This window comes from Rhodanobacter sp. FW021-MT20 (assembly GCF_041107475.1).
Lineage (GTDB): Bacteria > Pseudomonadota > Gammaproteobacteria > Xanthomonadales > Rhodanobacteraceae > Rhodanobacter_A > Rhodanobacter_A glycinis.
This window is the reverse complement of sequence record NZ_JBGBPX010000009.1, coordinates 1-55,742: the sequence shown is the minus strand read 5'-3', so window position 1 is coordinate 55,742 and position 55,742 is coordinate 1. Positions and strand designations below refer to the sequence as shown.

The window sequence follows — 55,742 nt, the reverse complement described above, 5'->3', positions numbered from 1 at the left end:
ATGAGATGAGAGGTCAAATCGGCCAGTTGATGCAGCAGGCGCAGCGCATGCAGGAAGACATGAAGCGCGCGCAGGACGAGATCGCCAAGCTGGAGGTTACCGGCAATGCCGGCGGCGGCCTGGTCAGCGTGCTGATGACCGGTGCGCACGAGGTTCGCCGCGTGACCATCGACCGCAAGCTGTTCGCCGACGATCCGGAGATGGCCGAGGATCTGGTCGCCGCCGCGGTCAATGACGCGGTGAACAAGGTGGCCGAGGCCAGCAAGAGCAAGCTCGGCGGCGTCACCTCCGGGATGAACCTGCCACCAGGCTTCAAGATGCCGTTCTGAGAAGACAGGAGTGAGTGGAGAGAAGTGAGGAGTGAGAGAGCATCAAGCGCAGCTCTTCGCTTTTCTCTCACTCCTCACTTCTCTCCACTCACTTCTCGAGTCAATCATGTCCTCCGGCTCCCCACTTCTCGCTGATCTCATTGAAGCCCTGCGCTGCCTGCCCGGCGTGGGCGGCAAGAGTGCGCAGCGGATGGCGTTCCACCTGCTTGAGCGCGAACGCGAGCGCGGCCTGAAACTGGCCGATACGTTGCACGAAGCGATGCAACGCATCGGCCATTGCACCCGCTGCCGCAATTTCAGCGAGGAGCCGATGTGCACGATTTGCAGCAATGCCAGTCGTGACCGTCACTTGCTGTGCGTGGTGGAGTCGCCGGTGGATCTGGCCGCGATCGAACAGGCCACCGGTTATCGCGGTCAGTATTTCGTGCTGATGGGGCGCCTGTCGCCGCTGGACGGATTGGGGCCGCAGGAGCTGGGCCTGGACTTGCTCAGTGAACGCCTGGGCGAAGGCGAGATCGAGGAAATGATTCTGGCCACCAACCCCACGGTTGAAGGGGAGGCCACCGCGCACTATCTGGCGCAACTGGCGCGCGCGGCCGGCATCAAGCCGACCCGGCTGGCGCATGGCGTGCCGCTGGGGGGCGAACTGGAATACGTGGATCGCGGCACGCTGGCGCATGCGTTCGGCAGCCGCCTGTCGGTGGATTGAACGAGGATGGCGCACGATCCGGTACTGACGCTCGAGATTCCGGCCCCGGCCGAATATCTCGCGTTGCGTGTCGCCGCCGGCCTGAGTGCGATGAGCGAGGAAGGCGCGACGGCCGGACTGCCGGCCAGTTGGTGCTCGGTGTGCGTGCGAGTCGATGGCGAACTGGTCGGCATGGGACGCGTGGTCGGTGACGGCGGCCTGTTTCTGTTCGTGGTCGACATCGCGGTCACCCCGGCCTGGCAAGGGCGTGGCTTGGGGCGGCGCATCATGGAGGCGCTGATGGCGCGTGTCCACGAAACGGCGCAACCGCGCACGATGGTGGGCTTGATTGCCGATGGCACGGCGTACCGGCTTTACGAGAAATTCGGCTTCAGGCAAGTCGCGCCGGCGGCACACGGTATGCTGCTGCGTCTGTAAGTGAAACAGGAGAAGGTGAGCATGGGCGACACGATTTTCGGCAAGATCATCCGGCGCGAGATTCCCGCGGACATCGTCTACGAGGATGACGAGATCATCGGTTTCCGCGACGTGAATCCGCAGGCGCCGGTGCACGTGCTGTTCATTCCCCGCAAACCGATCGCCACGCTCAACGATGCGACGGCGGACGACGCGATCCTGCTCGGCAAGCTGCTGCTGGCATGCGCCGGTTACGCCAAGCGGGAAGGGTTCGCCGATCAGGGTTACCGCACGGTGATCAATTGCAACGAGCACGGCGGCCAGACCGTTTATCACATCCACGTGCACCTGCTCGCGGGTCGGTCGCTGCACTGGCCACCGGGCTGATCCGCGCGCCGATCTCTTCGCGCGGATCGGTACCGTGGATGCGAAAACGCCGGCTGCATGGCCGGCGTTTTCGTGAGCGTTACTTGTGCGGCGGCGGTGGTGGGCGGCGCACCACGATGACGCGCGGAGCCGCCCAGTACGGATAACCGCCGTAGCCCCAGCCCGGACCCCAACCCGGGCCCCAGAACGGATCATAGAAACCCGGCGGGTAAGGATTGTTCACGTATATCGGGCGTTTTGGCCACAGGTAGACCACGTTGGCCTCGACGCGCGGATAGGCGTACTCGTACTCGCCCACCTTGTGCGACACCGTGCCGTGCAGGGTGCCCGTGACGGTCAGCTCACGCCCGCGGGTGAATACCTCGGGATCATAGAAGCCGGCGTGGCAGGCGACGAAGCGACCCTGGCTTTCACCCGAATTGCCCTGGGTCGGACGTGCCTGGCTGTCGAGCGGTCGCGCCAGGATGTAGAAGCAGGTTTCCTGCGGACCCGGCTCGGTCTTGATGATCTCGCCGCCCCAGCGCACCTGCTCACCACCGGCACCACCCTGTTGCGCGGCGGACGTGGGGACATTGGCGTAGTTGCCTTGCAGTGGCTGCGGCATGGTGGCGCAGGCGCCGAGGGCAGCGCTGGCTGCGGCCAGTATCAATATTCTGTAGCGGGGAGACATCACGGTTTCTCCAGTGGGGAGGACACATACGCGAGGTACGGCTGCGTGTACTCATTTGACCACGCGAATGACTCGAAAATTCCGTACGGCGCGACGAAAGCGCTGCAGGAATTCAGGTGGCGGCTCGACATGGGCGTAACGAAGCTCAAGATAGCAGTCCATCAACTGTTGCAGTTCAATCCGTCGTGCCGGCAAGGCGCGGGCGGCGCGACTGAGATAATGCCGCGGACCCTCGCCGTGTCGCCGCACGACACCGCAGCGTGCCAGCTTTCGTTCCAGCGCGCGCAGGGCTGCACGGGCCGGATCGGCTTCACCACGGCGCCACAAGGCCCATACCAGGCCCAGTGCGCCGGACAGCACGCAACTGATCGCCAGCAGCAGGCCCAGCAGCGCCGGATCGGCCTTGCGGATGCCGAAGGGCGTCAACAGGCCGCGCTGACGCAGTGTATCGAACCCTATAACGCCTTCGTTCCACCAGTGGTTGACGATGTCCCAGTGGTTGCGCAGGGATTGCAGCCAACCCGTCTGGGTCCATGGTAACTGGTCGCCGGCGGCCGCTGCAGCGCCAAGATCGACGCGTTGCGGGCGCACGGCAGCGGTGGGGTCGATGCGCACCCAGCCGCGCCCGGCCAGCCACACCTCGCTCCACGCATGCGCATCGGAGTTGCGCACCAGCAGATAGTGCCCGGCATCGCTCCAGTAGCCACCCTGATAGCCGGTGACCACTCGTGCAGGAATGCCGGCGGCGCGCATCAGCACGGTGAATGCGGACGAATAGTGCTCGCAGAAACCCTCGCGGGTGTCGAACAGGAAGTCATCCATGGCGTTGCGCCCCAGCGGTGCCGGCGCCAGCGTGTAGCGGAAGCCGCCGTCATGGAACAGTGACAGCGCCGCCTGCACGATGGCCGCGTCGTCGCTGCCGTAACGCTGGCGCCACGCCTGCCCCAGCGCCAGGGTGCGCGGGTTGAATCCATCGGGCAATTGCAGCCAGCGCTGGTGATGCGCCCCCAGTTGCGGCTCCAGGTGGTAACGCGTGGCCGAGGTGCCGCTGTAGCTCAAGGGGTCGTTCACCGGCTTGTCGGCCATGACCACGTGGTCGCGGCGCATATGGGCGCCCGCCGGTACGTCGACCGGCACGTCCAGCGTGGGCAGCACGCGCTGGTGGCTGGGTTCCAGGCTGATTCGGTAGTGGATGCTGCGTGCGACCTCGATCGTGGCGGGGTGCTGGTTGGCGACGTCGTGGTATTGCCAACTGGTGCCGTCGTAGTAAGCCATCACGTAGGCACGGAAGTAGCGCAGGTCCGGCGGTGGCGGCGGCCCGTCGAAGCTCACCCGCATCGCCGGACGGTCATCGGTCAGCAATTGGGTGAAGCCGGCTGGGGTCATCCGGTCGCTGAGGCCGGTGCGCTCTTCGTGCGCATTGGGGGCACCCCATAACGGTGAGCTCAGGCGGGGTACGAACACGAAGGCGAGCAGGGCCAGTGGCAGGGCAACGCCGAGCAGGCCCAGTCCGGGCAGCAGTTCGCGCGGCAGGCCGCGTGATCGCGGCTGTGCCGGCTCCAGTGCGCGCAAGGTGGCCAGCGCCGGCAGCAGGCCGAGCACGACGACGGCAGTGACGACCATGCCCTGGTCGAACAGCAGCGCCGTCATCAGGGCGAAACAGGCAAAGCCGACGCCGACGCGGGCATCACGCTGGCGCTCGCTCTCCAGCATCTTCAATACCAGCAGGCCGACCGCTAGCGCCGTACCAGGCGCACGTCCGAACAGGCTGCCGTAATACACGATGATGGCCAGCGCCAACGCGCCCAGCAGCGGCAGCTTGAGCCAGACCGGCACGCGTCCGGGGTGCTGATGCCGCTGCCACCAGCGCCACGCGAGTACCGGCGCCAGCACTGCGCTGAGCCACCACGGCAGGTGCGGTGCATGCAACGCGAGTACGACGGCGACGGTCAGGCAGAGCAGGCCGAAGGCGCGCGCATCGAGTGGTATTTCCGCGTGCTTGGCGACGCGACTCATGGCAAGCGTGCCAACGCGTTCATGCAGCGCTCGTAGTGCGACGGGCCGCTGCCGGTTTCGATGGGCTCGTCCGGCAGCCACAGGCTGTAGCGGCGTCCCTGGGCCTGTGCTTCGCCCAGCCAGCGGGCCAGCCGCGCAATGCGACGTTCGTGGTCCATGCGACCGAGCTGGCGCCAGTCCAGTTGCCAATCGCGACGCGTCTCCGGCTCCTCGAAATCTTTCACCAGCAAGTCGTGGTGTCGGGCACTGGCTTTCCAGGCGACATGGCGGATCGGGTCGCCACGGCGGTAGTCGCGCAAGCTGGCCGGGTCATCGCCGTGGTGCAGGCGCTGCCGCTGTTCGTCCTCGGTATGACCACCGGGTGGCGGCCCCTCGGCTTCCGGGCGTGGCCACACCAGCACGGCCTGTTCCGGGTGTAGCCAGCTCCATGCGCGGAACAGGCCCAGTGGCCAGGTCGTCCATACGCACAGGCGGGGCAGCGTTTGCCAGCCGCGATGTTCGGTGGTCAGTGACACGGTGACGTCGGTCTCGCCGCGGGTGGCATCCACGGCGAATGCGGCTCCCGTGTCGCCCGCATCCAATCGCACGGCGCAACGTGTTCGGTGCGAGGTGAAACCGAAGCTGACATCGATCGGCTGTCCGGCGACTGCGTGACCGGCGCGAATGTTTTGCAAGCGCAGGCCATCCAGTGTGCGGAACGCCACCAGCATACTGGCGGCACTGGCTGCGCCAAGCAGACAGGTCAGCAGCAGCGCGGCATTGTTCGAATAATTCAGCGCACCGACCAGCATCACCAGCAGCAGCACGGTGAAGCCGAGGCCGAAGGAGGTGGGCACGATATAGATGCGCCGTCGATGCAGTTCGATCGGCAGCGGTTCGGGTCGTCGGTAGCGGGTCAGCGCAGGCAGTCGGCGCTCGGCCCACTGCTGCACGCGGCGCAAGGTGGCGGGCATCAGTCGACGGCGACTTCGGTCAGCAGGGTGCGCGCGAGGGTATCGCCGCTGGCACCGCGGGCAGGTACCAGTCGATGCGCGGCCAGCGGGACGAACAGGGCCTGGATGTCTTCAGGCAACACATGCGAGCGGCCGCTGAGCAAGGCCCACGCCCGGGACGCCGCGAGCAGGGCGAGGCCGGCGCGAGGCGACAGGCCGGTGCGAATGTCCGCATGCCGACGACTGGCCGTGAGCAGCGCCTGCAAGTAGTCGAGCAGCGCGCTGCTCACGGTGATGCCTTGCGACTGACGGTTCAGCGCAATGAGCGCGGCATCGTCCAGCTGTGGCGTCATGCGGGAGAGCAGGTCGTGTCGATCATCGCCATTCAGCAGCGCGCGTTCGGCGGCCGCGTCCGGATAGTCCAGCGACAGGCGCAGCATGAAGCGGTCGAGTTGCGAGTCGGGCAGCGGGAAAGTGCCGGCAAGGTCCAGCGGGTTCTGCGTGGCGACCACGAAGAACGGCCGCGGCAACGTGTGGGTCTGGCCATCCACGGTCACCTGGTTTTCCGCCATCGCCTCGAACAATGCGCTCTGCGTCTTGGGCGTGGCGCGGTTGATCTCGTCGGCCAGCAACAGGCCGCTGAAGATCGGGCCGGGATGGAAGCGGAATTCGCCCGTCTCGCGCTCGTACACGCTGACCCCGATAATGTCCGAAGGCAGCAGGTCGCTGGTGAACTGCACGCGCTGGAATTCCAGCGCGAAGCTGGCCGCCAGCGCGCGGGCCAGGGTGGTCTTGCCCACGCCGGGCACGTCTTCCAGCAGCAGGTGGCCGCCGGCGATCAGGCCGGCAAAGGCCAGTTTCACCTGACGCGGCTTGCCCAGCAGCACCTGGTTGACCTGGGCCAGTGCGCTTTCCAGGCGTTGATGCAGGATTTCATCGCGAAGCGGAGTGATGGCGGACATGGTTTTTTCGATAGCGGTGCGAATGGCGCGGCCGGCGGCCCATGCCTGACCAAGCCAGTGTAACGGCGGCCCTTGCGCGCTGGCGAGCGACCTTCGTCACGGCATTCGTGGCGTTGCTGGCGATCAAGCTGGTGATTGCATGCACGCTCGCGCCCTTCGGCGACGAGGCGTTCTACTGGCAGGAAAGCCGGCATCTTGCGTGGGGCTACAGCGATCTGCCGCCGCTGACGGCATGGCTGATCCGGCTGGGTGAAGACGTGGCCGGGCATGGACTGTTCGGCATGCGCTGGCCGTTCCTGTTGATCGGCAGCAGCTTGCCGTGGCTGGTGGTGGCGTTCGCCCGGCGGTGCTTCGGCGCATCGGCAATGGCCTGGCAAGCTGGCCTGTGGTGCCTGGTGTTGCCATTGGCGGTAAGCCTGGGCGTGCTGGCGTTGCCGGATGTGCCGTTGACGGTGGCCATCATGCTGGCGTTGCTGGCGTTGGTGCGCGCGATGGACGAGAACCGGATGCGCGACTGGCTGCTGCTGGGCGTGGCACTGGCGCTGGCTTGGCTGACCCATTACCGCGCCGCGATGCCGATGCTGGCGGGCCTGTTGCTTTGCATATTCAGTCCGCGCGGGCGCAAGCAATGGCGACGCGGCGGTTTCTGGCTGGCGCTGGCGGTGGCGACCCTGGGCCTGCTGCCCTTGTTGATATCCAACTGGCAAGAGGATGGGGCCGGGTTGGCGTTTCAGCTGATCCAGCGCAACCCATGGCGTTTCCACGCCGATGCGCTGGTGCAGCCGCTGGAACAGGCGTTGGCCTGCACGCCACTGTTGTATGCCATGTTGCTGTGGACGGCATGGCGCTGCTGGTGTCGACGCGGCGAGGGCGGGCCGTGGGATGTGCTGGCGTGGACCTCGCTTACCTTCATCGTGGTGTATTTCGTCGCCGGCTTGTTCGCCGACGACCTGCACTTTCGCGCGCACTGGCCGCTGCCCGGCTACCTGCCGCTGCTGGCCGCGCTACCGGTGCTGTGGCGTCCGCTGGCCGTGCGGCGTGGTTGGCGGATCGTTGCCCGAGTGGCTTTCGCGCTAGCGGCGTTGGGTCAATTGACCGGGCTGGCCTATCTGGGCGTGGCCGCGTGGCCGGGGGCTGCGCGTATGTTGGCCGGGGTAAAGGCGTTTCCGTGGAACTTCGTGGGCTGGCGTGAAAGTGGCGCCGTGGCACGCGAACTGTTGCGCGCGCAACCGTCCGGCAGCGTGCTGGTAGCCGACAACTTCATGTTGGCCGCGGAGCTGGATTTCCAGCTCGATGGCCGTGTCCCGGTCTATGTGCTGGACAGCCCGCTCAACACCTTCCATGGCCGCGCACCGCAGTTGACCGTGTGGCATCGCGATGGAGCCGCTTTGCGGGCGGAGCATGCCGGTGCGCCGATGCTGCTGGCGGTGGGCGAGGATGCCTTGCGCGTGCACGACCGCACGGGTTGGCTGGGCGGGCTGTGTTCCCGGATCGATGATCCCAGGCCATTGCGACGGCTGGATCTTTACGACGGCCGCAAGCGCGTGGCGTTCTATGCGGGGCGGGTGCCATCGCATGCACCGGCGCCCGTGCCGGCAACACAGGCGCAACGCGATGCCTGTCCGATCTGGCTGCAGGCGCATGCAGCAATCACCAGCACGTTGTAGGCCGGGTCAGGGCAGGGCGAGGCCGGCTTCGCGCAGCAGGCGGGCCAATGCGATCAGCGGCAGGCCGATCAGGGCGGTGGGATCGTCGTTGTCGATGCGTTCGAACAGGCTGATGCCGAGACCTTCGCACTTGAAGCTGCCGGCGCAGTCCAGCGGTTGTTCGCGTTCGATGTAGCGGGTGATCGCGTCGGCCTCGAGCGGGCGGAAGCGCACGCGGGTGTGGTCGACATGGGTGCGCTTGCGGCCATCGCGGGTATCGAGCAGGCACACGGCGGTATGGAACTGCACGGTACGGCCGGAACAGGCGGTCAGCTGTGCATGGGCGCGTTCGGCGGAGCCGGGTTTGTCCAGCACCGTGCCATCGAACTCGGCCACTTGGTCGGAACCGATCACCAACGCACCGGGCAGGCCATTCGCCGCCGCTTCGGCCTTGGCGATGGCCAGGCGCAGCGCACGTTCGGCAGGAGTCTCCCCGGGCAGCGGGGTTTCATTGGTGCCGGGGGCACGCTGTTCGAAATCCGGCAGCAACCGGCGCAGCAGTTCGGCGCGGTAGCGCGAGGTGGACCCCAGGACAACCCGCGGGATGCTCATGCTTCCGGCTCGCGGCGAATATGCTCGCGCATGGCGCTATCCAGCTCGCGCTGGGCCTGGCCAAGGGCCTGCAGCAAGGGGCGCAGGCGCTCGCGGGCATCGCTCATCGAGCGCGCGGCCTCGTCCAGCTCGGCCTGGCTGGCGCGCGGGGCGCGGTCGCGTATCCACAGGCGCTGTTGCAGCAAGGAACGCAGGCCGGCCTCGATGGCATGGGCGGCTTCCTGTTCGCTGGCGGCGGGCAGGTCGGGGTTGAGCGACATCACGGCATGGGCCTGCTGCAGTTCGGCGCGGCAGGTCTTCAGGTCGCTTTCCAGGTGGTCGGCCAGTTCCAGCAGATAGCGCATGCTGGCGCTACGGCGAGACAGCCGGCGGCGCAACAGCAGGCTGGCCACCACGGCGATGGCCAGCAGTACGAACAGGGCGACCACGCCGATTGTCAGGTAGGCATCCACGAGAATCCGGGGGAAGTCGGCGGAAGAACAGTCTGACGCATGCCGCCATTTCAGGCAAAATGGAACGGTTCGCATGGTCCGAGCCCCTGTACTGGTTGACTTCGGACGGGGTCAAACATACTATTTCGCGATTATGTCCGTGACACTGCCAGAGTCCGTGGACGCTTGGCGCATGGTCTCGGCGCGGCGTTCGTTCGAAGGATCGTTGCCCGTTGGCGCCCTTGCCCGCTTGTGCGAGGTGTTGGCGTCGAGCGAGGGAACGGCGAGTTTCGAGCTGGATTTCGGCCGGGACGAGTTCGACACGGCTTACCTCGATGTGCGTGCCCAGGCACCGCTGACGCTGGTTTGCCAGCGTACGCTGGAGCCGTTCGTGCTGCCGGTGGTGGTGAATACCCGGCTCGGCCTGATTCGGCGCGAGTCGGAGGAAGCCGGCCTGCCGCCGGGTTGCGAGCCGCTGCTGGTTTCCGGCGATGGCAAGCTGAACCTGGCGGACGTGATCGAGGATGAAATGCTGTTGGCGTTGCCGCTGGTTCCGGTCAATCCGGACAGCACGCTACCCGACGAAGTAACCGGTTCCGCACACGACGATGCGTCGGCCGCGGAGCGTGACGACAACCCGTTCGCGGCATTGCGCGAACTCAAGAACCACTGATTTACCCGGAGAACTACCATGGCCGTTGCCAAGAGCCGCCGTACCCCGTCCACCCGCGGCATGCGCCGTGCCCACGACAAGCTGAAGACCGTGCAGCTGTCGACCGATCCGACCAGCGGCGAAGTGCATCTGCGCCACCACGTCACGGCTGACGGTTACTACCGTGGCAAGAAGGTGATCGAGACCGCCGTCGCGGTTGCCGACGAGGATTGATCGGCCGCGTGCCGGCATCCGTTCAGCGAGCGGCGCGGTAACGCGCCGCTTTGCGTTTGCGGGGCCTTTGCACGTAGCCTTTGGCGCCTCACGCGCGCACTTCGCTTTCGTCGGGCGTCCGTGCGCTGTTTCCGATTTCCGCTGATGGACAGGTGAATGGCCTCGATCTACTCCCGAATCATCGCTACCGGCAGTGCGCTGCCCGAGCGCGTGGTGACCAACGCCGATCTGGAAAAGATCGTGGACACCAGCGATGAATGGATTCGTTCACGCACCGGCATCGGCCAGCGTCATATCGCCGCTGATGGCGAGACCACCGGCGACCTGGCTTTCCTGGCCGCGCAGCGTGCACTGGAGGCGGCGGGGGTCAAGGCGTCCGAGCTCGATCTGATAGTGCTGGGCACCACCACGCCCGACATCATCTTTCCGTCCACTGCCTGCCTGGTGCAGCACCGCCTGGGCGCGAATGGCTGCGCAGCGTTTGACGTCAATGCCGCCTGTTCGGGTTTCGTCTACGCCCTGGGCGTGGCCGACAAGTTCATCAAGAGCGGACAGACCAAAAAAGCGCTGGTGATCGGTGCCGAGACGCTGACCCGCATGGTCGACTGGACCGAGCGCGAGACGTGCGTGCTGTTCGGCGATGGCGCGGGCGCCGTGGTGCTGGAAGCCTCCAGCGAGCCTGGCATCCACGCTACCTGCCTGCATGCCGACGGCGGCTTCAAGGAGCTGCTGTACAACCCGGTGGGCGTGTCCGTCGGTTTCAAGGACGAGCCCAATCACGGCGTGCGTATCCGCATGTCCGGCCGCGAAGTGTTCAAGGTGGCGGTGAAGACGCTCGACGCACTGGTCGACGAGACCCTGAAGGCCGCCGGCATGGACGAGTCGCAGCTGGACTGGTTGATCCCGCACCAGGCCAACCTGCGCATCATCGAGGCGACCGCCAAGCGGTTGCACATGTCGATGGACCAGGTGATCGTGACCGTCGACAAGCATGCCAATACCTCGTCCGGCTCGGTGCCGCTGGCGCTGGATTACGCGGTGCGTTCGGGCAAGGTGCAACGTGGCCAGAACCTGCTGCTGGAAGCGTTTGGCGGCGGTTTCACCTGGGCTTCGGCACTGCTGCGCTACTGAGTCGGTCGTCAGTCCGTATGCAGATGATGCCGCCCGCGAGGCGGCATCATGCGTTTCGTGATGCGAATACGGCTGCGCATGCACGCCGATGCTGGCACCATTGCGGTTTTAGTCGACGGTGATCTGCTGCCATGAGTCCAGTTTCTGCTTCGCTAGCTTTCGTGTTTCCGGGCCAGGGCTCGCAATCGGTCGGCATGCTGGCCGAACTGGCGAGCGCACATGGTGAGGTGAAGGCCGCGTTCGACGAGGCGTCGCAAGGTGCCGGTATCGACCTGTGGCAGATCAGTCAGCAGGGACCGGAAGCGCAGCTCAACAGCACTGAAAATACCCAGCCGGCCTTGCTGGCCGCCAGCGTGGCAGTGTGGCGCGTGTGGCAGAAGCAGGGCGGCGCCCAGCCGGCACGCCTGTCCGGCCACAGCCTGGGCGAATACAGTGCGCTGGTTTGCGCAGGCGCCTTGTCGCTGCATGAAGCGGCGGCGCTGGTGGCCGAGCGTGGCCGCTTGATGCAAGCGGCGGTGCCGGCCGGTGTTGGCGCGATGGCGGCCATCATCGGTGGCGACGACGCGCAGATCGCAGCGGTGTGCGAAGAGGTGGCGCAGGGCCAGGTGGTGGCGCCGGCCAATTACAATTCGCCGGGTCAGCTGGTGATCGCGGGCAATGCCGAAGCCGTGGATCGCGCACTGGCGAAACTGGCCGAGCTTGGCGTGAAGAAAGCGGTGAAGCTGGCCGTGTCGGTCCCTTCGCACTGCGCCTTGATGCGCGAGGCGGCGGACCGCCTGGGCGAGCGCATGGCTTCGATCGATTGGCAGTCGCCGGCGATTCCGGTGGTGCAGAACGCCGAGGCGAAGGCCTATGACAGCCTCGACGACATTCGTGGCGCCTTGCAGCGCCAGCTGTACCTGCCGGTACGCTGGACCGAGTGCGTGCAAGTGCTGGCTGCCGGTGGTGCCACGCAAGTGGCCGAGTGCGGCCCCGGCAAGGTGCTGAGTGGTTTGATCAAGCGCATCGACAAGAGCGTGCAGTCGCGCGCCATTGGTGCGCCTGCCGAGATGGATGCCGCGTTGGCCGAATGGCGTTGAGCGGGCACGCGTTACGCTTTTCGACAGCCGTTTCCTGACCCTTTTTCCAATTCATTCCCGCAAGGAATCCGATTGATGAGCAACACACTGCAAGGTGAAGTCGTCCTGGTCACCGGCGCCAGCCGCGGCATCGGCGCGGCGATTGCCGACACCCTGGCCACCCAGGGCGCGACCGTGATCGGCACGGCCACCAGTGACGCCGGCGCCGCCGCGATCGGCGAGCGCCTGGCTGCGCACGGCGGCCATGGCCGCGTGCTGAACGTGACCGACGGTGCCGCCGTCGAGGCGCTGATCGGCGATATCGCCAAGGAGTTCGGCGCGGTCTCGATCCTGGTCAACAATGCCGGCATTACCCGCGACCAACTGTTGATGCGCATGAAGGACGAGGACTGGCAGGCGATCATCGACACCAACCTCACCTCGGTCTACCGCACGTCCAAGGCGGTGATGCGCGGCATGATGAAGGCGAAGAAGGGGCGCATCATCTCGATCGCCTCGGTGATCGGCCTGACCGGCAATCCGGGGCAGGCCAATTACGCGGCGGCGAAGGCGGGCATCATCGCTTTCTCCAAGTCGCTGGCGCGCGAGATCGGCAGCCGCGGCATTACCGTCAACGTGGTGGCGCCCGGTTTCATCGATACCGACATGACCCGTGCGTTGCCGGAAGAGTCGAAGCAGGCGTTGCTGGGGCAAATCGCCCTGGGGCGGCTGGGCGAGGCCTCGGACATTGCGCAGGCGGTGGCGTTTCTTGCATCGCCCGCCGCGGCCTACATCACCGGCGAGACGTTGCACGTCAATGGCGGCATGTACATGCCCTGAGGCATTCACGTTTCCTGCACGAAGCGTGTCGATCAGGCTTCGTGAGCCAGTTCTAGGAGCGTGGGCGGCAGAAATCTTCCGGGCTGCAAAAGCGTCTGCGTGGTCCATATTCCCGTCGCTTCTTGGCCCATGGAACCACTATGGGCCGGCGAATCGCCGAAAATCTGTCCTCACGCAGCCACTTTTTCGCCTCGAAAGTTTCTACCGTCCACGCTCCTAGGTTCCGGTTCCATTCGGAAGCGTATTCAAACAGTTGTCGCCAGCGGCTTCGTTTTAGGCGACAATTGATCCTTCGCGTCGACCGTGGGGTCGGCGCCGTACCATTGCCGGCGGCAGGTACGTGGCGACTTCACGGTTTAGCCACTACAATCCGCCGGTCTTTGCCGGCCGAGGCCGGCGCTGAATCAAGCAAATTCCCCGTGGGAGGTTTGGCAACATGAGCACCATCGAAGAGCGTGTCAAGAAAATCGTCGTCGAGCAGTTGGGCGTGAAAGAGGATGAAGTCACGACGAATGCGTCGTTCGTGGATGATCTGGGCGCCGATTCGCTGGACACGGTCGAACTGGTGATGGCCCTCGAGGAAGAGTTCGAGACCGAGATTCCGGACGAGGAAGCCGAGAAGATCACCACCGTGCAGCAGGCCGTCGATTACATCAAGGCCCACACCAAGGACTGATCGACATGTGGCGGCCAACGGCGCAGGCCGTGCCGTCGCTCACGTGGCGATATCGGAAGCTGCGCCGAACGGGCGCAGTTTTCGTTTCTGCAATCTGCAACGTCCGATCCCGTATGGTGTGCTGGTTCGGCGGGCACCCGAGAATGAGGGAAAGCGACGGCGGGCCGTCCGAATCCCCGGAGCACGAAGGAACTTTCATCCATGAGCAAACGACGTGTGGTAGTGACCGGCATGGGCATCGTCTCGCCGGTCGGCAACGACATCGCCACCGCCTGGAAGAACGTCGTCGAGGGTCACAGCGGCATTGGCCCTGTCACCAACTTCGACGTCAGCGCCTATGCCACCCGCATTGCGGGCGAAGTCCGTGATTTCGATCCTGTCGACGCCTATTTCGTCGGCACCGATACGCCGGATGACGAGCGGCGCGCCATCGCGAAGGATTTCAAGCGGATGGATCCGTTCATTCACTACGGCATCGTTGCCGGCACGCATGCGTTCCGGCAGTCGGGGCTGGTGGTCACGGACGCGAATGCCGGCCGCATCGGCATCGCTGCAGGTGCCGGCATCGGCGGCCTGCACACCATCGAGTCCACGGCGCTGGAACTGGCCGAGAAGGGCCCGCGCAAGGTGTCGCCGTTCTACGTGCCCAGCTCGATCATCAACATGGTCGCCGGCAACCTGTCGATCTATCACGGGCTGAAGGGGCCGAACATCGCACTGGTCTCGGCTTGCACCACGGCTGCGCACAATATCGGCATGGCGATGCGCCTGATCCAGTACGGTGATGCCGACGCGATGATTGCCGGCGGCGCCGAGTTCGCCACCACGCCGACGGCGATGGCGGGCTTCTGCTCGGCCAAGGCGATGTCCACGCGCAATGATGATCCGACGCATGCCAGTCGTCCGTGGGATGCCGGTCGCGACGGCTTCCTGCTGTCGAACGGCGCAGGCATGCTGATGCTTGAGGAATACGAGTTCGCCAAGGCCCGTGGCGCCCACATCCTGGGCGAGCTGATCGGTTTCGGCATGAGCGGCGACGCGTATCACATCACCGCGCCCAGCGGCGATGGCGCCGAGCTGGCCATGCGCAACGCGCTGCACGATGCGCAACTGCAGCCGTCCGACGTGCAGTACGTCAATGCACACGGTACCTCCACGCCGGTGGGCGACCTGGGCGAAGCGAAGGCGATCCGCAATGTCTTCGGCGAGCACGCCACGAAGAAGGGGCAGTTCGCGGTCAGCTCCACCAAGTCGGTCACCGGGCACCTGCTTGGCGCGGCCGGCGGCGTGGAGGCGATCTTCTCGCTGATGGCGCTGCGCGATGGCGTGATGCCGCCGACGATGAATCTGGTCGACGTCGATCCGGAAGTCGCCGCACTCGGCATGGACCTGGTGCCAAACAAGGCGGAAAAGGCCGGCCTCAACGTCGTCATGTCGAACTCGTTCGGCTTCGGTGGCACCAACGGCACGCTCGTCTTCCGTCGCGTCTGAACCGCGTGGCCTCGGTCACGCGAATCCTGCCCGGCCGGCGCGATCTGCTCGCGCCGGCCGCGTCGTATCCGCAGCGCTATCCCGCGCTGCTGGCCAGCGCGGTCACCGGTACGCCGCAATCGCGCTTCGATATCCTCTTTGCTGCCGGTAGTGCATCGCTGGCGCTGGGTGCCGACGGCACCGTGCGCGACGGGCAGGGCATCGTCGTCCCCGGCGGTTTTCTCGATGCGCTGGATGCTATCTGGTCTGCACATCGCCGCGACCGGATCGAGGATGGCCTGCCGTTCCACGGTGGCTGGTTTGTCTATCTCGGCTATGAACTGGTTGGCCAGATCGAGCCCAGCCTGCGCCTTCCCGGTTCGACGGGCGCCATGCCGGTCGCATTCGCGTTGCGCATCCCGGCTGCGGCCATCGTCGATCATGTCGGTGATCGCACCGTGCTGGTCGCGGAAGAGGGGGGCGAACACTGGCTCGACACCCTGGCCGCCGATCTGAATACGCCGATGCCCGAGCTGCCGCTGGCCGCGCCACGGGGGATCGACGAGGACGATCCGCAGCACTTTCTGGCAGGCGTCCGGCGCATCCACGAGCATCTGTGCAACGGCGACGTGTTCCAGGTCAATCTTTCGCGTCGCTGGACCGCGCATTACGCCGAGCCACCTTCGCCGGCGAGCCTGATGCGATCGTTGCGCGCCGCCAATCCCGCGCCATTCGCGGGCTTGCTGCAACAGCCGGGATGGGCGGTGGTCAGTTCATCGCCCGAGCGCCTGGTGGAGTCGCGCGACGGCCTGCTGCAGACGCGCCCGATTGCCGGCACCCGGCCCCGCGTGGCGGGCGACGACGACGTCGAGCGCATCCGCGAACTCACCACGCATCCGAAGGAGCGTGCCGAGCACGTCATGCTGATCGACCTGGAGCGCAATGACCTGGGGCGCGTGTGCGTGCCGGGCAGCGTGCAGGTCGACGAGCTGATGGTGGTGGAAAGCTACGCGCACGTGCACCACATCGTTTCCAACGTGCGCGGCTGCGCGCGTGCGGGCATTACGCCGGGGCAGGTGATCGCCGCGACGTTCCCGGGTGGCACCATCACCGGTTGCCCCAAGGTGCGTTGCATGGACATCATCGGCGCGCTCGAACAGGAACCGCGCGGTGCCTACACCGGCGCGCTGGGTTATCTGGACGATAATGGCGACATGGACCTCAATATCCTGATTCGCACGCTTGCCGTCGAGGGCGCACAGGTTTCGCTGCGCGCCGGTGCTGGCATCGTCACCGACTCGGTACCGGAGAAGGAGCTGGACGAGACGCGGGCCAAGGCGCGTGGCCTGTTGCGCGCCTTGGGCATGGCGGGCGCATGAGGCTGGTCGACGGCGAGCCGGCCGACACGATCTCCGCGGACGACCGCGGGCTGGGTTATGGCGATGGCCTGTTCGAGACCATCCGCTTCGTCGCCGGTGGCGCCCCGCTGTGGCCACGCCACATGCAGCGGTTGGCCCATGGCTGCGAACGCCTGCGCCTGCCGTTACCCGATCCCGAATCGCTGGAGCGCGAGGCACGCCGGGTATGCGAAGGCATGGCTGGCGCGGTGGTGCGCATCACGCTGACCCGGGGTGTCGGCGAACGCGGTTACGCGATGCCGGCAAGTCCGCGTTGCACGCGTATCGTGGCGTCGTTTCCGATGCCGTCGATGGCATCGGCCCATGTCGATGGCATTCGCCTGCACTTGTGCAAGACGCACCTGGCGGAGCAGCCGACGCTGGCCGGCCTCAAGCACCTCAATCGACTGGAGCAGGTGCTGGCGCGGGCCGAATGGAACGATCCGGCGATTGCCGAGGGGCTGCTGTGCGACGTGCATGGCCGCGTGATCTCGGCCGTGTCGGCCAACCTGTTCGCGGTGATCGATGGCGTGGCGATGACACCGTCGCTGGAACGTTGCGGCGTGGCCGGCGTGGCGCGTGCCGAGGTGCTGGCTGCCCTGCCGCAGGCGCAGGTGCGTGATTTGCCGCTGGACGAATGCCTGCGTGCGTCTGAACTGTTCCTCACTTCCAGCGTGCGCGGCATCCTGCCGGTTCAGGCCGTGGGCGATAACGTGTATGGTCCCGGCCCAGTCACGCGCGCGATGCAGGCGCACTGGGCGGACCTTGGCTTTCCGATGGAGCAGGCATGAGTCGACGCAAGACAACACGGGGGGGCGCACTGGCGCGCGTGCTGGCACTGGTAGTCGTGCTGGCACTGGTCGCCGCATTGGCCTGGGGCTGGCGCGACTTCACGCGCTTCACCGCCGCGCCCATGCAGGTGACAGCGGCCGGGCAGAGCATCGATATCGGGCGCGGCACCAGCTTCAAGGAAATCGTGCGCGAACTTCGCCGGCGCGGTTTCACCCATGCCGCACCCTTCGCCTGGCGCCTGCTGGCCGAACGCATGCACGTGACCGGTCGCCTGCATGCCGGCGAGTACGCGCTGCCGGTCGGCATCACGCCGACCCGGTTGCTGGACAACATGGCCAAGGGCAAGGTGTTGCAGCGCGACTTCACCATCGTCGATGGCTGGACTTTCCACGAGATGCTGCAGGCCTTGCAGCAGGCGCCGAAACTGAAGCACGACAGCGTGGGGCTGGACGACGCGACGATCATGCAGCGCATCGGTGCGGCAGGCGAAGCACCCGAAGGACGCTTCCTGCCCGAGACCTACGCCTACGTGAAGGGCGACACCGACCTTGATGTACTCAAGCGCTCGCACGAGGCGATGGTCAAGATGCTGGCCCGGCTATGGCCGCAGCGTGCGGAGAATTTGCCGCTGGCCACGCCCTACGACGCGCTGATCCTTGCTTCCATCGTGGAAAAGGAAACCGGCCGCGCCGACGAGCGCGAAAAGATCGCCGGCGTATTCGTGCGGCGCTTGCAGAAGCACATGCTGCTGCAGACCGACCCCAGCGTGATCTACGGCATGGGCGCGAACTACCACGGCAACATCCGCAAGGTCGATCTCACCACCGACACGCCATACAACACGTACACGCGCCCGGGCCTGCCGCCGACGCCGATCGCGTTGCCGGGCAAACCGGCGATCGAGGCGGCGTTGCATCCGGCGGACGGCACCGCGTTGTATTTCGTCGCTCGCGGCGACGGCACCCACGTGTTCGCCGACACCTTGCAGGAGCAGAATCACAATGTGGCCTGCTATCAACTGAAGCGTTGCCCATGACTGCGTCGTCGATGACTGCTCCACGCGGCAAATTCATCAGCCTGGAAGGCGGCGAGGGCGCCGGCAAGAGCACCTTGCTGGCGGGTTTGCGTGAACGCTTCGCGGCACGCGGCATCGACCTGTTGCTGACCCGTGAGCCCGGTGGCACCGATCTGGGCGAGGCGGTGCGCAGCATCCTGCTCGATCCGGCGCGGCGCGGCATGAGTGCGGAAAGCGAGTTGTTGCTGATGTTCGCCTCGCGCGCGCAACTGGTACGCGAAGTGATCGAGCCGGCGTTGGCGGCGGGGCGCTGGGTGTTGTGCGATCGCTACGTGGATGCCAGTTACGCCTATCAGGGCGGTGGTCGCGGGCAACCGCGCGAACGCATCGCTGCGTTGGAAGCGTGGGCGTGTGCCGATCTGAAACCCGACCTGACCCTGTTGCTGGATCTGCCGGTGTCGACGGGTCGTGCGCGCGCCGCCGGTCGCGGCGAGGCCGATCGCATCGAGGTCGAGGCCGACGCCTTTTTCGAACGCGTGCGCGCGACGTACCGCGAGCTTGCCGTCGCCGAGCCGGAGCGGTTCCGCGTGATCGACGCCAGCCTGGCCCCCGCAGAAGTCCTGCAGGCTGCGCTGGACGCGTCCGCCCACGTTTTCGGAGCCACGCCATGAATACGCCTCCCTGGCATGCCGAGCCGTGGACGCGCTTGCAAGCGCGGCGCCAACGCGATGCCTTGCCGCACGCGCTGCTGCTGGCCGGGCCGGCCGGGCTGGGCAAGCGCGACTTCCTGCAGCGCTTCGTGCGCGGCCTGTTGTGCCAGCAGCCGGTGGATGGCGATGCGTGTGGTCGCTGCCGCAGCTGCCTGTTGCTCGATGCCGGTACGCATCCGGATCGGGTCACGTTGAGTTACGGCCTACGCAAGGATGGCGTGCAACGCAGCGAGATCGTGGTGGACCAGATTCGCGAATTGTCCGCGCGCCTGGCCACCTCCAGCCAGTTCGGCGGCTGGCAGGTGACCAGCATCGATCCGGCCGACGCCATGAATGCGGCTGCCGCCAACGCCTTGCTGAAAACGCTGGAGGAGCCGACACGGGAGACCATGCTGGTGCTGGTGGCCAACGCGCCCTGGCGCTTGCCGCAGACCATCCGCAGCCGCTGCCAGCGCATCGATTTCGCCTTGCCGCCGCGCGAGCAGGCCCTGGCGTGGCTGCAGGCCGAAGGCGTGGCCGATGCAGTGGCCGCGCTGGACGCGGCCGGTGGCAATCCGGGATTGGCGCGTGACTGGGCACGCGAAGGCGCACTCGATCGCCGCAAGGAGGTGCGCAAGGACCTGGCCGCGCTTGCGGCGGGTCGCGGCGAAGCCATGGAGGTGGTGCGGCGCTGGCTGGACAACGAACCGGCACAGCGACTGTGGTTTGCCGCCCAGGCTGTGGCCGACGAGGTGAAGGCCCGTTCCAGCGGGCAGGGCGGCCCACTGGCCAGTGCGCTGGATGTCGAATCGCTGGGGCACTGGTACGACCGCGTCAATCGCACCCGCGATGCCTTGCGCGGTCCGTTGCGTGGCGATCTGCTGCTGCTCAAGCTGTTTGGCGACTGGCGCTGAGGCCCGGGACCGGACGGTGTCGACCGTAGCCGTGCCCGAGCTGTCCGCGCAGACCCGCCTGCTGGTGGTGGCGCCACATCCCGATGACGAAACATTGGCCACGGGAGTGCTGATCCAGCAGGTGATGGCGGCCGGTGGCCAGGTGCGGATCGTGCTGCTTACCGACGGCGACGCGAACCCCTGGCCGCAGCGCTGGCTGGAACGGCGCTGGCGGATCGGTGCCGTTGACCGGCAGCGCTGGGGGCGTCGTCGACGTATCGAGGTTCATCGTGCGCTGGATCGCCTGGGTGTGCCGTCGACCGGACTGTTGCCGCTGGGCTGGCCCGACATGGGTCTGCTGGCGCGACTGCGGGACGACACGACCATCACATTGGATGCGCTGATGGCCGCCATCGACGCTTTTGCCCCCACCCTGGTGGCACTGCCGGCATTGGGTGACCGCCATCCGGATCATGGCGCGGCGCACGTGATGTGCCGATTGGCGTTGGCTCGTCGCGTGGATTCCGTCGCGTGGCTGGCCTATCCGGTCCATGGCGGCCATGAGGACGGGCTGGCCATGGCCGTGGAAGAGGGCTCGCCGGCACAGCGGCAGCGCAAGCTTTCCGCTTTGACCGAGCATGCGACCCAGATGGCGTTGAGCGGCAGGCGCATGCGCGGTCTTGCCGCCCGTCCGGAGCGTTATGTTCCCGCGGAAGGGCCGGAGGTTTCGGACGTGGGGCGGCTGCCGTGGCAGCCGCCGACGGTACTGCATCCTTTCCTGCGCCTGCTGGTGGCGGGGCCGGCTGGCGTCTCGGATCGGCCGTGGCGGCAATGGCCGATGACACGCGGAGCGGACGGCAGCTATCGGTTAGACATGAGTGCCGTTGCATCGAGTGGTCCGTGCTTCGCCAGGCTTCACCTGGACTGGCCTTCGCCGTGGATCTTCGACCATTGGGGCTGGTGCCGGCTGTGAGCGGCAGTTCGCACTGCGGTGAATGCGGCTTTGCGCGGCATGCCGGTGCTCGCTAGGATGCGGACACGCCATCCGGCGCAAGCACGACAGGAACAGGCATGAATCCGGCCGCGGCCCGCCAGGGCATCATCTCGCTGAAGTTCAAGGATACGGCCGCGCTGTACGGCTCCTACATGTCGTTCCTGAAACAGGGCGGTCTGTTCGCGCCCACCGCGCAGTCGTACACGCTGGGTGACGAAGTCGTGCTGCTGGTCAACCTGATCGACGCCGGCGAACGTTTGTCGGTGGCCGGTAAGGTGGTATGGATCACCCCATTGGGTGCGCAGGGCAATCGCACTGCAGGCATCGGCATCCAGTTCAACGAATCGCCCGATGGCGAGGCGGCGCGCAGCCGCATCGAGGCACTGCTGGCTGGCATTCTTGGCGCCGAACGCCCCACGCTCACCATGTAATTCGCGACACCCGGCATGATTCGTGCGTGATTGTCGCGTCTTGGTGGCAGTCAAGGCTTGTCGTGTTACCTATTCGCACTGGTACAATGGCGAGATTCCCGAGCTTGTATCGTGGAAATTCGGATGTCCACGCCACGTCATGTGGATGATTCTGGCCGCAAGGCCTGTCCCGAGGTTCCAGACCGTTTCCCCCGACGGTCACTGATGCGCCATGCGGCGCGGAGGTAAGTTTCATCGTGCTTGCCGAATATTGGCCTGTCCTGCTGTTCATCCTTGTCGCCATCGGCCTTGGTATCGCGCTGCTGGTGATCGGCATGCTTGCCGGTCCGCGTCGTCCCGAATCGGAAAAACTTGCGCCTTATGAATGCGGTTTCGAAGCATTCGAAGATGCGCGCATGCGTTTCGATGTGCGCTATTACCTGCTGGCGATCCTCTTCATTATCTTCGACCTGGAAATTGCATTCCTGTTTCCGTGGGCGGTGGTATTCAAGCAGATCGGCCTTGTCGCCCTGATCGAGATGGCACTGTTCCTGCTGCTGCTGGTGATCGGCTTCGCTTACGTGTGGAAGAAGGGAGCGCTCGAATGGGAGTGATGTCCTCCATCGACCGGGTGATGCACAACCCGCAGCCGTTGAACCTGGTGGACGACATCCTGCGTCCGGCCGGCGACAACCCCGTCGTCCAGCGCGGCTTCGTCACCACCAGCGTCGATGCGCTGATGAACTGGGCGCGTACCGGCTCGATGTGGCCGATGACGTTCGGTCTGGCCTGCTGCGCGGTGGAAATGATGCATGCCGGCGCCGCACGACTGGATCTGGATCGCTACGGCGTGATCTTCCGCCCCAGCCCGCGCCAGTCCGACGTGATGATCGTGGCCGGCACCCTGGTCAACAAGATGGCCCCGGCGTTGCGCAAGGTCTATGACCAGATGCCCGAGCCGAAGTGGGTGATCTCGATGGGTAGCTGCGCCAATGGTGGCGGTTATTACCATTATTCCTATTCGGTGGTGCGTGGTTGCGATCGCATCGTGCCGGTGGACATCTACGTGCCGGGCTGCCCGCCTACGGCCGAAGCATTGATCCACGGCATTCTGCAATTGCAGAAGAAGATTCGTCGCACCAGCACCATCGCCCGCTCCTGAAGGCGCCGTCATGACCGACCTGCAATCGTCCTCGCTGGCCGAGCGCCTTGCCGCGCGATTCGGCGATACGCTGAAAATCAGCACCGCCCGCAATGAAACCACCGCCGAACTGGCTGCCGCCGACCTGCTTGCGGTGGCCTCCGCGCTGCATGACGAACCCGGCTTCAGCTTCGGCGAGCTGGTGGATCTGTGCGGCGTCGACTACCTCGGCTACGGCCAGACCGAATGGGATACCCAGACCGTTACCGGTACGGGTTTCTCGCGCGGCGTGGAAGGCGAGGCCATGGGGCGCTTCCAGTGGAGCGATCGCCCGCGCAATGTCGACCAGCCGCGCCGTTTCGCCTCGGTGATCCACCTGCTTTCCGTCGAGCACAACCAGCGCCTGCGCCTGCGTGTGTTTTGCGAAGACGATTCGCTGCCGATGCTGCCGTCGGTGAGCGGCATCTGGCCTGGCGTCAACTGGTTCGAGCGCGAGGCGTTCGACCTGTACGGCATCATCTACGACGGTCATCCGGACTTGCGCCGCATCCTTACCGATTATGGTTTCGTCGGCCATCCGTTCCGCAAGGACTTCCCGTTGATCGGCAATGTCGAAGTGCGCTACGACCCCGATCAGAAGCGCGTGATCTACGAACCGGTGACCTCGGTGGAACCGCGCGTGCTGGTGCCGCGCACGATCCGCGATGACGCTGACCTTTTGCAGGCCAAGGCCGAAGCCGCCGATCACTGGCGGGAGAATTGAGATGGCCCAGGAAATTCGCAATTACACGATGAACTTCGGCCCGCAGCATCCTGCTGCGCACGGCGTGCTGCGCCTGATCATGGAGATGGACGGCGAAACCATCGTCCGCGCCGATCCGCACGTGGGCCTGCTCCATCGCGGTACGGAAAAGCTGGCCGAGTCCAAGCCGTTCAACCAGTCGATCGGCTACATGGATCGCCTCGACTACGTGTCGATGATGTGCAACGAGCACGCCTACGTGAAGGCGATCGAGAACCTGCTGGGGATCGAGGCGCCGGAACGCGCGCAGTACATCCGCACCATGTTCGACGAGATCACCCGCATCCTGAATCACCTGATGTGGCTGGGTTCGAACGCGCTCGACCTGGGCGCGATGGCGGTGTTCCTGTACGCCTTCCGCGAGCGTGAAGAGCTGATGGACTGCTACGAAGCGGTCTCCGGCGCGCGCATGCACGCCACTTACTATCGCCCCGGCGGCGTGTATCGCGACCTGCCGGCGCAGATGCCGCAGTATCGCGAGTCGCCCTGGCACAAGGGCAAGGATCTCAAGCGGCTGAACCAGTGGCGCGAAGGTTCCATGCTCGACTTCCTCGACGCCTTCACCGCGGATTTCCCGACCAAGGTGGACGAGTACGAGGAACTGCTCACCACCAATCGCATCTGGAAGCAGCGCACCGTGGGCATCGGCGTGGTCTCGCCCGAGCATGCTCAGGCATGGGGCATGACCGGCGCCATGTTGCGTGGCTCCGGCGTCGCCTGGGATCTGCGCAAGAAGCAGCCGTACGCGAAGTACGCCGAGATGGATTTCGACATCCCGGTCGGCGTCAACGGCGATTGCTATGACCGCTACCTGGTGCGCGTCGAAGAGATGCGCCAGTCCAACCGCATCATCAAGCAGTGCGTGCAATGGCTGCGTGCCAACCCCGGCCCGGTGATGGTGGAAAACTACAAGGTTGCGCCGCCCAAGCGCGAAGAGATGAAGGAGAGCATGGAGGCGCTCATCCATCATTTCAAACTGTTCACCGAAGGCTACGGCGTGCCTGCGGGCGAGACGTATGCCGCGGTCGAGGCGCCGAAGGGCGAGTTCGGCTGCTACCTCGTTTCGGACGGCGCCAACAAGCCATTCCGCGTGCATTTGCGCGCACCGGGCTTTGCCCATCTGTCGTCGATCGACACCATCGTGCGTGGCCACCTGCTGGCCGACGTGGTGGCCATGATCGGCACCTATGACCTCGTGTTCGGCGAAGTCGATCGCTGAGCCGGCACGACGGAGATATCCCATGAAAGCCACCGGGCATTACGACCAGGTCAAGAACGTCGATCCGCTCGTCGTCCTGACCGACCACACGCGGCAGCACATCGAGCACTGGCTGGGCAAGTTCCCACCGGATCGCAAGCGTTCGGCCTTGATCCAGGCATTGTTTGCCGCGCAGGAACAGAACGGCGGTTTCCTCACCGACGAACTGATCACCGCCGTGGCGAAGTACCTCGACCTGCCTTCGGTGTGGGCCTATGAGGTCGCCAGCTTCTACTCGATGCTGGAGACCAAGCCGGTCGGTCGCAACAACGTGGCGATCTGCACCAACATCTCGTGCTGGCTCAATGGCGCCGAGGACCTGGTGAAGCATTGCGAGAAGAAGCTGGGCATCAAGCTCGGCGAAAGCACCCCGGACGGCCGCATCTACCTCAAGCAGGAAGAAGAGTGCATCGCTGCGTGCGTGTACGCGCCGGCGATGACGGTCAACGGTCATTACCACGAGCGGCTCACCACCGAGAAGCTCGATGCGATCCTGGACGGGCTGGAGTAAGAACGATGGCGAGCACCACCGGTCCGGTCGGACCCGCACCCCAGGACCATCAGGTCGTCTACACCACGCTGCATTTCGACAAGCCGTGGGCGATGGACAGCTATGTCCAGATGGACGGCTACAAGGCGTGGAAGAAGATTCTCGCCGAGAAGCCCGATCCGGCGGGCCTGGTCGAGGAAATCAAGAAGTCCAGCCTGCGCGGCCGCGGCGGCGCAGGCTTTCCCACCGGTCTGAAGTGGTCGTTCATGCCCAAGGGCGACATGCAGAAGTACATCCTCTGCAACTCGGACGAATCGGAACCTGGCACCGCGAAAGATCGTGACATCCTGCGCTACAACCCGCATGCAGTGATCGAAGGCCTGGCCATCGCCTGCTATTGCACCGGCTCCACCGTGGCCTACAACTACCTACGCGGCGAGTTCCACCACGAGCCGTTCGAGCATTTCGAGGAAGCGCTGGCCGAGGCTTATGCGGCCGGCCTGCTGGGCAAGAACGTGCAGGGCAGCGGCATCGATGTCGACATCTACGGCGCACTGGGTGCCGGTGCCTACATCTGCGGTGAGGAAACCGCGCTGATGGAATCGCTGGAAGGCAAGAAGGGCCAGCCGCGCTTCAAGCCGCCGTTCCCGGCCAACTTCGGCCTGTACGGCAAGCCGACCACGATCAACAACACCGAGACCTATGCCTCGGTACCCGCGATCCTGCGCCACGGCGCCGACTGGTTTCTGAATCTCGGCAAGCCCAACAACGGTGGCCCGAAGATCTTCTCGGTCTCCGGCCACGTGGCCAAGCCGGGCAACTTCGAGATCCGTCTCGGCACGCCGTTCTCCGAGCTGCTGGAGATGGCCGGTGGCGTGCGCAACGGACACAAGCTGAAGGCAGTGATCCCGGGCGGTTCCTCGATGAAGGTGCTCAACGCCGAGGAAATGATGGCAGCCACCATGGACTACGACTGCCTGCAGAAGGCCGGTTCAGGTCTGGGTTCCGGCGCGGTGATCGTGATGGACGAGACCACCTGCATGGTGCGCGCCTGCCATCGCATCGCACGCTTCTACAAGGCCGAGTCCTGCGGTCAGTGCACGCCGTGCCGCGAAGGCACCGGCTGGATGTACCGGGTGCTCACGCGCATCGTCGAGGGCAAGGGCACCGAGGACGACCTGCATCGCCTGAAGGCCATCGCCGGCCAGATCGAAGGCCACACCATCTGCGCCTTCGGCGAAGCCGCGGCGTGGCCGGTGCAGGGTTTCCTGGCCAAGTTCTGGAACGAATTCGAATACTACGTGCGCAACGGTCGCTCGATGACCGACGACAAGTTTGCCACCGCCACCAGTGGAGTCGCTGCATGAGTGCGCAGCCCACCAGCAACGCCGCGCCCGACCTCGTCAACATCGAGATCGACGGCAAGCCCACGCAGATTCGCAAGGGCGCGATGATCATCGAGGCAGCCGACGCCGTCGGCATCGCCATCCCGCGTTTCTGCTACCACCGCAAGTTGCCGATCGCCGCCAACTGCCGCATGTGCCTGGTCGACGTGGAAATGGGCGGTCGTCCCATGCCCAAGCCGCAGCCGGCCTGCGCCACGCCGGTGGGCGAGGGCATGAAGGTCACCACGCGCTCGGACAAGGCGCTGAAGTTCCAGAAGGACGTGATGGAATTCCTTCTGATCAACCACCCGCTGGATTGCCCGATCTGCGATCAGGGCGGCGAGTGCGAACTGCAGGACGTGGCACTGGGCTATGGCCGCAGCGTGTCTCGCTACACCGAACGCAAGCGCACCATCGCCGATGAAAACATCGGGCCGCTGGTCGCCACCGAAATGACCCGCTGCATCCAGTGCACGCGTTGCATCCGCTTCACCAGCGAGATCGCCGGCACCTACGAACTGGGTGGCATGAATCGCGGCGAGAACCTGCAGATCGGCACCTACATCGGCAAGACGGTGGAGACCGAGCTGTCCGGCAACATCATCGATGTGTGCCCGGTCGGCGCGCTGACCAACAAACCGTTCCAGTTCAAGGCGCGCGCCTGGGAGCTGATCGCCAAGCCGTCGATCGCCTATCACGACGCATTGGGTTCCAACCTGTGGCTGCATGTGCGTCGCGGCGAAGTGCTGCGCACCGTGCCGCGCGACAACGAGCCGGTCAACGAATGCTGGCTGTCCGATCGTGACCGTTACAGCCACCAGGGCATGTACGCCGCCGATCGCCTGCATGCACCGGAAGTGAAGCGCAACGGCCAGTGGCAGGCCACGACGTGGGACGACGCTCTCGCGGTCGCTGCCGAAACATTGAAGAAGGCTCCGGGCAGCGATCTGGGCGTGCTGGTGCATCCGGCCACGACCAACGAGGAAGCGGACCTGCTGATGCGCCTGGCGCGCGGCCTGGGCAGTGCCCATGTCGACCACCGCCTGCGCCAGCTCGACTTCGCCGATAACGCCGTGGCCGCGCGCTTCGAGCTGCCGGTTGCCGAGGTGAGCCAGGTGAAGGCCGCGTTGCTGGTCGGCTCCGACCTGCGCCACGAGATGCCGCTGCTCAACCACCGCCTGCATCAGGCCACCAAGGTCGGCGCGAAGGTGTTTGCGGTCAATCCGGCCGATTTCGAATTCAACTACAAGCTCGCCGCGACCTCGATCGTGCCGCCGCAGGGCATGGCCGACGCGCTGCTGGCGCTGGCCAAGGCCGCCGTGGCGGCTGGCGCGAGTGCGCCTGCCGCACTGGCCACGGCCATCGGAGCCGCACAGAGTGATCAGGGTGATAGTGATGCAATTGCCGCGCTGAAGGCTGGCAAGGCGGTGGTGATCCTCGGCGAAGCCGCGGCCACGCATCCGCAGGCCTCCTGGCTGCGCGCCATCGCGCGTTTCATCGCCAGTGCCACCGGCGCCGGTTACAACGAGCTGCCGGTCGGTGCCAATGCACTGGGCCTGTCCCGGCTTGGCGTGGTGCCGGGCGCCGGCGGCCTCGATGCGCAGTCGATGCTGGCGCAGCCGCGCAAGGCTTACGTGTTGTACGGCGCGGAGCCTCCGCATGATTTCGCCGATGGCGCGTTGGCGCTCAAGGCATTGGGCGCGGCGCAGGTCGTGGCCTTCAGTGCTTTTGCCAGCCCGGCGTTGCGCGAAGTGGCGGATGTGATCCTGCCGATCGCGTTGCTGCCGGAAATGGACGGCACGCTGGTGAACGTGGATGGCCTGGAGCAGGGCGTGCAAGCCGGTGCGAAAGCGCCGGGCGAGGCGCGCCCGGGCTGGAAGGTGCTACGTGCGCTGGGCGGTTCGATGCAACTGGCCGGTTTCGAGTTCGATGACCTCGCGGGCCTGCGTGATGGCATCACCGCTCGTGCCGTGGCTGCGGTCGACGGTCTGGCCGAGCGCAAGCCGGCTGCCGGGCTGACACGCTTGGCCACTTGGCCGATCTACCGCAGCGACGCCGTGCTGCGTCGGGCCACGGCGCTCAATGCGCATCCGCTGAATCGCGCGCCCGCCGTGCGCCTCAACGCGGATGAAGCACAGCGGCAGGGGCTCGCCGAGGGCGTGCAGGTGCGCATTGCCGATTCGACGCTGCCGGTGGTCGTCGACCGCACGGTGCCTGATGGCGCCGTCTGGATCGAGGCCGCGCAGGACATCACCGCCACGCTGCCGCCTTACGGCGCAGCCATTACCTTGAGCAAGGTGTAAGGCACATGGGCGAACAGATCCTCAACCAGCTCATCTGGCCGGTCATCTACATCCTGTGCATCACCATTCCGGTGATTCTCGCGGTGGCGATGTTCGTCTACTGGGAGCGCAAGGTCATCGGCTGGATGCACGTGCGCATGGGGCCGAACAAGATCGGTCCGCTGGGCCTGCTGCAGGCCTTTGCCGACGTGGTCAAGCTGCTGATCAAGGAAGTGATTCTTCCGACCAATGCGAACAAGTTCCTGTACTACCTCGCGCCGATGCTGGCGCTGGTGCCGGCACTCGCCGCCTGGGCGGTGATTCCGTTCAACGACAAGCTGGTGCTCTCCAACGCCAATGCAGGCCTGTTGTACCTGCTGGCGATGACCTCGCTGGGCGTGTACGGCATCATCCTTGCCGGCTGGGCGTCGAACTCGCGTTATGCGCTGCTCGGTGCCATGCGTTCGGCGGCGCAGGTGATCTCCTACGAACTGGCCATGGGCTTGTGCTTGGTGTGCGTGCTGGTGCTGGCCGGTTCGCTGAACCTCACCGACATCGTGCATGCGCAGGCCGGTTCGAAGGGCATCCTCGACTGGTTCTGGCTGCCGCTGTTGCCGGTGTTCGTGGTCTATTTCATCTCCGGCGTGGCCGAGACGAACCGCGCCCCGTTCGACGTGGCGGAGGGTGAGTCGGAAATCGTCGCGGGCTTCCACGTGGAGTATTCCGGTTCGGCGTTCGCGATCTTCTTCCTGGCCGAATACGCCAACATGATCCTGGTGAGCTTTCTTGCCTCGATCCTGTTCCTCGGCGGCTGGCTGAGCCCGTTCCCGGTGACCTGGGGCTTCATTGGCCATGCCAGCTTCTTTTGGCTGTTCATCAAGGCCTTCATGTTCGCCTTCATGTTCCTGTGGTTCCGCGCCACGTTCCCCCGCTATCGCTATGACCAGATCATGCGGCTGGGCTGGAAGGTATTCATTCCCATCGCCATCGTCTGGGTGCTGGTGGCCGGCTGCATGAAGTTCTACGGCATCGCGGGGGCCTGAGAAATCCGATGAAACGCATATTCAACTATTTCAACAGCCTGCTGCTGGCCGAGCTGTTCAAGGGCATGGCGCTGACCATGCGCTACATGTTCAGCCCGAAGTACACGATGCGCTACCCGATGGAGCACATCCCCAAGTCGAACCGTTTCCGTGGCCTGCATGCGTTGCGCCGCTACGCGAATGGCGAGGAGCGCTGCATCGCGTGCAAGTTGTGCGAGGCGGTGTGCCCGGCGCTGGCGATCACCATCGACTCCGCGCCGCGCGAAAGCGATGGCCAGCGTCGTACCACGCGTTATGACATCGATCTGTTCAAGTGCATCTTCTGCGGCTTCTGCGAAGAAAGCTGCCCGGTGGATTCGATCGTCGAAACCAGCATCCACGAGTACCACTTCGAGCATCGTGGTGAGAACGTGGTGACCAAGCCGCAGTTGCTCGCCATTGGCGACCGCTTCGAGGCCGACATTGCTGCAGCCCGCGCTCAAGACGCGGCGTATCGCTGAGGCAGGGCATCATGATCAATCTTCAAGTATTCGAGCTGGTCTGTTTTTACGCCTTTGCCGTGATCACGGTGGGTGCCGCGTTGGCGGTGATCACGCTGCGCAACACGGTGCACGCCGTGCTTGCGCTGGTGCTCACTTTCTTCAGCACCGCCTGCATCTGGATGCTGGCCGAGGCGGAGTTCCTGGCCATCGCGCTGATCGTGGTCTACGTGGGCGCGGTGATGGTGCTGTTCCTGTTCGTGGTGATGATGCTGGACATCGACCAGGAAAAACTGCGCGAGGGCTTCGTGAAGTTCCTGCCGGTGGGCCTGATCGTGGCCGTGGTGATGCTGGTGGAAATGCTGGCGCTGATCGGCGTGCGTGCCATGCATGCGCAAGCGATGGGCGTGAATCCGGCCACGGCGGCGGGGCAGTCCAACACGGCCTGGCTGGGCACCGCGCTGTACACGAATTACCTGCTGCCGTTCGAGATCGCCGCATTGATCCTGACGGTGGGTGTGGTGGTCGCGGTCGCGTTGACCCTGCGCCAGCGTCACAGTGCCAAGTACCAGATGGCCAGCGAGCAGGTCAGCGTGAATCCGCGCGACCGCATCCGCATCGTGAAGATGGACGCCGTGCGTCCCGTCGAACCGGTGGTTGCTGCAGCCCCGGAACAGGAGTCCAAGCCATGATTACGCTTTCGCACTTCATCGTGCTCGGTGCGATTCTGTTCTGCATCGCCGTCGCGGGCCTGTTCATCAACCGCAAGAACGTGATCGTGCTGCTGATGGCGATCGAGCTGATGCTGCTGGCGGTGAACATCAACTTCGTCGCGTTCTCCCGCTTCAACCACGATGTGGCCGGGCAGGTGTTCGTGTTCTTCATTCTCACCGTGGCCGCGGCGGAATCCGCGATCGGCCTGGCGATCCTGGTGCTGCTGTTCCGCAACCGCAGCACGGTCAATGTCGCCGAAATCGACAGCATGAAGGGTTGATCCGATGCCTTTGTCTACATCCATCCTGCTGACGATCGCGCTCGCACCGCTGGTCGGCTGCCTGCTGGCCGGTTTCCTCGGCAAGCAGATCGGTCGGGCCGGCGCGCACTGCGTGACCATCCTCGGCCTGCTGATTTCCTGCGGCCTCTCGTTCTACGTGCTTTACCAGATCGGGTTTGCCGGCGCACCGGCCTACAACCACAACCTGTACACCTGGTTCGAGATCGGTCACCTGAATGCCAGCGTCGGCTTCATGATCGACCGGCTGACCGCGATGATGATGGTGGTGGTGACCTTCGTGTCGCTGCTGGTGCACATCTACACCATCGGTTACATGGCCGACGACGACGGTTACCAGCGCTTCTTCAGCTACATTTCGCTGTTCACCTTCTCGATGCTGATGCTGGTGATGTCGAACAACTTCCTGCAGCTGTTCTTCGGCTGGGAAGCGGTGGGCCTGGTGTCGTACCTGCTGATCGGCTTCTGGTACAAGAAGCCCACGGCGATCTTCGCCAACCTCAAGGCGTTCCTGGTCAACCGCGTGGGCGACTTCGGCTTCCTGCTGGGCATTGCTGCCGTGCTGTATTTCATGGGCACGCTGGACTACGCCACCGCGTTCGCCGCGGCACCGACGCTGGTCGGCAAGACGCTGGCAATTACCCAGGGCACGCATTGGGATGCGGCCACGGTGATCTGCATCCTGCTGTTCATCGGTGCCATGGGCAAGTCGGCACAGGTGCCGCTGCACGTGTGGCTGCCGGACTCGATGGAAGGCCCGACGCCGATTTCCGCGTTGATCCACGCGGCCACGATGGTGACCGCCGGCATCTTCATGGTCGCGCGCATGTCGCCGTTCTTCGAGCTGTCGACCACCGCGCTGAGCTTCGTGCTGGTGATCGGTGCCACCGGTGCGCTGTTCACCGGCATGATCGGCATCGTGCAGAACGACATCAAGCGCGTGATCGCGTATTCCACGCTGTCGCAGCTGGGTTACATGACCGTGGCGCTGGGCGTGTCGGTGTACGCCGGTGCGGTGTTCCACCTGATGACGCATGCGTTCTTCAAGGCGCTGCTGTTCCTCGGCGCGGGTTCGGTCATCATCGCCATGCACCATGAGCAGGATATGCGCTACATGGGCGGCCTGCGCAAGTACATGCCGATCACCTGGATCACCATGTGGGTGGGCTCGCTGGCGTTGTGCGCGGTGCCGTTCTTCTCCGGTTTCTATTCGAAGGACGCGATCATTGAGGCGGTGGGCGAATCGCACCGCTGGGGCGCGAGTTATGCCTACTTCTGCGTGGTCGCCGGTGCGTTCGTCACCGCGCTGTACACGTTCCGCCAGATGTACCTGACCTTCCACGGCAAGGAACGCTTCACCGTCGTCGAGCATCATGGACACGGTCACCACGACGACCACGGCCACCATGAGCCTGGCGTCCTTGCGCACGCGCCGAAAGAATCGCCGTGGGTGGTAACGCTGCCGCTGATCCTGCTGGCGATCCCGTCGGCGCTGGTCGGTTTCTTCACGGTCAAGCCGTTGCTGTTCGGTCACTGGTTCGGCAGCGCCATCCACGTGAATCCGGCCAACGACATCCTCGGCGAGATGGGCGAGCACTTCCACGGTGCGCTCGCCATGGCGCTGGACGGCTTCATCAGCCTGCCGTTCGGTCTGGTGGTGCTGGCCTTTGCCATCACCACGTACATCTATCTGTTCAATCCGGCGATGGCCGACAAGGTCAAGAGCCTGCTGAAGCCGTTGTGGACGGTGCTCGATCGCAAGTACTGGGTCGACAACGTGTACTACGCGCTGTTCGCCACGGGAAGCCAGAAACTTGGCCGCCTGTTCTGGAAGGCGGGCGATACCGCCGTGGTCGACGGCGTGATGGTCAATGGTTCGGCAGCGACGGTTCGACGTATCGCCGCCGGTACGCGCCGGTTGCAATCCGGTTACCTGTATCACTACGCCTTCGCGATGATTGTCGGCCTGATCCTGCTGCTAGGCGGGTACTGGCTGATCGGGCAATAAGGGAAGCGAGCACACATGTTCAATCACTTGCTCAGCCTGCTGATCTGGCTACCCATCATCGGCGCGGTGCCGGTGCTGCTGGCCGGTTCCGGCCGGCCCAACGCGGCGCGCTGGCTCGCTCTGCTGTTCATGGTGCTCACCTTCGTGGTGAGCCTGTTCCTGCTGCCGCAATACAACGCCACGGCGGGCGGCATGCAGCTGGTCGAAAGCCATGTCTGGATCGCCTCGCTCGGGGTGCACTACGGCTTGGCCGTGGACGGCATCTCGGTAGCGCTGATCGTGCTCACCACGATCGTCGGCATCCTGGTGGTGGTCGGCGCGTGGGAGGTCATCAAGGTCAACACGCACCAGTACATGGCCGCCATGCTGGTGCTCGAAGGCCTGATGATCGGCGTGTTCTGCGCCACCGACGCGTTGCTGTTCTACGTGTTCTTCGAGGCCATGCTGATCCCGATGTTCATCCTCATCGGTGTCTGGGGTGGCCCGCGGCGCGTCTATGCCACGCTGAAGTTCTTCATCTACACGTTCCTCGGCTCGGTCTTCATGCTGATCGCGCTGATGTATCTGTATGAGCGCTCGGGCACGTTCGACATGCACGTGTGGGCGTCGTTGCCGCTGACGATGAAGGAACAGACCTGGCTGTTCTTCGGCTTCCTGATCGCCTTCGCGATCAAGGTGCCGATGGTGCCGGTGCACACATGGTTGCCGGATGCTCACGTGGAGGCGCCAACCGGCGGCTCGGTGGTGCTGGCTGCAGTGATGCTGAAGGTCGGTACCTACGGCATGCTGCGCTTCATCCTGCCGATCGTGCCGGACGCGGGTGAGCATTTCACCTGGCTGATCGTCGTGCTCAGCCTGATCGCGATCATCTACATCGGTTACGTGGCGCTGGTGCAGGAGGACATGAAGAAACTCGTGGCCTACTCGTCGATCGCGCACATGGGCTTCGTCACGCTGGGCATCTTCATCGCCTTCATGCTGATTCGCCACGACGGCAACGTCGACGCGGCGCGCCTGGGCATGCAGGGTGCGATGGTGCAGATGATCTCGCACGGTTTCGTCTCCGGCGCCATGTTTACCTGCATCGGCGTAATGTACGACCGCCTGCATACGCGCCTGATCAAGGATTACGGTGGCCTGATCAACGTGATGCCCTGGTTCGGCTTCTTCTACGTGCTGTTCGCGATGGCCAACTGCGGCCTGCCGGGCACCAGCGGTTTCGTCGGCGAGTTCATGGTGATCCTGGCCAGCTTCAGTGCGAATCCGTGGATCGGCTTGTTCGCCGCCTTCACCCTGATCATCGGCGCGGGTTACACGCTGTGGCTGGTCAAGCGGGTGCTGTGGGGGCAGATCACCAACCCGCACGTGGCCGAAATGAAAGAGATCAATGGTCGCGAGACCTTCGTGCTGGCCGCCTTTGCCGCACTGGTGCTGTTCATCGGTATCTGGCCCGAGCCGCTGGTCCATCTGATGGACAGCTCGGTGACGCAACTGGTGCAGCAGCTCGCCGTCCACAAGATTTAAGCGGAAACACAGCCAATGCCGACTTTCAACGACATCCTTGTCCTGCTGCCGGAGTTCTATCTGGTAGCTGCGGCGTGCCTTCTGCTGCTGCTGGACGCCTTCATGAAGCCGGAGCAGCGCGGCGTGCTGCACTGGATCTCCATCGCCGTGTTGCTGGTGGCGATCTACCTGGTCATCGCCGGCCAGCCACCGGAAACGGTCACCGCGTTCGGCGGCATGTTCATCCGTGATCGCGCGGCCGAGATACTCAAGGTGTTCTCGCTGTTGAGCGTGGTGCTGGTATTCATCTACTCGCGCCCGTACCTGGTCGACCGCAAGCTGTTCCAGGGCGAGTTCTACACGGTGATGATCTTCGCGGTGATCGGCGTGATGCTGCTGGTCTCGGCCGGCAACCTGGTGATGATCTACCTGGGCCTGGAACTGCTGACGTTGTCCTCGTATGGACTGGTGGCGCTGAATCGCGATTCGCCGTTGTCGTCTGAAGCAGCAATGAAGTACTTCGTGCTGGGTGCGTTGTCCTCGGGCATGCTGCTGTACGGCATGTCGATGGTGTACGGCGCCGCCGGCACGCTCGACCTTGCCGCCTTGCACGGTGCCACCGCCCATGCCGGCATGCCGCACCTGATGCTGTTCGGCCTGATCTTCATGCTGGTGGGTATCGCCTTCAAGCTGGGTGCCGCACCGTTCCACATGTGGATTCCCGACGTCTACCAGGGCGCGTCGACTCCGGTCACCACGTTCATTGCCTCGGCTTCCAAGCTGGCCGCGTTCGGCATGGCATACCGCCTGCTCGAAGGCGGCATGGCTGACCTGGCGCATTACTGGCAACCGATGCTGGCCGTGATCGCGGTGCTGTCGATGGCGATCGGCAATTTGGTCGCCATCGTGCAGACCAACCTCAAGCGCATGCTGGCGTACTCGACCATCTCGCACATGGGTTACCTGATCATCGGCTTGGTCAATGCCGGCCCGGAGGGTTACTCCGCCGCGATGTTCTACGCGATCAGCTACGCGCTGATGGCCACCGCCGCCTTCGGTGTGATCCTGGCGCTGGCGCGTGCCGGTTTCGAGTGCGAGGAGATCGACGACTTCAAGGGCCTGAACCAGCGTTCGCCGTGGATGGCTTTCCTGATGATGCTGGCGATGTTCTCGCTGGCTGGCGTGCCGCCGCTGTACGGCTTCTTCGCGAAGTACCTGGTGCTGCAGGCTGCCATCGATGCGCACATGTTGTGGCTGGCCATCGTCGGTGTGGTGTTCGCCATCATCGGCCTGTACTACTACCTGCGCGTAGTGAAGGTGATGTACTTCGACAAGGCCGAAGAGGGCGTGCTGACGAAGTTGCAGCCGGATGCCACGTTGCGCGTCGTGCTGTCGCTGAATGCGCTGGTGCTGGTGGCGCTGGGCATCTACTGGGGACCGCTGCTGGGCTGGTGCAAGCAAGCGTTCGTCGGTTGAGTTTCACGCCGCGATGCGCGGCAAGCAGCAAGAAAGTTTGATGATAAGGCTTGCAAGAAACCGGCCATCTCGTTAGACTTTGCGGACTCTGATGCGGGGTGGAGCAGTCTGGCAGCTCGTCGGGCTCATAACCCGAAGGTCGCAGGTTCGAATCCTGCCCCCGCTACCAGGTCTTTCTTGGACAAGAAAGCCTCCTTAGTGAGGCTTTTTTGTTGGGCGCAAGGATGCGTCGTGTTGTTTGGCTGGCCCGCAGGGCGCCGCAACGCCGGAAAGATGCTGGAGGAGTCGGGACATCGGCGAGATAGGGAAATGGGCCGCTTGAGCCCATTTTTTGTTTCTGGCGACAGCTGACATACAGATCCCACGACGGGCAATACATGGATACACAAGCACTCGCGCAACGCTTTACCGACGTCCTGGGTGATCTGGGCCTGGAATGCATCGGTGTGGAGTTCACCCCGGCGCAAGGGCAGAGTACCCTGCGCGTTTATCTGGACGTGCTTGATCAGACCACGGAGGGCCGCGAGGTCACTCTGGACGATTGCGAAGCAGCCAGCCGCGAGTTGTCGGCGCTGCTCGACGTTGAAGATCCGGTTCCGGGGCATTACGTACTGGAAGTGTCTTCGCCGGGGCTTGATCGCCCGCTGTTCAGCGCGGGGCAGTTCGCGAAGGTGGTGGGGCAGGAAGTGAAGATTCTGCTGAAAGCGCCGATCGACGGGCGTCGCCGGCTTCGTGGCAAGGTGGTGTCGGTGGAAGGCGAGCAGATTGCGCTGGAGGCCGAAGGCAAAGCATTCGGCTTCGAGCATGCCGCGGTGGAAAGTGCACGCGTGGTGCCCGACTGGGCCGGTCTCGGCTACGTGCCGCAGCCCAAGCGTGGCGGCAGCACGCGAAGCAAGAAGAAAGCCGGCAAGTGAATTGAGGCAAGTGAATTGAATGGTGCGGCCATGGACAGGCCGCTTTTTGATCCCAAGCATTCATGGACGGATGCCAAAGTTAACGAGCGGGCGCCGGGTGGTGTCTACGGAGTTGCTGCAATGAGCAAAGAGCTTTTGCTGGTGGTTGACGCGGTTGCCAACGAAAAGGGCGTGCCGCGCGAAGTGATCTTCGAAGCGCTGGAAGCCGCATTGGCTTCTGCGGCGAAGAAGCGCTATCCGGAGGAAGATCCGGACATCCACGTCTCGATCGACCGCGACACCGGCGATTACGAGACCTTCCGTCGTTGGGAAATCATCGCCGACGATGGCGAGATGGAGTCCCCGTTCTACCAGCTGCGCCTGATGGATGCGCTGGACGAACGTGAGGGCGCCGAGGTCGGCGAATACATCGAGACGCAGATCGAGAACGCCGAGTTCGGCCGCATTGCCGCGCAGGCCGCCAAGCAGGTGATCGTGCAGCGCGTGCGCGAAGCCGAGCGCCAGCAGGTGGTCGATGCATACGTCGACCGCGTTGGCGAACTGATCACCGGTATCGTCAAGCGCGTCGAGCGCGGCAACGTGTACCTGGACCTGGGTTCTAATGCCGAGGCCTTCATCCCGCGCGACAAGACCATTCCGCGCGAGTCGGCCCGCGTCGGCGATCGCGTGCGCGGCTATCTTTTTGAAGTGCGTTCGGAAGTGCGCGGCCCGCAGTTGTTCGTCTCGCGCGCAGCCCCCGAATTCATGATGGAGCTGTTCAAGCTCGAAGTGCCGGAAGTCGGCCAGGGTTTGGTGGAGATCAAGGGCTGTGCCCGCGATCCGGGCGACCGCGCCAAGATCGCCGTGCTGGCCCACGACACCCGCACCGATCCCATCGGCGCGTGCATCGGCATGCGCGGTTCGCGCGTGCAGGCGGTGTCCAACGAGCTCAACGGCGAACGCGTCGACATCATCCTGTGGCACGAGAACCAGGCCCAGTTCGTCATCAATGCGATGGCGCCGGCCGAAGTGCAGTCCATCATCATGGACGAGGAAAAGCACTCGATGGACATCGCCGTGGCCGAGGACAAGCTCTCGCAGGCGATCGGTCGTGGCGGCCAGAACGTGCGCCTCGCCAGCAAGCTCACCGGCTGGCAGCTCAACGTGATGACGCAGGACCAGGTCACCGCCAAGAGCGAGGCCGAGCAGGACGCGGCACGCCAGCTGTTCATGGACAAGCTGGAAGTGGACCAGGAGATCGCCATCATCCTGGTGCAGGAAGGTTTCTCCAGCGTCGAGGAAATCGCCTACGTGCCCAGCGCCGAGCTGCTCGCCGTGGAAGGCTTCGACGAGGACATCGTCGAGGAGCTGCGTGCGCGTGCGCGTGATGCGCTGCTCACCGAGGCCCTGGCGGTGGAAGAGGATATCGACGAGCACCAGCCGAGCGAAGAGCTACTGGCCCTCGACGGCATGGATGAGACGACGGCCTTTGCCCTGGCCGCTCGCGGCGTGGTCACGATGGATGATCTGGCCGACCTTGCGGTCGACGACCTGATCGATATCGAGGGCATGGACGAGGAGCGGGCTGCGGCTCTGATCATGGCGGCGCGAGCCCCGATGATCGCTGAATTGGAGAAGGGCGGCTAACCGCGAAACGGCAGCACCCTGGATGGGTGCGCCGAGGGAAGCTCAGGCAGCTTCCCGCCATGGATGGAGGTGGACGTGCAGGCAAGGCCGCACGGACGATAAGCGCGGGAACGGCGGAGAAAGCACACGATGTCGGATGTCACGATCAAACAACTCGCCCAGGTACTGGGCATGCCGGTAGACAAGCTGCTTGGACAGCTTGGCGAGGCCGGCATGAAATTCTCCGATCCGGAGCAAGTCGTCAGCAGCACTGAAAAGGTGAAGCTGCTTGGTTTTCTGCGTCGCACGCACGGCAAGGGCGAAGCCGTGGCCGAGGTCGAGGACAGCTCGCCGCGCCAGATCACCCTGAAGCGACGCAAGGTCAGCGAACTCAAGGTTGCCACGCCAGGCGGCCGCGGCGCGGCCAGCAGCGCCAAGACGGTGAACGTGGAAGTGCGCGCCAAGCGCACCTACGTCAAGCGCAGCGTGATTGCCGAGGAAGCCAGCGCCGAGCCCGAGCGCGAAGAGGCCGTGCGCAAGCTGGCCGAATCGCAGCAGCAGCGCGAACAGGAAGAAAGCGCGCGTGCCGAGGCCGAACATCGCCGCGAGGAAGAAGCGCAGCAGCGCGCACTCGACGAGCAGCACAAGGCCGAGGAAGCGGCACGCATTGCCCGTGAGCAACAGGCTGCGGCACACGCCGAGTCCGCGGCAGAGCAGGCCGAGGCTGTGAAGCCCGCTGCCGAAGATGCACCCGCGAGCCCGGTGGCGGCCGAGCCCGAACCTGAAACGAAGGCCGAGCCCGCTGCCGAGCCGTCCGCTTCCGAATCGACAGCCGCAGGTTCTGGCGGCACCACCGATCACAGCAGCTTTGGCATGATCGTTCCGCGCATTCACGAGCCGCGCAAGCGCGAGAAGAAAGTGGTTGCTCCGGCGCCGGCCCCAGCTCCCGCACCGGCCCCGGCGGCTCCTGCCGCCGACGCCGCTCGTGGTGGCAAGGCGCGCCACGGGCGCGATCGCGACGACACCCCGGGCGGCAAGCGCTTCGCCAGTGGCGAGTTGCACCTGTCTGCCGCCGACCGCGCGCGTCGTTCCAGCCGCCGTGGCAAGCCCGGGCGGGGCGCGAGCCGCGATGCATCGCGTGGCAGCACGGCGTCCGGCCCGCACGGTTTCACCCGACCCACGGCTGCGGTCGTGCGCGAAGTGATGGTGGGCGACGCCAACGTGGTCGCCGAACTGGCGCAGAAGATGGCGGTCAAGGGTTCCGAGGTGGTCAAGGCCCTGTTCAAGATGGGCGTGATGGCCACCATCAACCAGACCATCGATCACGACACTGCGGTGCTGGTGATCGAAGAACTTGGCCATACGCCGGTTGATGCCAGCGCCAATGACGCCGAGGCTGCTCTGGCTGCCCATACCCAGAGTGTCGAACTGGATGGCGAGAAGAGCACCCGTCCGCCGGTGGTCACCATCATGGGCCACGTCGACCACGGCAAGACCTCGCTGCTCGATTACATCCGCCGTACCAAGGTGGCTTCGGGTGAGGCCGGTGGCATCACCCAGCACATCGGTGCCTATCACGTGGATACGCCCAAGGGCGTGATCACTTTCCTGGATACCCCGGGCCATGCCGCGTTCACCGCGATGCGTGCCCGTGGCGCGCAGTCCACCGACATCGTGGTGCTGGTTGTGGCTGCCGATGACGGCGTGATGCCGCAGACGGCCGAAGCCGTGAAGCATGCGCGGGCGGCGAAGGTGCCGCTGATCGTGGCGCTGAACAAGATGGACAAGGACGACGCCAACCCCGACCACGTCAAGCAGGGCCTGGCCAACCTGGAAGTGATCCCGGAAGACTGGGGTGGCGACACCATGTTCGTGCCGGTGTCGGCCAAGACCGGCATGGGCGTCGAGGATCTGCTCGAAGCGATCACGGTGCAGGCCGAGGTGATGGAGTTGACCGCGGTGGTCGACGGTCCGGCCTCGGGCGTGGTGATCGAATCCAGCCTCGACAAGGGGCGCGGCCCGGTGGCTACCGTGCTGGTGCAGCAGGGCACGCTCAAGCGCGGCGACTTCGTGGTTTGCGGCATCGAATACGGCCGCATGCGTGCGCTGGTCGACGAGACCGGCAAGACCGTGCAGGAAGCCGGTCCGTCGATCCCGGTGCAGGTGCTCGGCTTGTCCGGCGTGCCCGAGGCGGGTGACGACTTCGTCGCCGTGGCCGATGAGCGGCTGGCTCGCCAGGTGGCGGAAGAGCGTCATCAGAAGCGTCGCGAGACGCGCCTGGTCAGCAAGGCCAACCGTCTCGAGGACATCATTGCGCAGATGGGTCAGGGCAACGAGCAGCAGACGCTCAATATCCTGGTCAAGGCCGACGTGCAGGGTTCGGTGCAGGCACTGCGCGAGTCGCTGAGCGCGATCGGCAACGACAACGTGAAGGTCAACGTGATCGCGGCCGGCGTCGGCGGCATTACCGAGTCCGACGCGACCCTGGCGGCCGCTTCCAAGGCGCTGGTGATCGGCTTCAACGTGCGTGCCGATGCCTCGGCGCGCAAGGTGATCGATACGGCCGGCCTCGACGTGCGCTACTTCTCGATCATCTACGACGTGATCGACCAGGTGAAGCAGGCGGCCTCCGGCTTGCTTGGCGTGGAGATCCGCGAGGAGATCATCGGCATCGCCCAGGTGCGCGAGGTGTTCCGCAGCTCCAAGTTCGGCGCGGTGGCCGGCTGCATGGTGACCGAGGGTCACGTCAAGCGCAGCAAGCCGATCCGCGTGTTGCGCGACAACACCGTGGTCTTCGAGGGCGAGCTGGAATCGCTGCGCCGCTTCAAGGACCTGGTGGACGAAGTGCGCAACGGCATGGAATGCGGTATCGCCGTGAAGCAATACAACGACGTCAAGGCCGGCGACCAGATCGAATGCTTCGAACGCATCGAAGTGGCTCGCACGCTGTAAAGCCGGGAGAGAGGAGCGAGAAGTGAGGAGTGAGAGTTTGCTCCCCACGCTCTTCTCTCACTTCTCTCTCCTCTTGACTCACTCCTGGTTTTTGCCATGCCCTCCCGCGACTTCAAACGTACCGACCGCGTAGGCGCCGAACTGCGCCGCGAACTGGGCCTGCTGGTCCACGCGGCCGTGCGCGACCATGGGTTGTCCTCATGCAGCGTGTCGGACGTGGAGGTCACCCGCGACCTTGACTGGGCCACGGTATGGGTGACCGCCTTGCTGCCGGACCAGTCGCTGGAACTGGTGAAGGCGCTGAACGGCATGTCCGGCGAATTCCGTCGCTCGTTGTCGCGCAGCATGCGTTTGCGTAGGGTGCCCGAGCTGCGTTTCAAGTACGACGATTCGGTGGACAAGGGCGAGCGCATCGACGCGTTGCTGCGTGAAGGTGCTGCCGGCCATGCACAGGATGAAGGCGACGCCTGAGCGCGTGTTGCCCTGTCGTTTTCCGTGAGCAAGCATCGTCACCGCATCCGTTTTCGCCATCTGCACGGCATCATGCTGCTCGACAAGCCGGCAGAAGTCAGTTCCAGCCAGGCCTTGCAAACCGTGCGCCTCCTGCTGCGCGCGGCCAAGGGTGGCCATGCCGGCGCGCTCGACCCGTTGGCTACCGGCTTGCTGCCGCTGTGTTTCGGCGAGGCCACCAAGCTGGCTCACAACCTGCTGGGGTCGCGCAAGGCCTACCTGGCCGAATGCAGTCTCGGCGTCACCACCACCACGGGCGATCGGGAAGGCGAGATCGTCTCCTGCTGCGACGTGCCGGAATTCAGCGACGAGCAGTTGGAGGCCGTCCTGGCCCGGTTCCGCGGGCGTATCGTTCAGGTTCCCCCGGTGTATTCGGCGCTCAAGCAGGATGGCGAACGGCTGTATGTGAAGGCGCGGCGCGGTGATGCCGTCGAGGTGCCGCCACGCGAGGTGGATGTGTTCAGCCTGGAATGCCGGGAACGCACGGCCCATACCCTGAAGCTGTACGTGGAATGTGGTTCAGGTACCTATATCCGCAGCCTGGCCACCGATCTGGGCGAGGCACTGGGCTGCGGCGCCCACCTGGCCTCGTTGCACCGGCTGTGGGTGGAACCGTTCCATGAACCGGCCATGGTGACGCTGGATCAGTTGCAGGAAGCGGCGGAGCAGGGCGATGCCGCCTTGCTGCGCTGGCTGTTGCCCATCGAGGCGGGATTGGCGGGCTTGCCGATGCTGCGGCTGGATGCGGCGCAGAGTCTGGCGGTGACGCAGGGGCGCCAGATTGTGCTGGAACACCCCGCGGAGCCGGGAAAATGTGCGCTGCAGGCCGACGATGGTCGCCTGCTGGCACTGGTCGAACGGGACGACAGTGGCCGGATCAGCATCCTGCGCGGGTTCAATCTGCCGCCTCCTTGACCCGGGAACATCATTGCAGGCCCTGCGGTCTTGTTGCCGTGCACCTGCTCTAGCTACAATACGTTGCTTGCACCATATCGTTTCATTCAACTGACGAAGCTTGCGCAACGCCATCGCGCGGTGATGTTGCGCAAGCTTCGTATTCGCTTTCGAGGAAAGGTAACCATGTCTCTCACCGCAGAACAGACCGGCAAGATCCTTGCTGATTACGGCCGCGTGCCGAACGATACCGGGTCGCCGGAAGTGCAGGTCGCCCTGCTGTCCGCCCGCATCGAACATCTCACCGAGCATTTCAAGACGCACAAGCAGGATCATCACTCGCGTCGCGGCCTGCTGCAGCTGGTCAACCGTCGCAAGAGCCTGCTCTCCTACCTGAAGGATCGTGACCTGGCTCGCTATCAGAGCCTGATCGAGCGTCTCGGCCTGCGTCGTTAATCGGAAAGGACATCATAAAGTGGCAAAAGTAACCAAGTCATTCCAGTACGGTAATCACGAAGTCACACTGGAGACGGGCGAAATTGCCCGCCAGGCGTCCGGTGCGGTCATGGCCAGCATGGGCGGTACCGTGGTGCTGGTCACCGCAGTGGCTGCGGCCAAGCAGAAGGAAGGCCAGGATTTCTTCCCGCTCACCGTCGACTACGTCGAGAAGTTCTATTCCGCCGGTCGCATCCCCGGTGGCTTCTTCAAGCGCGAAGGCCGCCCGACCGAGAAGGAGACGCTGACCTCGCGTCTGATCGATCGTCCGGTGCGCCCGCTGTTCCCGGATGACTTCAAGAACGAAGTGCAGGTGATCGCCCAGGTCGTCTCGCTGAATCCTGAAGTCGACGGCGACATCGTCGCTCTGCTTGGTGCCTCCGCCGCGCTGAGCCTGGCCGGTATCCCGTTCAAGGGCCCGATCGGCGCCGCGCGCGTGGGTTACGCCAATGGCCAGTACCTGCTGAATCCATCGGCCACCGAGCTGAAGACCTCCGAGCTGGACCTGGTCGTCGCCGGTACCGCCGGCGCCGTGCTGATGGTGGAATCCGAAGCCAAGCTGCTGTCCGAGGACGTGATGCTCGGCGCGGTGATGTTCGGTCACCAGCAGATGCAGACCGCCATCCGCGCGATCGCCGAGCTGGCCACCGAGGCCGGCAAGCCGTCGTGGGACTGGAAGGCGCCGGCTCGTGACGAGTCGCTGGTTGCCGCCGTCAAGGGTGCGGTCGGCGATCAGCTGGCCGCGGCGTTCTCGGTCCGCGACAAGCTGGAGCGTCGCGACGCGATCTCCGCGATCAAGGCCGACGTGCTGGCCGGTCTCAAGGCACAGGCTGAAGAGAAGGGCTGGGCCACCGCTGCGATGGCGAAGGAATTCGAGGAGCTCGAATACCACACCATGCGCGACAGCGTGCTGAAGACCAAGGTCCGCATCGACGGTCGCCAGCTGGACGACGTGCGCGCGATCACCGCCCGTGTCGGCGTGCTGCCGCGCACCCACGGCTCGGCGCTGTTCACCCGTGGCGAAACCCAGGCGCTGGTCATGATCACGCTGGGCACCACGCGTGACGCGCAGATCATCGACGCCCCCGGTGGCGAGTCGAAGGATCCGTTCCTGTTCCATTACAACTTCCCTCCGTTCTCGGTGGGCGAGGCCGGTCGTTTCGGTGCGCCGAAGCGTCGCGAAATCGGTCATGGTCGCCTGGCCAAGCGCGGCGTGCAGGCCGTCAAGCCGAGCATCGAGGAGTTCCCGTACGTGGTGCGCGTGGTCTCGGAAATCACCGAGTCCAACGGTTCCTCGTCGATGGCTTCGGTGTGCGGTTCCTCGCTGGCGATGATGGATGCCGGCGTGCCGCTGAAGGCGCCGGTGGCCGGTATCGCCATGGGCCTGGTCAAGGAAGGCAACGACTTCGTCGTGCTGTCCGACATCCTGGGCGACGAGGATCACCTCGGCGACATGGACTTCAAGGTGGCCGGTAGTGCCGATGGCATCTCCGCGCTGCAGATGGACATCAAGATCGACGGCATCACCGAAGAGATCATGAAGGTCGCACTGGCCCAGGCCAAGCAGGGTCGCCTGCACATCCTCGGCGAAATGGCCAAGGCATTGACCGAAGCCCGTACCGAGATGAGCGAGTTCGCTCCGCGCCTGATCACCATCAAGATCCACCCGGACAAGATCCGCGAAGTGATCGGCAAGGGTGGCGCCACGATCCGTTCGATCACCGAGGAAACCGGCACCACCATCGACATCAGCGACGACGGCACCGTCATCGTCGGTTCGGTGAATCGTGAGGCGGGCGAAGCGGCGAAGAAGCGCATCGAACAGATCGTTTCCGACGTCGAGCCGGGCCGTATCTACGAGGGCAAGGTCGCCAAGCTGATGGACTTCGGTGCGTTCGTCACGATCATGCCGGGCAAGGATGGTCTGGTGCACGTGTCGCAGATTTCCAACGAGCGCGTCGAGAAGGTTTCCGACAAGCTCAAGGAAGGCCAGATCGTCAAGGTCAAGGTGCTGGAAGTGGACAAGCAGGGTCGTATCCGCCTGTCCATGAAGGCCGTCGAAGAGGACGAGGGCGCCAACGCCTGAGTCATGTCGCCGCCTGGTGCGGCGACAGCGTCTTCCGCAAGGCCCGGTCATGCCGGGCCTTGCGCGTTTCTGCGGGCAGGCTTTTGCTACGATGGACGCAAGTGAATCAAGGAGGCCGACATGGCCGAACAGGCAGGCGAATTCTTCGGGAACTGGCAAGCGCTGGCCCGGGAATCGTGGGACGCTTGGCTGCGCAAGGCGCAGTCGCCGTCGGCCGCGGGCGCACCGTTCGGTTCGTCGCCTGCGGCAGGCTCCGATGACGTATTCGCCCGCAGCATGAGCGGCCTGAAGGCCTACATGGATTGGATGCAGGGGGCGGCGGCGGGCGCTGCCTCGCCGGCATCGGCGCCGGACTGGTCGCAGTCGCTGCGGCAGATGTTCGAGGGCGCGATGGGCGGCGGCCAACCCTTTGCCCAGGCGTTCGGCCATGCTGGTCCTGCTGCGGGCGGGTTCGCGCCAGCCTGGCAAGCCATGTGGGAAGCAACCCGCCCGGGCATGCCGGGAGCCGAACCCGTGGCGGCCTTCGGTCATGCACGCGAGCAGCAGTTGCAGCAACAGGCGCTGGCCGCGGCGATGATGGAATACCTGGAGACCCACGCGCGCTACCAGGCGCTGATCGAGCGCGCCCATGCCCAGGGCATGGAGCGCATGCAGGAGAAGCTGGCGCAGCTGACTGCTGCCGGTCATCCGGTCGAGACGATGAAGGCGATGTACGACGCGTGGGTGGATACCGCCGAGGATGCCTACGCGGAAGTGGCTTTGTCCGACGAGTTCCGCGAAGTCTTTGGCGCCATGAGCAATGCGCAGATGCGCCTGCGCCAGTTGCAGCAACAACAGGTCGAGCAGTGGTGCCGCGAACAGGGCATGCCCACGCGCAGCGAGGTGGCCAGCCTTGGCCAGCGGTTGCAGGAAGTCCGGCGCGAATTGCGCGCAAGCCGCGCGGAAAAGGCAAAGGCATCCGACGGCACGTCGTCTGCGCTGCAGGCGGAAGTTGCCGCATTGAAGCGCCGTATCGATGCGCTGGAGGGCGAGCGCCAGCCGGCCGTCGCCACGAAGGCTGCCAAATCGCCGAAAGCGACGAAGACGACATCGGCAAAGCGCAGGGCCGCGCCCGCCAAGACTGTCGCACGCGCGGCTGGTCCGCGCACGTCGAAGAAGTAGGAAGTCCCATGTCCGATCCGTTGCACTTCGATCCGATCCAGGCCATGCAGGAGATGGCCGTCTTCCAGCGCAAGCTGGCGGCTGGCATGACGCAGTTGCGCGGGGTGGGCGAGCCCGAATACGCCAACACGCCACGCGAGCTGGTCTATCGCGAGGACAAGCTCACCGTCTGGCACATGCGCGGTGAGCGCGAGCCGACCGCCAAGACGCCGGTGCTGATCGTCTATGCGCTGGTCAACACGGTGTGGATGACCGACCTGCAACCGGACCGCTCACTGGTGCGCAACCTGTTGGCGCAGGGCGAGGACGTCTACCTGATCGACTGGGGCTATCCGGATGGCGCCGATCGCTGGCTGACCCTCGACGATTACCTCAACGGTTATCTCGACCGCTGCGTCGACGCCGTGCGCACGCGGCACGGGCTGGATGCGATCAATCTGCTGGGCATCTGTCAGGGCGGGGCGTTCTCGCTGTGCTACACCGCCCTGCATCCGGAGAAGGTGCGCAACCTCGTCACCATGGTCACGCCGGTGGATTTCCGCACCCCGGACAACATGCTTTCGCACTGGGTGCAGGGCGTGGACGTGGACCTGTTCGTCGACACCATGGGCAACATTCCGGCCGCCCTGATGAACTGGGTGTACCTCACCCTGAAACCGGTGCGCCTGCTGCAGCAGAAATACGTGAACCTGGTGGACATCCTCGACAAGCCGGTCGAGCTGGAGAATTTCCTGCGCATGGAGCGCTGGATCTTCGATTCGCCCGACCAGGCCGGCGAGGCCTTCCGTCAGTTCATCAAGGACTTCTACCAGGGCAACAAGCTGGTGCGCGGCACGCTGGAGATCGGCGGCCAGCCGGTGGACCTTGGCTTGATCACGCAGCCGGTGCTGAACATCTACGCCGAGCAGGACCATCTGGTGCCGCCGGATGCCTCGCGCGCATTGGCCCGTCACATCGGCACCACCGACTACACCGAGCTGGCCTTCCGCGGCGGCCATATCGGCATTTACGTATCCGGCCGCGCACAACGCGAAGTGCCGCCGGCCATCCACCAGTGGTTGCGTGAGCGCGACTGATCATCACACGGGGAGAACTTCCATGAGCAAGCGTCTGAGCCGTTCGCGTACCGACCGCAAGCTGGCCGGTGTGTGCGGTGGCATCGCCGAATTCCTGGGCTGGGACCCCACCCTGGTGCGCGTGTTGTGGATCGTGCTGACCATGCTGGGTGGTTCGGGCATCCTGATCTACCTGGTCCTGTGGGTGGCGATGCCCGAGGATTGACCCCGTGCGCGTCGCAGTGAGCTTCGAATCGCGCTGAACCTTCAAGAGAACCCATGGATTACGAACGTTACGACCGTATTCGCGCCGTGCAATGGCAGCGCGACCATCTGCGCCTGCTCGACCAGCGGCTGTTGCCGCAGGAAGAGCGCTGGATCGACTGCCGTGATGCGGGGCAGGTGACCCAGGCCATTCGCGACCTGGCCGTGCGCGGTGCCCCGGCCATCGGCATTGCCGCCGCCTGGGGCGTGGTGCTGGCGGCGCAGCAGCATGTGTCGCTGGACCTGGCCTTGGCGCAATTGCGTTCCGCCCGGCCCACCGCCGTGAACCTGATGTGGGCGCTGGACCGCATGAAAGCGCGCATCGCTGCCGGTGCGGATGCCGCGGCGCTGGAGCGTGAGGCGCAGGCGATCCAGGATGAGGACCTGGCCGCCAACCGCCGCATGGGTGAACTGGGTGCGGCATTGATTGCGCCGCATTCGGGCGTGCTCACGCACTGCAATACCGGCTCGCTGGCAACGGCAGGCTTCGGTACCGCACTGGGTGTGATCCGTGCCGGCGTGGCGGCAGGACGGATCGAGCGCGTGTTCGCGGGCGAGACGCGGCCGTGGCAGCAGGGCGCGCGGCTGACCATGTACGAGCTGGTGCGCGATGGCATCCCGGCAAAGCTGATTGCCGATTCGGCGGCGGCCCATTTGATGAAATCCGGCGAGATCCAGTGGGTGATCGTCGGCGCCGATCGCATCGCCGCCAATGGCGATACCGCCAACAAGATCGGCACCTACCAGCTCGCCATCGCCGCGCACCACCATGGCGTGAAGTTCATGGTGGCGGCGCCGTCGTCCACGGTCGATATGGCAACCGCCACGGGCGAGGACATCGACATCGAATTGCGCGATCCGGCCGAGCTGCTTTCGACGGCCGGGCGGCGCACCGTGGTGGAAGGTGCCGAAGCGTGGAATCCGGTGTTCGACGTGACACCGGCCGGGCTGATCGATGCCATCGTCACCGAGCGTGGCGTGATCGAACGCCCGGGCGAGCTGGCCATGCAGGCGATGTTCGGGCGATGAGGTTGCGCCGCGAGATCGCGCTGTTCGCGGTGGGTGGCGTGATCGGTCTGCTGATCGATGCCTCGGTGGTGCAGATGCTGGTCAGCATCGAAGGCTGGAATCCCTATCTGGCGCGGATTGTTTCATTCCTGCTCGCTGCCAGTTTCACCTGGTGGTGGAACCGCCGGCACACCTTCGCCACGCGCTCCAGTGGCCGTTCGGCGCATGCCGAATGGCTGCACTGGATGGGCCTGATGAGCCTGGGAGCGGTGGTCAACTACGGCGTTTATGCCGTGCTGCTGCTGGCGTTCGCGTGGCTGCATCGCTGGCCTGCCGTCGCTGCGGCGGCAGGTTCCGCGGTGGCTGCGGCGTTGAACTTCTGCATGGCCCGCGGAGTGCTTTTCAGGCACGCCAAAACGTCCTTGTAAGTCATTGATTTTGATAATTTAAATACTGTCAATTTGTAGCCGTTTGTGCTACCCTTCATCGGTTGCCCCGAGCATGCTTGCGCCCCGCGCAAAATGTGCGCGATGAGGCCCTTTTTCACCTCCAGGGAAGCCGATTGATGGCAGAACTCGCCAAAGAAGTCATTCGCGTCAATATCGAAGACGAGATGCGCCAGAGCTATCTCGACTACGCCATGAGCGTGATCGTGGGCCGTGCGCTCCCGGATGTCAGGGATGGTCTCAAACCGGTGCATCGCCGCGTGCTGTTCGCGATGAACGAGCTCGGCAATGCATGGAACAAGCCGTACAAGAAATCGGCCCGCGTGGTCGGTGACGTCATCGGTAAATACCATCCGCACGGCGATGCCTCGGTGTACGACGCGATCGTGCGCATGGCGCAGCCGTTCTCGCTGCGCTACCTGCTGGTGGATGGCCAGGGCAACTTCGGTTCGGTCGATGGCGACAATGCCGCAGCAATGCGTTACACCGAAGTGCGCATGTCCAAGCTCACCCACGAGCTGCTGGCCGATATCGACAAGGACACCGTCGATTTCGGCTTCAACTACGACGAGAGCGAACGCGAACCGCTGGTGTTGCCGGCGCGCGTGCCCAACCTGCTGGTGAACGGTTCGGCCGGCATCGCGGTGGGCATGGCCACCAACATCCCGCCGCACAACCTCAATGAGGTGATCTCGGCCACCATCGCGCTGATCGACGAACCTGCGCTGTCCATCGACGACCTGATGCAGCATGTGCCGGGCCCGGATTTCCCCACCTGCGGCATCATCAACGGCGCGGCGGGCATCGTCGAGGCCTACCGCACCGGTCGTGGCCGCATCCTGGTGCGCGCCAAGGCGGAGATCGAGACCGAGCCGAACGGCCGCGAGACGATCCTCATCCACGAGTTGCCGTACCAGGTGAACAAGGCGCGGTTGATCGAGAAGATCGCCGAGCTGGTCAAGGAAAAGCGGCTCGAGGGCATCAGCGAACTGCGCGACGAGTCCGACAAGGACGGCATGCGCGTGGTCATCGAGATCCGCAAGGACGCGATGGCCGACGTAGTGCTGAACAACCTGTTCCAGCAGACCCAGTTGCAGGTCACCTTCGGCATCAACATGGTGGCGCTGGTCGATGGCCAGCCGCGCCTGCTGAACCTCAAGGAGATCCTCGAGGCGTTCATTCGCCATCGTCGCGAGGTGGTCACCCGCCGCACCATTTTCGAGTTGCGCAAGGCGCGCGCTCGCGCGCATATCCTGGAAGGCCTTACCGTCGCGCTGGCCAACATCGACGAAATGATCGAGCTGATCAAGACGTCCGCGTCACCGGCGGAAGCGCGCGAGCGCATGCTGGCGCGCAAGTGGCAGCCGGGCATGGTCGGCGCCTTGCTCGGCGCCGCCGGGGCCGAATCCTCCCGCCCGGAGGACATGGATCCGCGCGCCGGCCTCAAGGCCGATGGCTACCAGTTGTCCGACGTGCAGGCGCAGGAAATCCTCGCCATGCGCCTGCATCGCCTCACCGGGCTGGAGCAGGAAAAGCTGTCCGACGAATACCGTCAGATCCTCGAGATCATTCGCGGCCTTATCGAGATCCTGGAAAATCCGGATCGCCTGCTTGAGGTGATTCGCGAAGAGCTGGAGGCGATCAAGACCGAATACGGCGATGGTCGTCGCACCGAGATCCAGCACTCGCAGGAAGATCTCAATGTACTCGACCTGATTGCGCCGGAAGACGTGGTGGTCACGCTGTCGCATACCGGTTACGTCAAGCGCCAGCCGGCCAGCACCTACCGTGCGCAGAAGCGCGGCGGCAAGGGCCGCTCGGCCTCGGCATTGAAGGACGAGGACGTGGTCGAGCAGCTGTGGGTGGTCAACACCCACGACACGTTGCTTGCGTTTACCAGCGTCGGCCGGATCTACTGGCTGAAGGTCTACCAGATGCCGGAAGCGGGTCCGGGCGCACGTGGCAAGCCGATGGTGAACCTGTTGCCGCTGGGCGAGGGCGAAAAGGTGCAGGCGGTGCTGCCGATCCGCGAATACAGCGAGGATCGCTACGTGTTCTTCGCCACCCGCCACGGCACGGTGAAGAAGACCCCGCTGACCGAGTTCGCGTTCCAGCTGCAGAAGGGCAAGATCGCGATCAAGCTGGACGAGGGCGATGCGCTGGTCGACGTGGAACTGACCGACGGCAACAGCGACATCCTGCTGTTCGCCTCCAACGGCAAGGTGAACCGCTTCGACGAGAACACCGTGCGCTCGATGGGCCGTACCGCCACCGGCGTGCGTGGCATGAAGCTGGCCGACGATGCCGAAGTCGTTTCGCTGATCGTGGCGGCGCAGGGCGACATCCTTACCGCCACCGAGCGCGGTTACGGCAAGCGCACCGTGCTCGACGAGTTCCCGAAGAAGGGGCGCGGCACGCAGGGCGTCATCGGCATCCAGTGTTCCGAACGCAACGGTCCGCTGGTCGCCGCGGTGCAGGTCGACGAGACGCACGAGCTGATGCTGATCTCCAACCAGGGCACGCTGGTGCGTACCCGCGTGGCGGAAGTCTCGCAGCTCAGCCGCAATACCCAGGGCGTCACCCTGATTCGATTGCCGGCTGACGAGTCGCTGGTCAGCGTGGTGCGGCTGGATGCCGAAGAGGACAACGGCGACGAAGCCGGTGTCGTTGATGGCGGGACCCCGAGCGGTGATGACAGTACGACAGCCACCCCGGTGCCCGAAGCGGAACAGGGCGGCGAGGAAGTGGCTGGCGAGGAATAAGCCGGCTGCCAGCCACCGCCCCAAAAGAGAACCCCGGCATGCCGGGGTTTTCTTTTGGGCGTGACCCGGATTTCGTGCCACTGATCCGCACGGCGTGCCCGGGCGGCCAGCCTGCGCGCCTTGGCGAGAAGATGTGCGCGGGGCAGCTTTTCTAAGCGAGAGAAGCGATGGCTTCCAGCATGGCCTCGGCGGTGGAAACGCGTAGTTCGCCGGGTGCTTCGACCTGCAGCAGGCGCACCGCGCCATCTTCTGCGTACAGGGCAAAGCGGCGTGCGCGGATGCCCATGCCGTAACCGCTGCCGTCAAGTTCCAGGCCCAGCGCACGGGTGAAGCTGGCATTGCCGTCGGCCAGCAGTTGCATGCCGGCCGGTACGTGCTGCGCGCTGGCCCACGCCTGCATCACGTAGGCATCGTTGACGGACAGGCACATCACCTCGATGTCGCGTGCGGTGAAGTCCGTGTAGTGCGTGACATAGCCGGGCAGGTGCTTGTTCGAGCACGTGGGCGTGAATGCGCCCGGCACGGCGAACAGCGCCACCTTGCGTCGGGCGAACAGCTCGCCGGTGCGAGCCGTGCGGATCTCGCCGTCGATGGCGCGGATTTCGATATCGGGCAGCAACTGCCCAGGCTGGATGCTCATGCGGTGCTCTCTGCGGGGGACGCGGGAACACATCGTAATGCTTGTGCACGAGGGTGTCTGGCGTGCCGTCAGCCAAGCCGGGTGGAACGTGAGGGTGTTGCGACCGGTAGCGCCGATGGGCGCCACCGGCCATCAATCAGCTGGTGATCGGCACGTTGCCATCGCTGCAATTGACGTAGTGGCCGGGCGAGATCGTATAACTCTGCCGGGTACCCACCACCTTGTCGCCGTGGATGAGGAACCAGAACGTCTGCGGGCCGGTGTACTCGCCATACGTGTTCGGTGCGCTGATCATGGCGCAGACCGACCAGCCGTAGATCTTCTGCGTGCCGTTGACGACCCACTCCTTGCGAGGTTTGGATACGTGCCCGAACTGCAGCGAGGCGGCATCGCTCAGATTGTTCCGGCTCCACGATTGAACCAGGTTCTTGTAGTCGGGCGGATAGGCTCCGAAGTCGGCCTGGACGCTATCGCCGTGGAATGCGGGACGGGGGCTGCCGACGCTGCTGCAGCCGGTCAGTGCGACTAGGAATAATCCTAAAAACATGCTGATTTTTATCATGTTTTCAAGTTTATCCGGCGGTTTTTGCCGAATTTGAGCATTCCGTCACGGGTACTGCGTGGTGCCTGTTTCCATGTCGATTCTGTGCACTGGATCGCGGGCCGGCGGCATGCTCCCGCGCCGGGGGCATGCCTTGAATCGCGCGGCGCTGCACCTATCTCTGCTGTCAGGCGGCGTCGATGCCGCAAATCCATCAGAGGAGTTTCGAGATGACTACTACTCGTCATATGGCCTGGGGCATGCCGCGCGATGCGCAGGCGTTCCGTCAGGCGTTCGAGCGTTTCCTGGGCCAGGAAGAAAACGACCAGTCCAATGTGGTCACCAGCCAGTGGGCACCGCAGGTGGATATCAAGGAAGAGGAAAAGCGCTTCGTGATCTTCGCGGACATCCCCGGCGTCGATCCGGCCGCGATCGAGGTGAGCATGGACAAGGGCATTCTCACCATCAAGGGCGAGCGCACGGTGGAGAACGGCGAGCAGCAAGGTCGCTTCACCCGGCAGGAACGACTGCACGGCACCTTCCATCGCCGCTTCAGCCTGCCCGACAGCGCCGATGCCGAGGGCGTCACCGCCAGCGGCAAGCATGGCGTGCTGGAGATCGCCATTCCGAAGAAGGCGGAGGCCACGCCGCGTCGCATCAATATCGCTACCGGCCACTGAGCCGGCGACAACATTCGAAAACTTGCGGATGCGGTCCACGACGGATGATGATCTGTCGTGGACCGCATGTATTGACTGATCCGGCGGCCGGGGAGTGGCAGTGGAGTTCAAAGATTATTACGACATTCTGGGCGTGAAGCCCGATGCCAGCGAGGCCGAGATCAAGACGGCGTATCGCAAGCTGGCGCGGAAGTATCACCCGGACAAGAACAAGGAAGCCGGCGCCGAGGACAAGTTCAAGGCAGCCAACGAGGCGCAGGAAGTGCTGCTCGATGCCGAGAAGCGCCGCGCCTACGATCAGGTGCGTGCTGGCGGCTACCGTGGCGGCGAGCAGTTCCGGCCTCCGCCGGGCTGGGGACAGCAGCAGGGGCAGCACTTCGAGTTTGGCGAAGGCGGCGGTGACTTCAGCGATTTCTTCGAAAGCCTGTTCGGTCGTGCTGCCGGCGGCGGCCGTGGACAAGGGCACGGACAGCCGCGCGCACGCCGCGGACAGGATGTGCAGGCGAAGGTGCAGGTGCCCTTGCACACGGCGTTTGAAGGAGGCCGCACGCGCGTCGCCCTGCACGATGGCAATGGTGGCGAGCGCGTGCTGGAAGTGAAGATTCCCGCGGGGATCCAGTCGGGGCAGGTGATTCGCCTGGCCGGGCAAGGCCAGCCTGGCGCGGGCGGACCCAACGGCGATCTGTTGCTGGAAGTGGGCATTCGCGACGACGCGCGCTTCAAGCTGGACGGTCGCAACGTGTTGCATGTGCTGCCGATCGCGCCATGGGAAGCGGCGCTGGGTGCCACGGTGCCGGTGCCGACGCTGGCGGGCGACGTGGACCTGCGCATTCCCGCCGGCTCGCAGTCGGGCCGCAAGTTGCGTCTGAAGGGGCGAGGCATGCCGGGGGCGACGCCGGGCGATCAGCTGGTCGAGCTTTCGATCCGTGCGCCCATGGCCGATTCCGACGAGCAGCGGGCCGCTTACGAGGCCTTGCGTGAACAGTTTGCCGAGTACGATCCGCGACGCTGAGCAGCAGGCCCCGCATGCGAAAACGGCGCCGCATGGCGCCGTTTTTTTGACCGCGGGTCGCTGCGAATCAGGCGGGCAGCAGGCCCTTGAGCGTGGCGGTCAGCTCCTCTTCCTTGATCGGCTTGGTCACATAGGCCTTGGCACCTTGGCGCATGCCCCAGACCTTGTCGGTTTCCTGATCCTTGGTGGTCACCAGTACCACCGGGATGTGCGAGGTGGTGGGATCCTTGCTGATCGTGCGGGTGGCCTGGAAACCGTTGAGGTTCGGCATCACCACGTCCATCAGGATCAGGTCGGGCAGTTCGCGCTTGGCGACTTCCACGCCAGCCGCGCCGTCTTCGGCGGTCAGGGTCTCATGGCCCAGTTTTTCGACGATGCGCTTGAGGCCCAGCAGCTGCGACGGGGAATCGTCGACAATCAGGGGTTCCACGCCGGAACCGCCGAAAATTCCGAAAAACAGTGTAACTAATTGTTCTAAAAACCCTCTACTAGCCGTC

General features: G+C 64.7%; 57 protein-coding genes and 1 tRNA gene. 49 read left to right on the top strand and 9 right to left on the bottom strand.

Annotated features, from left to right (window positions below):
* Positions 1-5 precede the first annotated feature (5 nt).
* The 4 genes from AB7849_RS11100 (at position 6) to AB7849_RS11085 (ending at position 1,821) form a co-directional block, all read left to right on the top strand.
* Positions 6-329, top strand: a complete 324-nt coding sequence (locus tag AB7849_RS11100; protein WP_008212789.1) for a YbaB/EbfC family nucleoid-associated protein — start codon at positions 6-8, stop codon at positions 327-329.
* A gap of 106 nt (positions 330-435) precedes the next feature.
* A complete protein-coding gene (recR, locus tag AB7849_RS11095; RefSeq protein ID WP_008212786.1) occupies positions 436-1,038 on the top strand; it encodes a recombination mediator RecR in 603 nt (200 codons plus the stop codon).
* 6 nt (positions 1,039-1,044) lie between these two features.
* Positions 1,045-1,455, top strand: a complete 411-nt coding sequence (locus AB7849_RS11090) for a GNAT family N-acetyltransferase (RefSeq protein WP_008212784.1) — start codon at positions 1,045-1,047, stop codon at positions 1,453-1,455.
* A gap of 21 nt (positions 1,456-1,476) precedes the next feature.
* On the top strand, positions 1,477-1,821 hold the full coding sequence (locus tag AB7849_RS11085; RefSeq protein WP_008212782.1) for a histidine triad nucleotide-binding protein: 345 nt from the start codon (positions 1,477-1,479) through the stop codon (positions 1,819-1,821).
* Positions 1,822-1,900: 79 nt separating this feature from the next.
* Here AB7849_RS11085 and AB7849_RS11080 read toward each other — a convergent pair whose 3' ends face one another.
* From AB7849_RS11080 to AB7849_RS11065, 4 genes are read right to left on the bottom strand one after another with little or no spacing between them, the layout of a single operon-like run.
* Complete coding sequence (locus tag AB7849_RS11080; RefSeq protein WP_037100422.1) at positions 1,901-2,491, bottom strand: Slp family lipoprotein; 591 nt, start codon at positions 2,489-2,491, stop codon at positions 1,901-1,903.
* A gap of 51 nt (positions 2,492-2,542) precedes the next feature.
* Positions 2,543-4,507, bottom strand: a complete 1,965-nt coding sequence (locus AB7849_RS11075) for a transglutaminase TgpA family protein (protein WP_369501072.1) — start codon at positions 4,505-4,507, stop codon at positions 2,543-2,545.
* A complete protein-coding gene (locus AB7849_RS11070; protein ID WP_008212775.1) occupies positions 4,504-5,460 on the bottom strand; it encodes a DUF58 domain-containing protein in 957 nt (318 codons plus the stop codon). Before AB7849_RS11070 ends, AB7849_RS11075 begins: the two co-directional genes overlap by 4 nt.
* Positions 5,460-6,401: an AAA family ATPase gene (locus AB7849_RS11065; RefSeq protein WP_369501071.1), complete on the bottom strand. Its 942-nt coding sequence runs from the start codon at positions 6,399-6,401 to the stop codon at positions 5,460-5,462. Before AB7849_RS11065 ends, AB7849_RS11070 begins: the two co-directional genes overlap by 1 nt.
* Before the next feature lie 41 nt (positions 6,402-6,442).
* Here AB7849_RS11065 and AB7849_RS11060 point away from each other — a divergent pair, with 41 nt between their 5' ends.
* The gene (locus tag AB7849_RS11060) at positions 6,443-8,068 is read left to right on the top strand and encodes an ArnT family glycosyltransferase (protein ID WP_008212770.1); all 1,626 of its coding nucleotides are present in this window, start codon (positions 6,443-6,445) and stop codon (positions 8,066-8,068) included.
* Between the two features lie 6 nt (positions 8,069-8,074).
* Here AB7849_RS11060 and AB7849_RS11055 read toward each other — a convergent pair whose 3' ends face one another.
* Together AB7849_RS11055 and AB7849_RS11050 are read right to left on the bottom strand one after the other, a co-directional pair.
* The gene (locus AB7849_RS11055; RefSeq protein ID WP_008212767.1) at positions 8,075-8,659 is read right to left on the bottom strand and encodes a Maf family protein; all 585 of its coding nucleotides are present in this window, start codon (positions 8,657-8,659) and stop codon (positions 8,075-8,077) included.
* The gene (locus tag AB7849_RS11050; RefSeq protein ID WP_008212765.1) at positions 8,656-9,111 is read right to left on the bottom strand and encodes a hypothetical protein; all 456 of its coding nucleotides are present in this window, start codon (positions 9,109-9,111) and stop codon (positions 8,656-8,658) included. The genes AB7849_RS11055 and AB7849_RS11050 overlap by 4 nt, the downstream gene beginning before the upstream one ends.
* A 172-nt stretch (positions 9,112-9,283) precedes the next feature.
* Here AB7849_RS11050 and AB7849_RS11045 point away from each other — a divergent pair, with 172 nt between their 5' ends.
* The 42 genes from AB7849_RS11045 (at position 9,284) to gyrA (ending at position 52,372) form a co-directional block, all read left to right on the top strand.
* Positions 9,284-9,763: a YceD family protein gene (locus AB7849_RS11045; protein WP_008212762.1), complete on the top strand. Its 480-nt coding sequence runs from the start codon at positions 9,284-9,286 to the stop codon at positions 9,761-9,763.
* An 18-nt stretch (positions 9,764-9,781) separates the two neighbouring features.
* Positions 9,782-9,976 carry a 50S ribosomal protein L32 gene (gene rpmF / locus AB7849_RS11040; protein ID WP_008212760.1) on the top strand — a complete coding sequence of 65 codons (195 nt, stop codon included), beginning with the start codon at positions 9,782-9,784 and terminating at the stop codon, positions 9,974-9,976.
* Between the two features lie 156 nt (positions 9,977-10,132).
* Positions 10,133-11,107 (top strand): beta-ketoacyl-ACP synthase III, encoded by a 975-nt coding sequence (locus AB7849_RS11035; RefSeq protein ID WP_008212758.1) that lies wholly within the window; start codon positions 10,133-10,135, stop codon positions 11,105-11,107.
* Between the two features lie 131 nt (positions 11,108-11,238).
* On the top strand, positions 11,239-12,186 hold the full coding sequence (fabD, locus tag AB7849_RS11030; RefSeq protein ID WP_037100419.1) for an ACP S-malonyltransferase: 948 nt from the start codon (positions 11,239-11,241) through the stop codon (positions 12,184-12,186).
* A gap of 75 nt (positions 12,187-12,261) precedes the next feature.
* Complete coding sequence (gene fabG / locus AB7849_RS11025; protein WP_092700657.1) at positions 12,262-13,005, top strand: 3-oxoacyl-ACP reductase FabG; 744 nt, start codon at positions 12,262-12,264, stop codon at positions 13,003-13,005.
* Between the two features lie 436 nt (positions 13,006-13,441).
* Complete coding sequence (acpP, locus tag AB7849_RS11020) at positions 13,442-13,681, top strand: acyl carrier protein (protein WP_008217083.1); 240 nt, start codon at positions 13,442-13,444, stop codon at positions 13,679-13,681.
* A 201-nt stretch (positions 13,682-13,882) separates the two neighbouring features.
* The gene (gene fabF, locus AB7849_RS11015) at positions 13,883-15,172 is read left to right on the top strand and encodes a beta-ketoacyl-ACP synthase II (RefSeq protein ID WP_369501070.1); all 1,290 of its coding nucleotides are present in this window, start codon (positions 13,883-13,885) and stop codon (positions 15,170-15,172) included.
* A 5-nt stretch (positions 15,173-15,177) separates the two neighbouring features.
* On the top strand, positions 15,178-16,530 hold the full coding sequence (locus AB7849_RS11010) for an aminodeoxychorismate synthase component I (RefSeq protein ID WP_439822718.1): 1,353 nt from the start codon (positions 15,178-15,180) through the stop codon (positions 16,528-16,530).
* The gene (gene pabC, locus AB7849_RS11005) at positions 16,527-17,339 is read left to right on the top strand and encodes an aminodeoxychorismate lyase (protein ID WP_008217076.1); all 813 of its coding nucleotides are present in this window, start codon (positions 16,527-16,529) and stop codon (positions 17,337-17,339) included. The genes AB7849_RS11010 and pabC overlap by 4 nt, the downstream gene beginning before the upstream one ends.
* Complete coding sequence (gene mltG, locus AB7849_RS11000) at positions 17,336-18,376, top strand: endolytic transglycosylase MltG (RefSeq protein ID WP_008217074.1); 1,041 nt, start codon at positions 17,336-17,338, stop codon at positions 18,374-18,376. Before pabC ends, mltG begins: the two co-directional genes overlap by 4 nt.
* A gap of 11 nt (positions 18,377-18,387) precedes the next feature.
* On the top strand, positions 18,388-19,026 hold the full coding sequence (tmk, locus tag AB7849_RS10995) for a dTMP kinase (protein WP_037102649.1): 639 nt from the start codon (positions 18,388-18,390) through the stop codon (positions 19,024-19,026).
* Positions 19,023-19,958 (top strand): DNA polymerase III subunit delta', encoded by a 936-nt coding sequence (gene holB / locus AB7849_RS10990; protein WP_008217068.1) that lies wholly within the window; start codon positions 19,023-19,025, stop codon positions 19,956-19,958. The genes tmk and holB overlap by 4 nt, the downstream gene beginning before the upstream one ends.
* 16 nt (positions 19,959-19,974) lie before the next feature.
* Complete coding sequence (locus AB7849_RS10985) at positions 19,975-20,910, top strand: PIG-L deacetylase family protein (RefSeq protein WP_369501069.1); 936 nt, start codon at positions 19,975-19,977, stop codon at positions 20,908-20,910.
* Between the two features lie 98 nt (positions 20,911-21,008).
* Positions 21,009-21,362, top strand: a complete 354-nt coding sequence (locus AB7849_RS10980; RefSeq protein WP_008217065.1) for a PilZ domain-containing protein — start codon at positions 21,009-21,011, stop codon at positions 21,360-21,362.
* A gap of 236 nt (positions 21,363-21,598) precedes the next feature.
* Entirely contained in the window at positions 21,599-21,955 is a 357-nt protein-coding gene (locus AB7849_RS10975; RefSeq protein WP_008217064.1) for an NADH-quinone oxidoreductase subunit A, read from the top strand.
* Positions 21,946-22,503, top strand: a complete 558-nt coding sequence (locus tag AB7849_RS10970; protein ID WP_008217063.1) for a NuoB/complex I 20 kDa subunit family protein — start codon at positions 21,946-21,948, stop codon at positions 22,501-22,503. The genes AB7849_RS10975 and AB7849_RS10970 overlap by 10 nt, the downstream gene beginning before the upstream one ends.
* 10 nt (positions 22,504-22,513) lie before the next feature.
* A complete protein-coding gene (locus tag AB7849_RS10965) occupies positions 22,514-23,245 on the top strand; it encodes an NADH-quinone oxidoreductase subunit C (protein WP_008217061.1) in 732 nt (243 codons plus the stop codon).
* Between the two features lies 1 nt (position 23,246).
* The gene (locus tag AB7849_RS10960; RefSeq protein ID WP_008217060.1) at positions 23,247-24,503 is read left to right on the top strand and encodes an NADH-quinone oxidoreductase subunit D; all 1,257 of its coding nucleotides are present in this window, start codon (positions 23,247-23,249) and stop codon (positions 24,501-24,503) included.
* Between the two features lie 22 nt (positions 24,504-24,525).
* Positions 24,526-25,053, top strand: coding sequence for an NADH-quinone oxidoreductase subunit NuoE (gene nuoE, locus AB7849_RS10955; RefSeq protein ID WP_008217057.1), 528 nt, complete (start codon positions 24,526-24,528; stop codon positions 25,051-25,053).
* Positions 25,054-25,058: 5 nt separating this feature from the next.
* The gene (gene nuoF / locus AB7849_RS10950) at positions 25,059-26,399 is read left to right on the top strand and encodes an NADH-quinone oxidoreductase subunit NuoF (RefSeq protein ID WP_008217055.1); all 1,341 of its coding nucleotides are present in this window, start codon (positions 25,059-25,061) and stop codon (positions 26,397-26,399) included.
* Complete coding sequence (gene nuoG, locus AB7849_RS10945; protein ID WP_008217052.1) at positions 26,396-28,720, top strand: NADH-quinone oxidoreductase subunit NuoG; 2,325 nt, start codon at positions 26,396-26,398, stop codon at positions 28,718-28,720. Before nuoF ends, nuoG begins: the two co-directional genes overlap by 4 nt.
* 5 nt (positions 28,721-28,725) lie before the next feature.
* Positions 28,726-29,742, top strand: a complete 1,017-nt coding sequence (gene nuoH, locus AB7849_RS10940; RefSeq protein WP_008217050.1) for an NADH-quinone oxidoreductase subunit NuoH — start codon at positions 28,726-28,728, stop codon at positions 29,740-29,742.
* Positions 29,743-29,750: 8 nt separating this feature from the next.
* The gene (nuoI, locus tag AB7849_RS10935; RefSeq protein WP_008217047.1) at positions 29,751-30,242 is read left to right on the top strand and encodes an NADH-quinone oxidoreductase subunit NuoI; all 492 of its coding nucleotides are present in this window, start codon (positions 29,751-29,753) and stop codon (positions 30,240-30,242) included.
* A gap of 11 nt (positions 30,243-30,253) precedes the next feature.
* Positions 30,254-30,913: an NADH-quinone oxidoreductase subunit J gene (locus AB7849_RS10930; RefSeq protein ID WP_008217046.1), complete on the top strand. Its 660-nt coding sequence runs from the start codon at positions 30,254-30,256 to the stop codon at positions 30,911-30,913.
* Entirely contained in the window at positions 30,910-31,215 is a 306-nt protein-coding gene (gene nuoK, locus AB7849_RS10925) for an NADH-quinone oxidoreductase subunit NuoK (protein ID WP_008217043.1), read from the top strand. The genes AB7849_RS10930 and nuoK overlap by 4 nt, the downstream gene beginning before the upstream one ends.
* Positions 31,216-31,219: 4 nt before the next feature.
* On the top strand, positions 31,220-33,241 hold the full coding sequence (gene nuoL / locus AB7849_RS10920; RefSeq protein WP_008217040.1) for an NADH-quinone oxidoreductase subunit L: 2,022 nt from the start codon (positions 31,220-31,222) through the stop codon (positions 33,239-33,241).
* A 15-nt stretch (positions 33,242-33,256) separates the two neighbouring features.
* A complete protein-coding gene (locus AB7849_RS10915) occupies positions 33,257-34,765 on the top strand; it encodes an NADH-quinone oxidoreductase subunit M (protein ID WP_008217037.1) in 1,509 nt (502 codons plus the stop codon).
* A 15-nt stretch (positions 34,766-34,780) separates the two neighbouring features.
* Entirely contained in the window at positions 34,781-36,220 is a 1,440-nt protein-coding gene (gene nuoN, locus AB7849_RS10910) for an NADH-quinone oxidoreductase subunit NuoN (protein ID WP_008217035.1), read from the top strand.
* A gap of 92 nt (positions 36,221-36,312) precedes the next feature.
* A tRNA-Met gene (locus tag AB7849_RS10905) sits at positions 36,313-36,389 on the top strand.
* Between the two features lie 208 nt (positions 36,390-36,597).
* Positions 36,598-37,134, top strand: a complete 537-nt coding sequence (gene rimP, locus AB7849_RS10900; RefSeq protein ID WP_008217033.1) for a ribosome maturation factor RimP — start codon at positions 36,598-36,600, stop codon at positions 37,132-37,134.
* A gap of 120 nt (positions 37,135-37,254) precedes the next feature.
* On the top strand, positions 37,255-38,760 hold the full coding sequence (gene nusA / locus AB7849_RS10895) for a transcription termination factor NusA (RefSeq protein WP_092700675.1): 1,506 nt from the start codon (positions 37,255-37,257) through the stop codon (positions 38,758-38,760).
* A gap of 129 nt (positions 38,761-38,889) precedes the next feature.
* Complete coding sequence (gene infB / locus AB7849_RS10890) at positions 38,890-41,691, top strand: translation initiation factor IF-2 (RefSeq protein ID WP_369501068.1); 2,802 nt, start codon at positions 38,890-38,892, stop codon at positions 41,689-41,691.
* 96 nt (positions 41,692-41,787) lie between these two features.
* Positions 41,788-42,162 (top strand): 30S ribosome-binding factor RbfA, encoded by a 375-nt coding sequence (gene rbfA / locus AB7849_RS10885; protein ID WP_008211791.1) that lies wholly within the window; start codon positions 41,788-41,790, stop codon positions 42,160-42,162.
* Positions 42,163-42,234: 72 nt separating this feature from the next.
* Positions 42,235-43,116, top strand: a complete 882-nt coding sequence (gene truB / locus AB7849_RS10880; protein ID WP_050984322.1) for a tRNA pseudouridine(55) synthase TruB — start codon at positions 42,235-42,237, stop codon at positions 43,114-43,116.
* A gap of 165 nt (positions 43,117-43,281) precedes the next feature.
* Positions 43,282-43,551 carry a 30S ribosomal protein S15 gene (gene rpsO / locus AB7849_RS10875; RefSeq protein ID WP_008211788.1) on the top strand — a complete coding sequence of 90 codons (270 nt, stop codon included), beginning with the start codon at positions 43,282-43,284 and terminating at the stop codon, positions 43,549-43,551.
* Between the two features lie 19 nt (positions 43,552-43,570).
* Positions 43,571-45,676 carry a polyribonucleotide nucleotidyltransferase gene (gene pnp / locus AB7849_RS10870; RefSeq protein WP_008211786.1) on the top strand — a complete coding sequence of 702 codons (2,106 nt, stop codon included), beginning with the start codon at positions 43,571-43,573 and terminating at the stop codon, positions 45,674-45,676.
* Positions 45,677-45,796: 120 nt separating this feature from the next.
* On the top strand, positions 45,797-46,837 hold the full coding sequence (locus AB7849_RS10865) for a poly(R)-hydroxyalkanoic acid synthase subunit PhaE (RefSeq protein ID WP_369501067.1): 1,041 nt from the start codon (positions 45,797-45,799) through the stop codon (positions 46,835-46,837).
* 8 nt (positions 46,838-46,845) lie between these two features.
* Positions 46,846-47,913 carry a class III poly(R)-hydroxyalkanoic acid synthase subunit PhaC gene (locus AB7849_RS10860; protein WP_008211781.1) on the top strand — a complete coding sequence of 356 codons (1,068 nt, stop codon included), beginning with the start codon at positions 46,846-46,848 and terminating at the stop codon, positions 47,911-47,913.
* Between the two features lie 22 nt (positions 47,914-47,935).
* A complete protein-coding gene (locus AB7849_RS10855) occupies positions 47,936-48,118 on the top strand; it encodes a PspC domain-containing protein (RefSeq protein ID WP_008211780.1) in 183 nt (60 codons plus the stop codon).
* 53 nt (positions 48,119-48,171) lie between these two features.
* On the top strand, positions 48,172-49,185 hold the full coding sequence (mtnA, locus tag AB7849_RS10850) for an S-methyl-5-thioribose-1-phosphate isomerase (RefSeq protein WP_008211779.1): 1,014 nt from the start codon (positions 48,172-48,174) through the stop codon (positions 49,183-49,185).
* Complete coding sequence (locus AB7849_RS10845; protein WP_008211778.1) at positions 49,182-49,592, top strand: GtrA family protein; 411 nt, start codon at positions 49,182-49,184, stop codon at positions 49,590-49,592. The genes mtnA and AB7849_RS10845 overlap by 4 nt, the downstream gene beginning before the upstream one ends.
* 137 nt (positions 49,593-49,729) lie before the next feature.
* Positions 49,730-52,372 (top strand): DNA gyrase subunit A, encoded by a 2,643-nt coding sequence (gene gyrA / locus AB7849_RS10840; protein WP_008211777.1) that lies wholly within the window; start codon positions 49,730-49,732, stop codon positions 52,370-52,372.
* Between the two features lie 151 nt (positions 52,373-52,523).
* On the opposite strand, the gene AB7849_RS10835 is transcribed toward gyrA, so the two are convergent.
* Together AB7849_RS10835 and AB7849_RS10830 are read right to left on the bottom strand one after the other, a co-directional pair.
* Positions 52,524-53,012, bottom strand: a complete 489-nt coding sequence (locus AB7849_RS10835) for a peroxiredoxin (protein WP_008211776.1) — start codon at positions 53,010-53,012, stop codon at positions 52,524-52,526.
* A 136-nt stretch (positions 53,013-53,148) separates the two neighbouring features.
* The gene (locus tag AB7849_RS10830) at positions 53,149-53,559 is read right to left on the bottom strand and encodes a hypothetical protein (protein WP_050984321.1); all 411 of its coding nucleotides are present in this window, start codon (positions 53,557-53,559) and stop codon (positions 53,149-53,151) included.
* Between the two features lie 224 nt (positions 53,560-53,783).
* Between AB7849_RS10830 and AB7849_RS10825 the strand changes: the two genes are divergently transcribed.
* Positions 53,784-54,233, top strand: coding sequence for an Hsp20/alpha crystallin family protein (locus AB7849_RS10825; protein WP_050984320.1), 450 nt, complete (start codon positions 53,784-53,786; stop codon positions 54,231-54,233).
* 100 nt (positions 54,234-54,333) lie between these two features.
* Positions 54,334-55,245, top strand: a complete 912-nt coding sequence (locus AB7849_RS10820; protein ID WP_008211772.1) for a J domain-containing protein — start codon at positions 54,334-54,336, stop codon at positions 55,243-55,245.
* 67 nt (positions 55,246-55,312) lie between these two features.
* Here AB7849_RS10820 and AB7849_RS10815 read toward each other — a convergent pair whose 3' ends face one another.
* A complete protein-coding gene (locus AB7849_RS10815) occupies positions 55,313-55,675 on the bottom strand; it encodes a response regulator (protein ID WP_369501066.1) in 363 nt (120 codons plus the stop codon).
* Between the last annotated feature and the right edge of the window lie 67 nt (positions 55,676-55,742).

Excerpts from the sequence above, each read along its gene's own strand:
- AB7849_RS11100 (WP_008212789.1), top strand. The coding sequence starts at position 6 with ATGAGAGGTCAAATCGGCCAGTTGATGCAGCAGGCGCAGCGCATGCAG.
- recR (WP_008212786.1), top strand. The coding sequence starts at position 436 with ATGTCCTCCGGCTCCCCACTTCTCGCTGATCTCATTGAAGCCCTGCGC.
- AB7849_RS11090 (WP_008212784.1), top strand. The coding sequence starts at position 1,045 with ATGGCGCACGATCCGGTACTGACGCTCGAGATTCCGGCCCCGGCCGAA.
- AB7849_RS11085 (WP_008212782.1), top strand. The coding sequence starts at position 1,477 with ATGGGCGACACGATTTTCGGCAAGATCATCCGGCGCGAGATTCCCGCG.
- AB7849_RS11080 (WP_037100422.1), bottom strand. The coding sequence starts at position 2,491 with ATGTCTCCCCGCTACAGAATATTGATACTGGCCGCAGCCAGCGCTGCC.
- AB7849_RS11075 (WP_369501072.1), bottom strand. The coding sequence starts at position 4,507 with ATGAGTCGCGTCGCCAAGCACGCGGAAATACCACTCGATGCGCGCGCC.
- AB7849_RS11070 (WP_008212775.1), bottom strand. The coding sequence starts at position 5,460 with ATGCCCGCCACCTTGCGCCGCGTGCAGCAGTGGGCCGAGCGCCGACTG.
- AB7849_RS11065 (WP_369501071.1), bottom strand. The coding sequence starts at position 6,401 with ATGTCCGCCATCACTCCGCTTCGCGATGAAATCCTGCATCAACGCCTG.
- AB7849_RS11060 (WP_008212770.1), top strand. The coding sequence starts at position 6,443 with ATGCCTGACCAAGCCAGTGTAACGGCGGCCCTTGCGCGCTGGCGAGCG.
- AB7849_RS11055 (WP_008212767.1), bottom strand. The coding sequence starts at position 8,659 with ATGAGCATCCCGCGGGTTGTCCTGGGGTCCACCTCGCGCTACCGCGCC.
- AB7849_RS11045 (WP_008212762.1), top strand. The coding sequence starts at position 9,284 with ATGGTCTCGGCGCGGCGTTCGTTCGAAGGATCGTTGCCCGTTGGCGCC.
- rpmF (WP_008212760.1), top strand. The coding sequence starts at position 9,782 with ATGGCCGTTGCCAAGAGCCGCCGTACCCCGTCCACCCGCGGCATGCGC.
- AB7849_RS11035 (WP_008212758.1), top strand. The coding sequence starts at position 10,133 with ATGGCCTCGATCTACTCCCGAATCATCGCTACCGGCAGTGCGCTGCCC.
- fabD (WP_037100419.1), top strand. The coding sequence starts at position 11,239 with ATGAGTCCAGTTTCTGCTTCGCTAGCTTTCGTGTTTCCGGGCCAGGGC.
- fabG (WP_092700657.1), top strand. The coding sequence starts at position 12,262 with ATGAGCAACACACTGCAAGGTGAAGTCGTCCTGGTCACCGGCGCCAGC.
- acpP (WP_008217083.1), top strand. The coding sequence starts at position 13,442 with ATGAGCACCATCGAAGAGCGTGTCAAGAAAATCGTCGTCGAGCAGTTG.
- fabF (WP_369501070.1), top strand. The coding sequence starts at position 13,883 with ATGAGCAAACGACGTGTGGTAGTGACCGGCATGGGCATCGTCTCGCCG.
- pabC (WP_008217076.1), top strand. The coding sequence starts at position 16,527 with ATGAGGCTGGTCGACGGCGAGCCGGCCGACACGATCTCCGCGGACGAC.
- mltG (WP_008217074.1), top strand. The coding sequence starts at position 17,336 with ATGAGTCGACGCAAGACAACACGGGGGGGCGCACTGGCGCGCGTGCTG.
- tmk (WP_037102649.1), top strand. The coding sequence starts at position 18,388 with ATGACTGCTCCACGCGGCAAATTCATCAGCCTGGAAGGCGGCGAGGGC.
- holB (WP_008217068.1), top strand. The coding sequence starts at position 19,023 with ATGAATACGCCTCCCTGGCATGCCGAGCCGTGGACGCGCTTGCAAGCG.
- AB7849_RS10980 (WP_008217065.1), top strand. The coding sequence starts at position 21,009 with ATGAATCCGGCCGCGGCCCGCCAGGGCATCATCTCGCTGAAGTTCAAG.
- AB7849_RS10970 (WP_008217063.1), top strand. The coding sequence starts at position 21,946 with ATGGGAGTGATGTCCTCCATCGACCGGGTGATGCACAACCCGCAGCCG.
- AB7849_RS10965 (WP_008217061.1), top strand. The coding sequence starts at position 22,514 with ATGACCGACCTGCAATCGTCCTCGCTGGCCGAGCGCCTTGCCGCGCGA.
- AB7849_RS10960 (WP_008217060.1), top strand. The coding sequence starts at position 23,247 with ATGGCCCAGGAAATTCGCAATTACACGATGAACTTCGGCCCGCAGCAT.
- nuoE (WP_008217057.1), top strand. The coding sequence starts at position 24,526 with ATGAAAGCCACCGGGCATTACGACCAGGTCAAGAACGTCGATCCGCTC.
- nuoF (WP_008217055.1), top strand. The coding sequence starts at position 25,059 with ATGGCGAGCACCACCGGTCCGGTCGGACCCGCACCCCAGGACCATCAG.
- nuoG (WP_008217052.1), top strand. The coding sequence starts at position 26,396 with ATGAGTGCGCAGCCCACCAGCAACGCCGCGCCCGACCTCGTCAACATC.
- nuoH (WP_008217050.1), top strand. The coding sequence starts at position 28,726 with ATGGGCGAACAGATCCTCAACCAGCTCATCTGGCCGGTCATCTACATC.
- nuoI (WP_008217047.1), top strand. The coding sequence starts at position 29,751 with ATGAAACGCATATTCAACTATTTCAACAGCCTGCTGCTGGCCGAGCTG.
- AB7849_RS10930 (WP_008217046.1), top strand. The coding sequence starts at position 30,254 with ATGATCAATCTTCAAGTATTCGAGCTGGTCTGTTTTTACGCCTTTGCC.
- nuoK (WP_008217043.1), top strand. The coding sequence starts at position 30,910 with ATGATTACGCTTTCGCACTTCATCGTGCTCGGTGCGATTCTGTTCTGC.
- nuoL (WP_008217040.1), top strand. The coding sequence starts at position 31,220 with ATGCCTTTGTCTACATCCATCCTGCTGACGATCGCGCTCGCACCGCTG.
- AB7849_RS10915 (WP_008217037.1), top strand. The coding sequence starts at position 33,257 with ATGTTCAATCACTTGCTCAGCCTGCTGATCTGGCTACCCATCATCGGC.
- nuoN (WP_008217035.1), top strand. The coding sequence starts at position 34,781 with ATGCCGACTTTCAACGACATCCTTGTCCTGCTGCCGGAGTTCTATCTG.
- rimP (WP_008217033.1), top strand. The coding sequence starts at position 36,598 with ATGGATACACAAGCACTCGCGCAACGCTTTACCGACGTCCTGGGTGAT.
- nusA (WP_092700675.1), top strand. The coding sequence starts at position 37,255 with ATGAGCAAAGAGCTTTTGCTGGTGGTTGACGCGGTTGCCAACGAAAAG.
- infB (WP_369501068.1), top strand. The coding sequence starts at position 38,890 with ATGTCGGATGTCACGATCAAACAACTCGCCCAGGTACTGGGCATGCCG.
- rbfA (WP_008211791.1), top strand. The coding sequence starts at position 41,788 with ATGCCCTCCCGCGACTTCAAACGTACCGACCGCGTAGGCGCCGAACTG.
- truB (WP_050984322.1), top strand. The coding sequence starts at position 42,235 with ATGCTGCTCGACAAGCCGGCAGAAGTCAGTTCCAGCCAGGCCTTGCAA.
- rpsO (WP_008211788.1), top strand. The coding sequence starts at position 43,282 with ATGTCTCTCACCGCAGAACAGACCGGCAAGATCCTTGCTGATTACGGC.
- AB7849_RS10865 (WP_369501067.1), top strand. The coding sequence starts at position 45,797 with ATGGCCGAACAGGCAGGCGAATTCTTCGGGAACTGGCAAGCGCTGGCC.
- AB7849_RS10860 (WP_008211781.1), top strand. The coding sequence starts at position 46,846 with ATGTCCGATCCGTTGCACTTCGATCCGATCCAGGCCATGCAGGAGATG.
- AB7849_RS10855 (WP_008211780.1), top strand. The coding sequence starts at position 47,936 with ATGAGCAAGCGTCTGAGCCGTTCGCGTACCGACCGCAAGCTGGCCGGT.
- mtnA (WP_008211779.1), top strand. The coding sequence starts at position 48,172 with ATGGATTACGAACGTTACGACCGTATTCGCGCCGTGCAATGGCAGCGC.
- AB7849_RS10845 (WP_008211778.1), top strand. The coding sequence starts at position 49,182 with ATGAGGTTGCGCCGCGAGATCGCGCTGTTCGCGGTGGGTGGCGTGATC.
- gyrA (WP_008211777.1), top strand. The coding sequence starts at position 49,730 with ATGGCAGAACTCGCCAAAGAAGTCATTCGCGTCAATATCGAAGACGAG.
- AB7849_RS10835 (WP_008211776.1), bottom strand. The coding sequence starts at position 53,012 with ATGAGCATCCAGCCTGGGCAGTTGCTGCCCGATATCGAAATCCGCGCC.
- AB7849_RS10830 (WP_050984321.1), bottom strand. The coding sequence starts at position 53,559 with ATGTTTTTAGGATTATTCCTAGTCGCACTGACCGGCTGCAGCAGCGTC.
- AB7849_RS10825 (WP_050984320.1), top strand. The coding sequence starts at position 53,784 with ATGACTACTACTCGTCATATGGCCTGGGGCATGCCGCGCGATGCGCAG.